This is a genomic window from Saccharothrix sp., assembly GCF_031180885.1.
Lineage (GTDB): Bacteria > Actinomycetota > Actinomycetes > Mycobacteriales > Pseudonocardiaceae > Actinosynnema.
Window position 1 is genome coordinate 1 of record NZ_JAPSLK010000067.1, and the last position, 43235, is coordinate 43235.

A 43235-nucleotide genomic window follows, 5' to 3' on the forward strand; every position below is an offset into this window, starting at 1 on the left:
GGTGGATCGGGGCCGCGACGCGGTGACAGCGAGGCGGGCGCAGGTTGGCGGGCGCAGGTTGGCGGGCGCAGCGCGGCGGGCGCGGCACGGCGGGCGCGGCGCGGCGGGCGCAGCGCGGCGGGCGCGGCACGGCGGGCGCGGCACGGCGGGCGCGGCACGGCGGGCGCAGCACGGCGGGCGCGGCACGGCGGGCGCGGCGGGTGGCGCAGTGCCGGGGCGGCGGTGCAAGGCGGCGGGCGGGGAAGCGGCCGGTGGTGGCGGGGTGGGTTGGGGCGAGCCGGGCGGCGAGGCGGCAGGGGCGGCGAGGGTGGCGGTGCGGCGACGGGGCGCGGTGCCGGTGGGGGCGGCAGGGGCGAGGGGCCGGCGCGGCGAGGGGCATGGTGCCGGTGGGAGGCGAGGCGGAGTGGAGTGGCGCGGTGGTGGCGTGGTGAGGCGGCGGGTAGTGGCGAGGGAGGGGCGGGGGTGGGAGGGAGATCGGGGTCGGGGGGTGGTGGGTGGGCGTCCTGCCGGTGCCCGCCCGCTCCATATCACGGGACGTGTGAGGGATGGGGTGGTTCCGGATTGTGCATGTCGCTCGATCGGGTGGTCCCGGCGCGCATAGCAGATTGGATCTTTTGGACACACCACCTGGGAGCCATTCACAGGCCGCACCACAACATGTAGTGTCCAGCCCCGCTGGTGGTTCACCGTTCTAGCCGGTGACGTGAGAGGGAACCCGGTGCGAGTCCGGGACTGCCCCGCAGCGGTATGTGGGAACGACCGCCGTCAAACAAGCACTGGGCGCCCCCGCCTGGGAAGCGACGGCCAGTAGGTCTGTGCACGGCGCCCGCGAGTCCGAAGACCTGCCACCGGTGCGCGTGTCGGAACCCCGGCGCGCGGCCTGGTCCTGCTCACGAGGAGAGAGCCTTGACCGTTGTCGACGCGCGGCCCCTGGACGGCCTGCGTCTTGAGTTGGCGGCACTGACCACCGACCTGCCCGACGTCCGGCCGGAGCACGTGCTGCGGGTGGTGGAATCGGGAACCCACACCGATGCGGATGCGCGCGACCTGGCGATTCGGGCCTCGGCCGCGTTGACCGCCACCGACCCGCAGTACTCCAAGCTCGCCGCCCGGCTGCTCGCCCGCGCCATCCAAGACGAGGTGGGCGCGCGGAGGTTTTCCGAGTCGGTGGCGCTGGGTGCCGGAACCGGGTTGCTGTCCGAACGGCTCGCGAGCTTCGTCGCCCGCCACGCGAACGAACTGGACGACACGATCGACGAAGCAGCCACGGACCGGTTCGAGTACTTCGGCCTCAAGACCGTCTACGACCGCTACCTGTTGCGCCACCCCGAAAAGCGCACAGTCATCGAAACACCCCAGCACTTCTTCCTGCGCGTCGCCTGCGGCCTGTCCGAAACCGTCGACGAGGCCCGAGAGCTGTACACCCTCCTCTCCCGCCTCGACTACCTCCCCAGCTCCCCCACCCTCTTCAACGCCGGCACCCGCCACCCCCAACTGTCCTCCTGCTTCCTCGTCGACTCCCCGCGCGACGAACTGGAGTCGATCTACCACCGCTACGGCGAAGTCGCCCGGCTGTCGAAGTTCTCCGGCGGCATCGGCATCTCGTGGACCCGGGTCCGCTCGCGCGGCTCGCTCATCCGCGGCACCAACGGGCGGTCCAACGGCATCGTGCCGTGGCTCCGAACGCTGGACGCCTCGGTCGCCGCGGTCAACCAAGGTGGTCGGCGCAAGGGCGCGGCGTGCGTGTACCTCGAACCCTGGCACGCCGATGTCGAAGAATTCCTCGAACTCCGCGACAACACCGGCGACGAGGCCCAGCGCACGCACAACCTCAACCTGGCCCTCTGGGTGCCCGACGAGTTCATGCGCCGCGTCGAGGCCGACGCCCCCTGGTCGCTGTTCGACCCCAAGGACGTCCCGCACCTGACCGACCTGTGGGGCCCGGACTTCGACGCCGCCTACCAGAAGGCCGAACGGCAGGGCCTCGCCAAGCGCACCCTCCCCGCCCGCACCCTCTACGGCCGCATGATGCGCACCCTCGCCCAGACCGGCAACGGCTGGATGACCTTCAAGGACGCCGCCAACCGAACCTCCAACCAGACCGCGGTCCCGGGCAACGTCATCCACCTGTCCAACCTGTGCACCGAGATCCTGGAGGTCACCAGCGACGACGAGACCGCCGTGTGCAACCTCGGCTCCATCAACCTCGCCCGCCACGTCGCACAAGGCGGCATGGACTGGGACCGCCTCCGCACCACCGTCCGCACGGCCGTGAAGTTCCTCGACCGCACCATCGACCTCACCTACTACCCCACCCCCGCGGCCGGCGGCGGCAACCGGCGCTGGCGACCGGTCGGCCTGGGCGTGATGGGCCTGGCCGACGTGTTCTTCCAGCGCAAACTCCCGTTCGACTCGCCCGAGGCACTGGAGCTGTCGACCAGGATCGCCGAGGAGATCGCGCTCACCGCCTTCGAGACCTCCGCCGACCTGGCCGAGCGCCACGGCCCGCACCCCGAGTTCGGCGCGACCCGGGCCGCCCGCGGCCAACTCCACCTCGACCACTTCACGCACGCCCGACCGTTCCAGCCGGACCGCTGGCAGCGGCTCCGCGAGAAGATCGCCCGCCACGGCCTGCGCAACTCGCTGATCGTGGCCATCGCGCCCACCGCCACCATCGCCTCCATCGCGGGCTGCTCGGAGTGCATCGAGCCGGTGGTGTCGACGCTGTTCAAGCGCGAGACCCTGTCCGGCGAATTCCTCCAGGTCAGCCCGTACCTGGTCGACGACCTCAAGGCCCTGGGCCGCTGGGACCAGGCCACCCGGGACGCCATCAAGCAGGCCGACGGCTCGATCCAGGCCCTCGACCTCCCGGCCGACCTCAAGGTCCGCTACCGCACCGCGTGGGAACTGCCGCAGAAGGCGTTGATCGACCTCGCCGCCGCCCGCACCCCGTACGTGGACCAGAGCCAGTCGCTGAACCTGTTCTCGGCGGCACCGACCATCGGCAAGCTGTCCTCGATGTACGCCTACGCCTGGCGCACCGGTCTCAAGACCACCTACTACCTCCGCTCCCGCCCCGCGACCCGAATCGCCCAGACCACCGTGACAGCCCAGACCACCGTGACAGCCCAGACCACCGTGACAGCCCAAACCACCGTGACAGCCCAAACCGCAGTGCCGGCCCAAACCGCAGTGCCAAGCACACCGAACGCCTGTTTCCTGGAGAACCCGGAGATCTGCGAGGCCTGCCAGTGATGCTGCTCGACCCCGGCATGGACCTCACCCTGCGCCCCATGCGCTACCCGGACTTCTACGAGCAGTACCGGGCCGCCATCCGCAACACCTGGACGGTGGAGGAGGTCGACCTCGTCGCCGACGTCGCCGACCTCGACCGCCTCACCCCCGGCGAGCACCACCTGGTGAAGCGGCTGGTCGCGTTCTTCGCCACCGGCGACTCGATCGTGGCCAACAACCTCGTGCTCAACCTCTACCAGCACGTCAACGCGCCCGAGGCCCGCCTCTACCTGTCCCGCCAACTGTTCGAGGAGGCCGTCCACGTCCAGTTCTACCTGACCCTGCTGGACACCTACCTGCCCGACCACGACGAACGCGCGCAAGCGTTCGCGGCCATCGAGCACATCCCGTCGATCCGGGCCAAGGGCGAGTTCTGCTTCAAGTGGATCGACTCGATCAACGGCCTGACCGAGCTGCGCACCCGCGACGACCGGCGCGCGTTCCTGCTCAACCTGATCTGCTTCGCCGCGTGCATCGAGGGCCTGTTCTTCTACGGGGCCTTCGCCTACGTGTACTGGCTGCGCTCGCGCGGCCTGCTGCAAGGCCTCGCCACGGGCACGAACTGGGTGTTCCGCGACGAGTCGATGCACATGAACTTCGCGTTCAGCGTCGTGGACACGGTCCGCGCCGAGGAACCCGACCTGTTCGACGACGCGTTGCGCGCCGAGGTGACCGCCATGCTGCGCGAGGCGGTGGAGGCGGAGTTCCAGTTCGCCCAGGACGTCTGCGGCGACGGCCTGGCCGGCATGAACGCCCGTGACATGCGCGAATACCTGTCGTACGTGGCCGACCAACGGCTGGTGCGACTGGGCGTGGACCCGGTGTTCGGCGCGTCGAACCCGTTCCCGTTCATGGAGTTGCAGGACGTGCAGGAGCTGACCAACTTCTTCGAGCGGCGCGTGTCGGCCTACCAGGTCGCGGTGTCGGGCACGGTCTCGCTGGACGAGGAGTTCTGACGGCGGCGCTGCCGGTTGTGCGGCGGGCGCACAACCGGCAGCGTCCACTCAGGACAGACCGCAGATCGGCGAGGGGTTCCAGCCGGTCGGATCGCCGTTGATGATCAGCCCGGCGGTCGCCGAGCCGCCGGGCACGACCAGCGCGTTCCAGCCGGCGTGGCGGACGGTGACGTCGAGCCCGGACTGGCTGACCGTGCCGTTCCACGCCTGCGCCACGGACATGCCCTGGGCCAGCGTGAACCGGACCGACCAGGTGGACACGGCGGTGGTGCCCCGGTTGGTGAACGTGACCTCGACCTGGAACCCGCCCGGCCACTTGTTGACCACCTTGACCACCGCATCGCACGCCGAGCCCGGCGACGTCGTCGTGGTGGTCGTGGTGGTGGTGGACGTCGGGGTGGTGCCGTTGAGGGCGTTCACCACGGCGGGGAACCACCGGCCGGCGATCTTCCGGTCACCGGACGCGTTGGGGTGCACCCCGTCCCCGGTGTCGGCGGACGTGGAGAACCCGGTCCACTGGTCCACCACGGTGACCGGTGACCGGGCGGTGGACTTCGCCGCCGCCCACCCCGGGATCGCCGCGTTCAAGTTGACCACCCGCTGCCCGCAGTCAGCGCAGTTGGCCGGGTTCATCGGGATGATCTGCGCGACGAGCACCTTCATGTCCGGGTTGTCCGCGCGCATCTGGTCGACGAGCTTGCCGAACGCGGCCAGGATCGTCGCGGGTGACCGGTTGTTCCAGACGTCGTTGGTGCCGAAGTGCATCAGCACGACGTCCGGGTGGGTCTGCGCGAGCCACCCGACGAGCTGGTTCTGGTCGGCCACGTTGGTCGCCAGGAACCCGCCGTGCCCCTCGTTCTCGCCGTCGTACGGGAACCCGCAGCCCTGCGCCGGCAACGTCCCCACGAAGTCGATGTTCGTGTGGCCCGCCGCGCGCAGGTCCCGGTCCAGCAACGCGCGCCAGCAGCCGGGTGACCCGGTGATCGAGTCACCCAACGCCATGATCCGCACCGGCTCCGCCGAAGCACCGCCACCGGCCTGCGCCACCGGAGCACCACCGGCCGACGCCACCGGAGCGACGCCACCGGCCGGCGCGGCCACGACCAGGGCGACGACCGCGGCCAGCGCCCCCACTAACACGGCTAAAGCACCGCTTCTCCGCATGTCGTCACCCCACCGTGCAAGCAGAGCCGTTGAGGGTGAACGCGGTCGGCACCGAGTTCGCGCCGTTCCACGTGCCGATGAACCCGAAGCTCACCGACCCCGCCGGCGGGATGTTCGCCGTGTAGGAGGCGTTGGTCATGGTCACGTTGCTGGACGCCTGCGTATAAGTGGCGCCCCAGCTTTGCGTGATCGTCTGACCGTTCGAATAGGTCCACTTCAGGTTCCACCCGTTGACCGCGGCGGAACCGGTGTTGGTGATCTTGACGTCACCCTGGAAGCCGCCCTGCCACTGCCCGACGACCTTGTACGCCACCGCGCACGACCCGCCGCCGCCACCGGGCAACGTGGTCACCGCGACCGTGCCCGACCGGGTGGACCGGTTGCCGGCGGCGTCGCGCGCGTAGACCGCGAACGTGTAGGACGTGGCGGCCGACAAGCCGGTCACGGTCGCCGAAAGACCACTGGCCGACGCCGCCGGGGACTCGGTGGTGCCGCTGACGCGGACCACGTCGTAGCCGGTCACGCCCACGTTGTCGGTCGACGCGGTCCAGCTCAGCGTGACCGAGTTCGAGGTGACGCCGGACGCGGTGGGGGTGCCGGGGGTCGTGGGCGGCTGGTTGTCGCCGCCGCCACCGCCGAAGACCGTCGCCTCGCGCGAAGTCGCCTTGATGCCGTTGGCGCCGTTGAACGCCCGCCGGCCCCACGGCGACAGGTTCGCCGGGTCCCAGTTGACGGCCAGGTCGAGGTACTCGACGCCGCCGCCGTTGCCCGACCACGACCAGGCCAGGTAGCCGATCCCGCGCTGCTGGGTGGTGGCGAAGATGGTGTCCTCGTCGGGGTTGCCGTCGGAGTGGTCGTGGCCGAACTCGCCGACGACGATCGGCAGGCCGGCGGTGACGAACCGGCCCAGGTAGTCGTTGATCTCGGCGGCGGTGTCGAACACGCCGTACATGTGGATGGAGAACACGATGTTCTTGGCCGGGTCCGCGGCGAACACCGAGGCGGCGTTGTCGCGCATGGTGAACGACCAGTCCTGGCCCCAGTTCGGGGCGTCCAGCATGATCGTGTGCTGGAATCCGGCCGCGCGCAACCGGGCGACGGCGTCCTTGTTGTCGGCCGCCCAGGTCGCGTAGCCCTGGTTGCCGTACGGCTCGTTGCCGATGTTGAGGATGACGTACTGCTCCTGGCCGACCAGCGCGCTCTTGATGCCGATCCAGTAGTCGACGGCCTTGGCCAGGCTCACCGCGCCGCTCTGCTCGCCGTAGCCGGTGGTGTCGTGCACCTCCAGCACGCAGATCAGCCGGTTGGCCTTGCACTGGCTGACGACGGTGGAGACGTCGGCCGAGTCGTTGCGCGTCCACCGGTCGCCGCTGGAGAGCACGACCCGGACGGTGTTCGCGCCCAACGCCTTGACGTCCTTGAGGGCCTGGGCGGTGCGGCTGGTGTACCAGGTGTGGGCGTGGTTGACGCCGCGCATGACGAACTCGTTGCCGTTGGCTTCGTACAGCTTGCCGCCGCTGACGTAGAACCCGGTGGCCGCCGACGCGGGCGGCGCCGCGGTCAGCAGGGAGAGGACCATGGCGGCGATGGCGGCGCCGACCACGGTGAATCTTTTGCGCATGGTGTACCTCGCGTAGTTGTCGACACTGACACGGGCGAGCGCAGGGCAGCGCTCCCACACCAAAGCAATTAACCGCTTAAGTGTCAACGGGCGGGCTACGCGGGCACTCCCGGGATCAGGCGACAGGCCCCGTGCTCGACCTCGGCACCAGCTCGGGATCGGAGGTCTTGACGTGCTCGACGTCCTCCCCCGCGATCACGTCGAGCAACAACCGGACCGCCGCCGCGCCGCGCTCCGCGATCGGCCGCCGCACCGCCGACAGGGCCGGCCGTACCAACCGGCACAGCGCCGAGTCGTCCCACGCCACCAGCGAAAGCTGCCCCGGCACCGACAGCCCGAGTTCGTGCGCCACGCCCAGGGCCGACACCGCCATCACGTCGTTGTCGAACACCAGCGCGGTCGGCGGGTTCTCCCCGGTCAGCACCCGCCGGGTCACCCGCGCCGCCGCCTCGTCGGAGTAGTCCGTGTGCACGATCCGCGCTTCGCCCAGCCCCAGCCGCGCCGCCGCCGTGGTGAACGCCCGGGACCTGGTCTGGGTGTGCACGAACCGGGTCGGCCCGGCGACCCGGACGATCCCTCGGTGCCCGAGCGCGACCAGGTACTCCAGCACCTCCGCGACCGCGGCCTCGTCGTCGGTCCACACGCACGGCACGTCGTCCACCACCGGCTCGCCCAGCACCACCGCCGGCAGCCGCAACTCCCGCACCAACTCGACCCGCGGGTCGTCTTCCACCAGGTCGACCAGCAGCACGCCGTCCACCCGCCGCTCGGCCCACCAGCGCCGGTAGGCTGCCAGCTCGGCCTGCGCGTTATCGGTGACCTGCAACAACAACGCGGTCGGCCCGCCCGCCAACGCACCCTGGATGCCCGCGATCAACTGCATGAAGTACGGCTCGACGCCGATCACCCGGGCCGGCCGGTCCACCACGAGCCCGATGGCGTTCGCCCGACCGTCGCTCAACGACCGCGCCGCGCTGCTGGGCACCCACCCGAGCCGGTCGGCGATGTCCATGATCCGCCGCCGCGTGGGCTCGGACACCCCGGGCCGGTTGTTGAGCGCGTACGACACCGCACCGGTCGACACACCCGCGGCCTTCGCGATGTCCGAGATGGTCGGACGCTTAGCTCCCACCGCGCCTCCTTGCCAGGGTGATCGCCGAGTCTAGACCGGCCGGGTGTCCGGATGCTCCACTACTGCGGTTAATCGCTTAACCGTAGTGGAAGGGATGCCGAGGTGCCCTGGTTCGACCTGCCGGAAGCCGAGCTGAAGACCTACCGCACGCCCACCGAGGAGCCCGAGGGCCTGGACGCGTGGTGGCAGACCCGCCTCGCCGAGTCCCGCGCGCAGGCCCAACCCCCGACCCTGACGCCCTACGGCACGGACACGTACGGTCCGCTCCCGGTCTGGGACGCGGAATTCTCCGGTGCGAACGGCGATCGCATCAAGGCCTGGTACCTGCGCCCGCCGACCTCTCGCGCCACCGACCGACTCCCGACCGTCGTGACCTACATCGGCTACGGCGGCGGCCGGGGCCTGCCCGTGGAGCACGTCCTCCTCGCCACCGCCGGCTACGCGGTCTTCGCCATGGACACCCGGGGTCAGGGCGGTCGCTGGTCCACCGGCCAAACCCCGGACCGCGCCGACGCCGGCCCGGAACACCCCGGCGTGATGACCCGGGGAATCGCCACTCCGGAGACCTACTACTACACCCGCTTGATGACCGACGCCGCCCTGGCCGTAGAAGCGGCGGCGTCTTTGGACGGCGTGGACCCGACCCGCATCGCGGTTTCGGGCGGCAGCCAAGGCGGCGGCTTGGCCCTCGCCGCGGCGGCGCTGAAGGGAGACGCCGTGCGCGTGTGCCACGCGGACGTGCCGTTCCTGTGCGACTTCCAACGGGCGATCACCATCACGGATGCCGACCCGTACGCGGAGATCTCCCAGTTCCTGGCCCACCAGACAACCTTGATCCCCGCCGCCCTCAACACCTTGCGGTACGTGGACGCGGCCCTGCTCGCCCGCCGGATCACCGCGACGACGTTGATGAGCGTGGGACTGATGGACGAAGTCTGCCCGCCGTCCACGGTTTACGCGGCCTACAACGAGATCCAGGCACCCAAGACCATGGCGGTGTTCCCGTTCAGCGGCCACCAGGCTCCGCGAACCCACGACGAAACCAAGCTCCGCCACCTGCACGCCCACCTCTGACGCAAGGCCCACGTGCGTGCGAAGCGCGCACACAGCCCAGCTTCGTGTCATCCCCGTATGGCCTGCCCGAAGGGCTACCGCGCTTCGGGTCGGGTGGAGTCAAAAAGTTCTGCGAGGCACGAGCAGAAGGTTTTGCGGAACCCGGCCCGAAGTGTGGTTGGCTCCGCCAGGCCATACGGGGATGACACGAAGCCCACCCACCCGACAGGCAGCCGACCTGGGATCATCCTTGGCGGCCTGCCCGCCGGTGAGGCTCTTTTCTCCTTTGGGCTCGCTCCGCTCCGCTGCTCACGCAACGCGCTCCGCGCTGCTTGAGGAACGCGCTTCGCGCTCTTGAACGCGCTTCGCGCTCTCAAGATGAAACGCGGGCTTGGGAGGCCACCGGAGGGGGGAAGGACTGCGGTCTCCCTCCGCACGGCCTGCCGGAGGGAGACCGAAGCCCTTCCCTGGGCTGCTCAGCCCTGTCAGAAGCAGCGCCTGCGGCGCGGCGAGCGGGTGCGTGGCGCGTTGAGCGTGGCGTGGCGTGGCGTGGCGTGAAAGCAAACGGGCCGTGAGGGGACCACCGCCATAGCCCCCTCACGGCCCTACCCCGGTCAGTGGACGCGTTTGCTCTCCGGTGGCCCCAGGTAGCTGGGCCTGAGGCCGCCCGTGTCCACGACCAGCTTCTGCACCACCACCGTCGGGTCCACCATCCAGAACTTCAGGGTGTGGACGCCGGCACCCAACTCGTGGCGGGTGGCGGTCCGGTTGACGTTGTCGGACGTGTTGCGCTCCCACTGCTTGTTCATCGTGGTGTCGTTGGCCCCGGTGGTCGCGGTGATGTCCACGACCCGCGGCGCCTGGTCGTCGAACGACAGCGCGTACCGCAGACCCGACCCCGCGAGCACCGGGTTGCGCGGCGACAGGTAGGCCCACACGGTCACCGGCCCACTGGTCTTCAACGTCACCTCGTACTCCAGTCGCGGCCCGTCCGGGTTGCGGCTCGGCGCGGTGACCGGGAACGGCTCGACGCCGTCGCCCGTGCGCCCGAGGTCGTGGATGACCTGCCAGCGGACACCGTCACCGCCGACCATCCGGGTCGCGTGCGCGGCCTCCATCGACACGTACCCGTTGGCCTCGACGAACCCGCGAGGCCGCAACGGCGTGTTGTCCACCACCGCGTCCACGCGCACGGTCCGGCCGGCGCCGGTGATGGTGATCGGAGTCGTCGTGCGACCAGCCGGCGCCTTCGACCAGTCGACGCGGACCTGCAAGCGGGTCTGCTCCGTGACAGTCCCCTTCGGACGGTCGATCTGCACCCACGGCTCGCTCGTCACCGAGTACGAGAACGGCACCGAACCCCGGTTGAACACGTCCACGAACTGACCGGGCTGGGACTGCCACCGGCTGAACTCCGGCAGCACCGCGGCCGACGACGACGCGGGCCACCACTGGTCCGACCCGTCCACCGCGACACCCATCTCGGCCACCGCGGGCAGCGAGATCCGCTTCACCGCCGGGAAGACCTCGTCCGGCAGCGCCTCGTGGTTCAGCTCCGGCTGCTGCCAGGGCGCGTTCGACCCGTACCGCGCGACGTCCCCGTACCCGATCTTCGGCTGGGTCTGGAAGCCCTGCCACTTCCCGCCCGCGAGCACGTTGTTGTAGTAGTCGGACATCGCCTGGTCCTCGGCGAACCGCGCCTCGGTCTCCGCCGCCAACGCGTTGGCCGAAGCGCGCCCCTGCGCCACGTAGAACAGGTTCTTGAACTCCGCCAACCGCAGCGCGTACAGGTTCGCCGACGCCTTCACCTGGTAGTACACCAACTGGTAGTAGGCGTCCTGCAGGTACGCCGGCAGCGACCGCTTGATGCGTTCGGCCCGCTCGGCCAGCTCCTGCCACTCCGCGGTGACCCGTTCGATCTCCTGGTAGTCGGTCAGGCTGAACGGCGTGGCCTGGTCGTCGTACACCACCGTCGTGCCCTCGCCGCTGATCTTGCGGTTGAGCAGCTCGGGCTTGCGGTCGGACTGGAGCTTCGAGTAGTCCCGCAACACCGACGCGATGCCGGCCGCCCGGGTCGCGCCGAAGTTCTGCGCCGCGTACCGCCGCTCCCACTCCCCCAGCTTCTCCAGCGGCCACCGGTTCGGGTTCCAGGCGTAGTCGAGGAAGAACTGCAACGGCATCTCGTTGTTCTTCAGGTCCCCGACGTTCACCACCCACAGCCGGTCGACGCCGTACTGGTAGGACTGGTTGAGCTGGTCCCACACGTTGGGCAGCAGGTTGGTGTCCACCCACTTGTAGTTCCGGCCGCCGCCCACGTAGTCGAAGTGGTAGTACAGCCCGTACCCGCCGGCCCGCGGCGGCAGGTCCTTACCGGGCAACTTCCGCATGTTGCCCCAGTTGTCGTCGCAGAACACGACGGTCACGTCGTCCGGCGGGCGCAGCCCCTGGTCCCAGTACCGCTGGACCTCCTTGTAGAGCGTCTGCACCTGCTGCACGTCCGACATGCCCTCCCGGGCCAGGATCTCCCGCTGCGAGGCCAAGATCTCCTGCATCAGCTCGATGCCGTCGCCGTCGGGCAGGCTGACGTCGCCGTTGCCGCGCATCCCGAGGGTCACCACACCCTCGAAACCCTGCTCCTTCATGCGCTTGACGCCATCTGTCCAGTACTGCTTGATGGCCGCCTGGTTGCGCCGGAAGCTCCAGTCGCCGTTGCCGCCGTACGGGTCCGAGACACCGGGCCGGGCGTGCCGGTTCCACTCCTCGATGCCGCGCATCATCGGCGCCTCGTGCGAGGTGCCCATGACGACGCCGTACTCCTTGGCGGTCTGGTGGTTCAGCGGGTCGTCCTCGGCGAACGCCCGGCCCCACACCGCCGGCCACAGGTAGTTGGCCTTGAGCCGCAACATGGTCTCGAAGACCTTGGCGTAGAAGTGCCGGTTGAACCCGTTCGGGTGCCCCGGCGCGGAGCCGCCGCCGAAGTACCGGGGTGCCCAACGACCCAGTTGCGGGTTCTCGTCGTTGATGAAGAACCCGCGGTACTTCACCGCCGGCGTGCCCTGGCTGTGCCGCCCCGGCAGCACGTGCAGCTCGGTCCGCTTGCGCGGCTGGACGTCGTCCCAGAAGTACCAGGGCGACACCCCGATCTCCCGCGACACGTCGTAAGCGCCGTAGATGGTGCCCCGCTGGTCACTGCCCGCGATCACCAGCGCCCGCCGCACCCCCGGCAGGGGGTTCTGCACGACCTGCTGGACCGAGGTCTCCCACATGCCCCGCAACCCCGACACGTCCAACTTGCCGCGCCGGACCAGGTCGTCCACCAGCGGGCTGCGCCCGACCGTGCCGACGATGACCGCGCCGTCCACGACGTCGTCGCGCACGACCGGTTTCACGCCGGTCACCCGCTCGACGTCGTCCCGCAGGTCGCCGACGACCCGCACCACGCCGGGGAAGTCCGCCGGGCTCACCACCAGGGGAGCCACCTTCCCCTTGGACGCCAACGGGAACCGGCTCGGCCCGCCGACGTCGACCACGTACCCCTCGACCCGCGACTGCGCGACCGGCTCGGCCGCCGCCGTGGGCACCGCCGGCACGAGCAACGCCAAGGGCAGCAACAGGGACAACACCTTCATCGGCCACCTCGGTGTGGCGTGGTGTCGACCGGGGTCACCAGCACGCGGTCGTGTCCCACGACCCTGGGTTCTCCGCTGAGCTGGACCGACTTCTCCCAGCGGATGTCCTCGCTCGACGTGCCGACCAGCAGCCGCAGCTCGCCCGGCTCGACGACCCGCCGCCCGTCCCGGCCGGTGAACGACGTCCGGTCGGCGTGCAGCCGGAAGGACACCCGCGCCGCCTCACCCGCGTCCAGCTCGACCCGGGCGAAGCCGACCAGCTGGCGCACCGGCCGGGTCACGCTCGCCACCGGGTCGTTCAGGTACAGCTGCACGACCTCGGCCCCGGCCCGCGACCCGGTGTTGCGCACCACCGCCGAGACGACCACTTCACCGTCGGACGGCAGGGAGTCCCCGGCCTCGAACTCCGACAGCTCGAACGACGTGTACGACAGCCCGTGCCCGAAGGGGAACAACGGCGACGGGTCCACCGAACTGATCCCGCCCGGCCCGCCCAGGATCGGCCGCAAATAAGTCGTGGGCTGCCCACCGGACCCGCGCGGCACGCTGACCGGCAACTTGCCCGAAGGGTTCACCCGCCCGCTCAACACCCCGGCGACCGCGCCCGCGCCCTCCTCACCCGGGAAGAACGCCTGCACCACCGCCGCCGGCGAGTACCCGCCCAGCGCGTAGGGCCGCCCCGACAGCAGCACCAGCACAACCGGCTTCCCACAGGCCAGCAGCGCGTCCAGCAGCTCGCCCTGCACGCCCGGCAGGGACAGGTCCTCGGCGTCGCACCCCTCGCCCGACGTCCCCCGTCCGAACAGCCCCGCCAGGTCGCCCAGCACCGCCACCACCACGTCCGCGTCGGACGCGACCTCGACCGCCGCCGCGATCCCGGACCGGTCGTCGCCGGAGACCTCGCAGCCCTTCGCGGTCACCACGTCCACCGCGGGGAACTCCGCCCGGAACGCCTCGACGAACGTGGCGATCTCGATCCCCAGCTCCACCTCGGGGTGCTGGACGCCCACGTGGTTCGGGAAGGCGTAGCAACCCATCAGCGACAGCACGTCGTCCGCGCACGGTCCGACCACCGCGACCTTCGAGGCGTTCAGCGGCAGGACCCCGCTGGAGTTCTCCAGCAGCACCACTGACCGCTCCGCCATGTCCCGCGCCAGCTCGCGCAGCGCCGGCGGGTCCAGGTCGACCGGCTCGCCGCGCACCACCGCGGGCGACTCCGGGCTCCAGTCGGGGTCCAGCAGCCCCAGCTCGCACTTCTGGGTCAGCACCCGGGTGACCGCGCGGTCCACCAGCGCTTCGGACACCGCCCCGGTCCGGACCATGTCCGCCAACGGCGGCCCGTAGCATCGCACCGAAGGCAGTTCGACGTCCACACCGGCCGCCAGCGCCAGCCCCGCGGCCTCCCCCGGCGACCCCGCCACGCCGTGCGCGGTCTCCAGGAACGACACCCCGAAGTAGTCCGCGACGACGACCCCGGTGAAGCCCCACTCCTCCCGCAGCAGGTCGGTCAGCAGGGACGAGTCCGAAGCCGGCGGCACCCCGTCCACCTCGGCGTAGGAGTGCATGACCGACCGCGCCCCGCCCTCCCGCAACGCCATCTCGAACGGCGGCAGCACGACGTCGGCGAACTCCCGCCGCCCCATCGAGACCGGCGCGTGGTTGCGCCCGCCGCGCGAGGCCGAGTACCCGGCGAAGTGCTTGAGGGTCGCCACGACCCCGGTCGACTCCAGCCCGCGGGTGTAGGCCGCGCCGAGCAGCCCCACCAGGTACGGGTCCTCGCCGATGGTCTCCTCGGTGCGCCCCCAGCGCGGGTCGCGCGTCACGTCCAGCACCGGCGCCAACCCCTGGTGCACGCCGACGTCGCGCATCGCGAGCCCCACCTCGCGGGCCATCCGCTCCACCAGGGACGCGTCGAACGACGCACCCCACGCCAGCGGCGTCGGGAACACCGTCGCCCGCCACGCGGTGAACCCCGACAGGCACTCCTCGTGCGCCATGGCCGGGATGCCGAACCTGTTGTTGGCGACCAGCTTGCGCTGCGTCTCGGCCAGCACCCGGGCGCCCACCAGCGGGTCCACCGGCCGGGTCCCGAACACCCGGGTCAGCTGCCCGAGGCCCGGCTTGGTCAGCTCGTCCCACGGCGGCAGCGGCTCGGCGAACTCGTGCTGGGCCGGCGCGACCTCCTCGTCGTCCTCCGTCACCCCCACCCACACCCCCACCAACTGGGCCAGCTTCTCCTCCAGGGTCATCTCGGCCAGCAGCGCGGCGACGCGCTCGCCGGTCGGTCGGCCCGGGTCGGCCCAGGTGTTCACGTGCACGGAGGCTCCTTCGTTGACGATCGGACGACGAGTTCGGTGGCCAGTTCCACCCGTTCGGTCTCCACCGGGCGACCCGCGATCAGGTCCGCCAGCATCCGCCCCGCGTGCCGGCCCATCTCGGTGAGCGGCTGGCGGACGGTGGTCAGGGCGGGCGACGACCAGACCGCGACGGGTAAGTCGTCGAACCCGACGACGCTGAGGTCGTTCGGCACGGACAGGCCCGCGACGCGGGCGGCCTCGATCACGCCCAGCGCCTGCTCGTCGTTGCCCGCGAACACGGCCGTGGGCCGGTCCGGCAGGCGCAGCAGCTCCGTGGCGCACCGGAAGCCGCCCTCGTGCTTGAAGTCGCCGTGGCGCACCAGGGCGGGGTCGAACGGCAGGCCGGCGCGGTCCAGCGCGGCGCGGTAGCCGTCCACCCGGGCCCTGCTGCACAGCATCCCGGCCGGTCCGCCGATGACCGCGACCCGCTGGTGGCCCAGCCGGATCAGGTGCTCGGTGGCGGCCAGGCCGCCCGCCCAGTTGGTCGCGCCGACGCTGGGCACGTCGGGGTTGGGCAGGTCCACCGGGTCGATCACGACGACCGGGATGCGCGACCCGGCCAGCACCCGCCGGTCGGCGGCGGTGAGCTGGGAGGTCACCAGCAGCGCGCCGGCACGCTTGGCGTCGACCAGGGAAGCGGCCCACGAGGAGTGGCCCCGCTGGCCGGCGGCGGAGGACACCACCACGTGCAGGCCGCTGTCCACCACCCCGCGGATGATCTCGACCGCCCACGGGCTGTCCAGCGCGGTGAACACCAGGTCCACCAGGAGCTGCCCGGACGCCCGCCGGGCGCCCACCGGGACGTAGTCGTATTCGGCCAGCAGGCGCCGCACTCGGGCCCTGGTCTCGGGTCCGACGTCGTCCTTGCCGTTGAGGACTTTGGACACCGTCGGGAGCGACACCCCGGCTGCCGCGGCGATCGTGGCCAATGTGGCTCGACGCATGCAGCGATAGTATCGAAACCAGATCGAAACTCAATAGCGTTGACCCGACCAGCGGAAACCCCTGGAAAACGTCTCAATACGACACGCCAAGGTGACCCTTGACACGCGCTGTTCACCTCCCTAGGGTTCCCGCAAGTCGTGGATGTTTCGAAATGTTTCGACGCCGCGAACAATCCGCAGCGTGGCAGAAGGGTGGCGGTCGCATGTCCCGCCGATCATGGATGCGTCCCCTCATCGCGATGGGGCTCGTCGCCATGGCAGCAGTGGTGTCCGCGTGTGGCACGGCCGGTCCGGCCGAGCCCGGCGCGGGTGGGGTGAAGGTGTGGGCGCTCCAGGACCCCGTCCTCAACCCGATCGAGCAGAAGTCGATCGACTTCTTCAAGTCCGGCGGCGGCAACGCGTCGCTGGAGACCTTCGGCAACGACCCGTACAAGCAGAAGCTGCGGGTCGCGATCGGCTCGCCGAACGCACCGGACGTCTTCTTCAACTGGGGCGGCGGCAACCTCAAGGAGTACGTCGACGCCGGCAAGATCGCCGACCTGACCCCGGTGCTGGACCAGAACAGCGCGCTCAAGAACGCGTTCCTGCCCAGCGTGCTCGACGGCGCCAAGATCGACGGCAAGTACTACGGCATCCCGATGCGGGGTATGCAGCCCGTCCTGCTGTTCTTCAACAAGGAGGTCTTCGCCGCCGCGGGCGCGCAGCCGCCGAAGACGTGGGACGACCTGCTGGCGCTGGTGGACACCTTCAAGGCCAAGGGCGTGCAGCCGATCGCGCTGGCCGGCTCGCAGGCGTGGACCGAGCTGATGTGGATCGAGTACATCCTGGACCGCATCGGCGGCCCGGAGGTGTTCCGCAACATCCGCGACGGCAAGGGCCAGGGGTGGAAGGACCCGGCCGTGCTGGAGTCCTTGAACAAGCTCAAGGAGCTGATCGACCGGGGCGGCTTCGGCACCAACTTCGCCTCCGTCGGCTACGACGTCGGCGGCGCGTCGACGATCCTGGCGCAGGGCAAGGCCGCCATGCACCTGATGGGTTCCTGGGAGTACGTCAACCAGCTCGGACAGAGCCCCGACTTCGTCAAGAAGGGGTCCCTCGGCTGGGTGGCCTTCCCGTCGATCCCCGGCGGCAAGGGCGATCCCGGCAACGTGGTCGGCAACGCCAGCAACTACTACTCGGTGACCTCGGGCTCCTCCCAGGTCGAGGCCGCCAAGAAGTTCGTCTCCACCGCGCTGCACGAGGACTCCTACGTGCAGGCGCTGATCGACGCCGGTGACGTGCCCGCGGTGGTCGGGGTCGAGGAGAAGCTGGCCAAGGCCGCCAACTCCGAGTACACGACGTGGATCTACGGCCAGGTCAAGGGAGCCAAGAGCTTCCAGCTGTCCTGGGACCAGGACCTGCCCGCTGAGAAGGCCACGGCGATGCTGACCCAGCTGCAGGAGTTCTTCCTGGGCAAGGTCTCGCCCCAGCAGTTCGTCGACGCGGTGGCCGCGCGCTGATGCGAACGCAGCGACCGTCCGGCTGGTACGCCGTCCCCGCTTACGGGTTCTTCGCGCTCTTCGCGGTGCTGCCCATGGTGCTGGTGGTGTACCTGAGCTTCACGTCGTGGCAGGGCCTGGGCACCCCGGTGCCCAACGGGACCGCCAACTGGTCCCGCCTGATCGCCGACGGGGAAGCCCATGCCGCCGTGGGGCGGACCGTGCTGCTGATGGTCGTGTCCTGGCTGTTCCAGACCCCGATCGCGTTGCTGATCGGGGTCTGGGCGGCCGGGCCGCAGCGGTCCCGCGCGGTGCTCAGCTCGATCTTCTTCCTGCCCCTGCTGCTGTCCACGGCGGCCATCGCGCTCCTGTGGCAGGCGCTGCTGGACCCGAACTTCGGCATCGCGGCGGGCGGCACGCAGTTCCTGGGTGATCCCGACATCGCGATCTACACCGTGGTGTTCGTGATCTCCTGGCAGTACATCCCGTTCCACACGCTGATGTACCAGGGCGCGGCGCGCGCGATCCCGGCGTCGCTGTACGAGGCGGCGACCATCGACGGCGCGTCCCGGCTGGGCAAGTTCCTGCACATCACGCTGCCCCAGCTGCGGTACACGCTGGTGACGTCGTCGGTGCTGATGCTCGTCGGTTCGCTGACGACCTTCGACACCGTCCTGATCCTCACCGGCGGCGGCCCGGGCACGGCCACCCGCATCCTGCCGCTGCACATGTACATCACCGGCTTCAGCGGCTTCGAGATGGGCTACGCGAGCACCATCGCCGTGGTCCTGGTGGTGCTGGGCACCGCGCTGTCGGTGGCGGTCATGCGCTGGAGCGGCTTCCGCGCGATGAGCAGCCAGCAGGAGGGCTCGTGAAGTCACGTCCGAACTGGCCCGCCGGGCTCTTCGCCCTGCTGTGGCTGGTGATCGTCGTCGGACCGCTGTACTACGTGGTGACGGCGAGCCTGCGCACCCGCCAGGACTACCTGGGTTCGCACCCGCTGGAGTTCCCCGCGTCGCCCACTTTGGGCAACTACGTGACCGTGGTGGAGGGCGGGTTCGGCCAGTACCTGGTGAACAACATCATCGTCACGGTCGCGACGGTGGCCATCGTGCTGCTGGTGGGCGTGCCCTGCGCCTACGCGGTCGTGCGCGGCACCGGCCGCTTCGTCCAGCGCGGCTTCACGCTGCTGCTGATGGGCCTGGCGATCCCCGCCCAGGCCACCATCATCCCGGTGTACCTGCTCATCACCCGCATGCACCTGTACGACAGCCTGACCGCGATCATCCTGCCCACGGCCGCGTTCGCCCTGCCGGTGGCGACCCTGGTGCTCACCAACAGCCTGCGGGACGTGCCGGCCGAGCTGTACGAGGCCCAGGCGATCGACGGGGCGGGCCCGTTCCGGGTGCTGGTGAGCCTGGTGCTGCCGCTGGCCAAGCCCGCGATCATGACCGTGGTGGTGTACACGGCGCTGAACGCGTGGAACGGCTTCCTGTTCCCGTTGGTGCTGACCCAGTCGGAGTCCAGCCGGGTGCTGACCCTGGGGTTGTGGAACTTCCAGGGGCAGTTCGGGACGAACGTGCCGGCGCTGATGGCGGCGGTGCTGCTGTCCGTGCTGCCGATCTTCGCGGTGTACCTGTTCGCGAGGCGCTTCCTGCTCAGCGGCCTGACCGCGGGCTTCGGCAAGTAGTCCGGACCCGGGGGCCTGCCTTCCCGGTAGGCCCCCTCTTTCGGCGCCGGCACTGAGAGCGGCGTCACCCGCGAGTTCAACGAAGTGAAACATCTTCCGATAGTTTCGGTGACGTAGACTGCGTCCATGCCGACCAAAGCCGACCAGTCTTCGCCGGATGGCACCACCTCCGGCAAGATCACCATTGCCGACATCGCGGCCGAGGCCGGCGTATCGGTACCGACAGTTTCGAAGGTGATGAACGGCCGCGCCGACGTCGCCCCGCACACCCGCGAGCGGGTCGAGGCGATCATCCGGCGGCACGGGTACCAGCGGCGGTCCGACGAGCGGTCGCGGCGCTCCAACCTGGTGGAACTGATGTTCCACGAGCTGGAGAGCGCCTGGGCGCTGGAGATCATCCGCGGCGCCGAGCAGGTCGCGGCGGAGCAGGGCCTGGCCTTGGTCCTGTCCGAGTCGCAGGGCCGGCTGACTCCCGGTCACGGTTGGCTGGAAGGCGTGATCGCGCGCCGGCCGCTGGGCGTGATCTCGGTCTTCTCCGACCTGACCGCCCAGCAACTGGCCAAGCTGCGGGCCCGCGACATCCCGGTGGTGGTGGTCGACCCGATCGGCGAGCCGCAGGACTCGACCCCGTCCATCGGCGCCACGAACTGGAACGGCGGCCTCACCGCGACCCGGCACCTGATCGAGCTGGGACACCGCCGGATCGCCATGATCGGCGGCCCGGAACGCGTCCTGTGCAGCCGGGCCCGGGTCGACGGCTACCGCGCCGCCCTGGAGACGGCAGGCTTGGCCTTCGACCCCGCCCTGGTCCGCTACGGCGACTTCCACGTCGAGTCGGGCCATAGGCAGTTCGCTCCTCTGCTGGAACTCCCCGACCCGCCCACGGCGGTGTTCGCGGGCAGCGACCTCCAGGCCCTGGGCGTGTACGAGGCGGCCCGGGCGGCGGGCCTGCGGGTGCCGGAGGACCTGTCGGTGGTCGGCTTCGACGACCTCCCGGTGGCCCAGTGGGTCGGCCCGCCGCTGACCACCGTGCGCCAGCCCTTGCAGGACATGGCGGCGGCCGGCACGCGGCTGGCGATCACGCTGTCGCGCGGAGACGAACCGGAGCACCGCCGCATCGAACTGGCGACCACCTTGATCATCCGCCAGAGCACCGCTCCCCCGCGCTAGATCGACAAGACCTTCGGGCGGACAAGGGTTGAAGAGGGTGGACCCGCCCCCGGGCCGCGGGCTCCGGCAACCGCTTGCGGAGGGCGGTCGGGGGCGGGTTCCCGTCTCGTCTGCCACCGTCACGAGGGCGAAGCCGGACACCGCCGAGTCGGTTCGCCGTGGAGGTCGGTGGGACGAGCCGTCAGTGGTGGTGATGGCCCTCGAACTGGACGTACTGGCAGCCCGGCGTCTCCGCGGGCAGGGTGTGGCCCCCGGTCTGCGGGGCCGGTTGGGTGCAGGTCAGCCGGTGCAGGCCCAGCAGTTCCAGGCCGATGGTGCCGCTGAGCGCGAAGCCGTTGCCGAAGCCGAAGTCCGGGTTGTCGCTGATCTGCCCCGCCTTCATGGCCTCCTGCCACGACTTCTGGAACTCGGCCAGCTTGTCTCGCCGGAACACCACCAACCCCAACCTCTCGTACGGACCCGCCTTGCACGTCGCCCACCGGTCCACGTACGGCGCGTACAGCGTCGCCCGCAACGGCCCGACGAACTCGGCGAACTCCTCGATGGTCCGGTCGGTGGGCTCGGCGCACTCGCCGGTCTTCTCCTGCACCCACGCCGCGACCTCCGCCGGGCTGCCCAGCGGTGGCCCCAGCGCGCCCGAGCCCAGGCCGGTGGAATCGGACGCGCCGCACGCGACCGACCCCACCAGCAGCGCGACCAGGACCGCGCAACGGGCGAACATCACCCGCACCGCGCGCCGTTGAGGGTGAACGACGTGGGCGCCGTGGCCGGACCCGTGCCGTTGAACCCGAACGACGTCGACGCGCCCGCCGCGAGGTTCTGGTTCCAGCTCGCGCCCTTGGCCGTGGCCTTGCCGTCCGCCACGGTCACCGTCGCCGACCACGCGTGGCCGACGCCCTGCCCCGCGGGCACGTCCCACGCCAACTGCCAGCCGTTGACCGCGGCCGTACCCGTGTTCTTCACCGTCACGTTCGCCGTGAACCCGCCGGACCACACGCTCGGCGTCGCCCACGTCACCGTGCACGCCCCGGGCTCACCACTCCCCGGACCCGTGGTCACGCTGACCGCGGCAGAGGGCGGTGACGTGTTGCCCACCGCATCCCTTGCCACCACGTAGAACTGGTACGCCGTCGCCGGCGTCAGGCCGGTGATGGTGGCCGTGGTGCCGCTGCCCGACGCGACCTGCACGTCCGTCGCGCCCGCCTCGCGGAACACCTGGTAGCTCGACACGCCGACGTTGTCCGACGACGCCGCCCACGACAGCGTCACCGAGTTCGAACCCGCCGTCGCGGTGGGCGTGCCGGGCGCGGTGGGCGCCTGGGTGTCGCCGCCGCTGCCGCCCTCGAAGATCACGTCCGAGCAGCTGTAGAACGCCTCGGGGCTGTCGTTGCGCTGCCAGATCGAGTAGATGACGTGCCGGCCCGACTTGTTCGGCAGGGTCGCCGTCCACGTGTACTCGCCGCCGACCGCGACCGGGTTGGTGATCGTGTCGAACGGCACCGGCTCCAGGTCCGACCACTTCAGCGGCTTGGTCACGTCGAACCCGTCGCGGGTCACGTACTGGTCCCAGCGGCCGGGGTGCGGCGCCCACGCGTTGTAGTGGATCGTGATCTGCGAACCCGCCCGCAGCGTGGTCGTCGGCCAGTCGTCGCGGGCCAGGTTGTAGGCGTCGTACTTGGTGGTCGGGCCGCACAGGTCGCCGTCGGCGATGATCTCGCGGTGCCGCCCTGCGGCGTTGGAGATCAGGTTGCCGTACCAGTCCCACAACGGCTGCTTGCCGCCGATCGCCACGGCCGCCTGGCACGCCGGGTTGGTCGGGCTGAGGTCGCCGCCGCCGCTGCCCCTCCGACCGTCCTCGTAGCAGGCGTAGGTGCGGCTGGCCGGGTAGGTCATCGAGCCGTGCGCCACCGCGACGCCGCTCTGCGCGAGCACGGTGGTCACGCCGGCGATCCCGAGGGCGGCGAGAGCCAACGCCCCGAAGCGCTTGAGTCGCAAAGGATGTCTCCTTCAGATCGACGGTGATCTGGCAGGGGTCCAACAACGCACTGGATCTGGGAGCGCTCCCAGAAACACCATGGCAGCCCGGTGACCCCGCGTCAACGACTCGTTTCAATTGGGGGTCCCGGGGTACCGCTCGACCATGCGCATCGCCGTGGTCGGGCAAATCGCCCGCGACCTCGTCCTCGTCGTGCCCGAGGTGCCCGACGCGGGCGCCACCTCCCCCGTCCTCGAACGCCGCGAAGTGCTCGGCGGCAAGGGCGCGAACATCGCAGTCGACGTCGTCCAGTTGGGCGCATCGGCTTCATTAATAGGTGTCGCCGGGGACGACGAGATCGGCGACCGATTGGTCGAACAGCTCCAGGCGGACGGCGTCGACACCTCGTCGGTCGCGCGGCGCGGCCGGTCGGCGTTGATCGTGGACGTCGTGTGCGACGGGAAGTGGCGCTACCTCCAGGACATCCCGGACACCTCCCTGGTCGCGCCGACCGATCTCGGGCCGTCCGTGGCCGAGGCCGACGCCGTGGTGGTGCAACTCCAGCAACCGCACGAGACCTCGCTGGCCGCCGCGCGCCGGGCCGCCGGGCTCGTCGTGCTCGACGGCGTCGCCACCCCGGACCTGCTCGCCGCCGCCGACGTCCTGCGGGCCGACCAGCACGAGGGCGAGGAACTGACCGGGCGCTCGATCACCTCGTCCGGCGACGCGCTCGCGGCCGGCCGCAACCTGCTGGACCGCGGGCCGTCGCTGGTCGCGCTGGAGGTCAAGGGCGAGGCGAACGTGCTGGTCTGGCCGTCCGGCGAGGCCGTCGTGCCGCTGACCGACGTCGACGTGGTGGACACGACCGGCGGCGGCGACGCGTTCGTGGCCGCGCTGACCGTGGCCCTGGCCCGGGGCGAGCGGCCCGAGGAGGCGGGCCGGCTGGCGGTGGCCGCCGCGGGTCGCGCCGTCGATCACGCCGGCGGGCGGACGGATCTGGGCGGGCTGCGCGGGCACCGGTGATCGGGGACCCCGTGATGGACGGGCGGGGCCGGGTTCCGTAACCTGTCCGAGACCTCGACCTGCCTCACTCGTTCGGGGGATCCGGTGTTCAAGGAGGACCGCGCGATCGTGGCGTCGTACCCCGTTCAGCGCACCGTCCGCGCGGCTCTGGCGGCCACCGCCGTCCTCGCGCTGGCCGGTGGAGTGTCCGTGCCGCACGCCGTCGCCGACCCGGTCCCCACCGACGGTTCCGAGGCGTTGAAGCGGTACTTCGAACTCGCCCACGAGGCCGAGCAGCTCAACGAGCAGCACCTGCGCGCCGAGGAAGAGCTGGCGAAGGCCAACGGCACCATCGAGCAGGCCAACAAGGACCTCGCCGCGGCCCAGCAGGCGCAGGGCCAGTTGCAGGGCCAGGTCGACCTGCTCACCGAGGCATCCTTCGAGGGCGCCCGGTTCACCCAGCTCTCCGCGCTGCTGGTCAGCGACTCCCAGCAGGACTTCCTCAACCGGATGACCGCGCTGGGCGTGCTGGCGGGCGAGAACGCCGAGGCGGTGGCGAGCCTGAGCGCCGCCGTCGACCAGGCCAACGAGGCGACCCGCCGCGCCAACGAGGCCGTGGCCGCCGCCAACAAGGCCATCGCCGACATCGACCAGCGCAAGGCCGCACTGGACGAGCAGATCAACGAGGTCCGCGCGGTCTACCGGGCGCTGCCCGAGCACGAGCGCGACCGCCTGGCGGGCGAGGGGTACACCGGCCCCGTGAACACGCCGCCGGGCAAGGCCGGCGACGCGGTGCAGTGGGCGTTGACCCAGCGCGGCAAGCCGTACGTGTTCGGCTCCAACGGCCCCGGCTCGTGGGACTGCTCCAGCCTCATGCAGGCCGCCTACCGGTCCGTGGGCATCGCGATCCCGCGCACCACCTACGGCCAGGCCCTGATCGGGCGACCGGTGTCGCTCAACGAGGTGAAGGCCGGCGACCTGATCATCTACTACTCCGGCCAGACCCACGTCTCGATGGCCATCGACGGCATCCGCGCCGTGCACGCCTCGACCGAGGGCGTTCCGGTCAAGATCCAGGACATCGAGTCGATCGGCCCGATCAGCACGATCCGGCGAGTGGTCGGTTGAAACGCGGGTACTCCCGGTTCGACCCGTGACCGTCGAGCCGAGGAGGCACCCGTGCCTGACGTCGTCGACCTCATCATGCAGGACCACCGCGAGGTGGAGCGCCTGTTCGACGAGCTGAAGAACAACCCGGAGAAACGACCACTGCTCACGCCCGTGCTGTCCGCGGTGCTCACCGCCCACAGCCGGGCCGAGGAGGACTCGGTGTACCCGGTCGCCCGGGACGAGGCGGGCGAGCAGGAGGAGATCCAGCACAGCCAGGAGGAGCACGTCGAGGCCGAGACGCTGCTGGCCAAGCTCATCGCCACCGACCCCACCTCGTCCGAGTACGAGCAGGTGTTGGACAAGCTGATCGACGGCGTGACCACCACGTCGAGGAAGAGGAGTCCACCGTTCTGCCCGGGATGCGCCGGGAGCTGGAGGACTCGCGCCGCGAGCAGCTCGGCGAGGCCTTCGCCGCCAGCCGCGCCCGGCACATGGGCGGGCTTCCCGGCCAGGCCACCAAGGAGGAACTGGTGGCGCAGGCGCTGAACAAGGGCGTCAACGGCGCTTCGTCGATGAGCAAGGACCAGCTCGAAAAGGCTCTTCACTCGTCCTGATGACGTGCATCACCCGGGTGCGCGGGCCTAGGCTGGTGGGTGCGGGCGGACCGAACCGTTCGGCACGGCCCGCGCACCCGAGGTGATCATGGAGGACAGCCCCGTCGAGCTGTCGGTGGTGGAGTCGTCGTCGGACACCGTGGTCCTCCGGATCGCGGGCGAACTGGACATGGCGACCGTGCCGGCCGCGACCGCGTTCGCCCACGGCCACCTGGTGCGGACGCGGCGGGAACTCGTGCTCGACCTGAGCGGGGTCACGTTCTTCGCCTCCGACGGGATCACGCTGCTGCTGACGATGCGCTCGGCGTGCCAGGCGGTCGGGAAGTCGTTGCGGGTGATCGCCACCACGCCCGCCGTGCTGCACCCGCTGGAGGTGGCCGGGCTGCGGGAGCACTTCGTAATCACCACCGACATCGAGGAAGTCGGCTAGCGGCTCAGGCCTGCTGCTCCATGACGAGGATGGCGCCGTTGGAGCGGACCGCGTTCGAGCGCAGCGAGCTGCACACCACGCGCACCACGACCTCGCGGCCCTTGCGGTTGACGGCCGCCACCTTCACCTCGGCCAGGAACGAGGCGTCGGCCAGGGCCTGCCGCACGACCGGGCGCAGGTCGGCCACCGGGAGGCCGATGTCGAGGTTGAGCAGGTGCTCGTTCTCGGCCTCGTCGCGGCGCAGGCCCCAGAGTTCCTCGGCGCCGCGGTTCCAGGCGATGACCCGCATCTCCAGGTCCAGGACGACCACGCCGGCGCGCAGCGAGGTGAGGATGGACTCCAGGAACTCGTTGACCTGGTCCAGTTCCCCCGTGCGCTCGCGGAGGGTGTCGTTGATGTTCTGGAGTTCGTCGTTGGTGGACTGCAACTCCTCGTTCATGGTCTCCAGTTCCTCGTTGGTGGACTGGAGTTCCTCGTTGGTCGTCTCCAGCTCCTCCACAGTGGACTGGAGTTCTTCGTTGGTGGTCTCCAACTCCTCGTTCGTGGACTGGAGTTCCTCGTAGGCGGACTCGAGTTGGCGGTTGGCGTACTCCAGGTCGTCCAGCAGCCTGCGGGCCGCGGTGACGTCGTGGAAGACGATCGAGACGCCGAGGACGGTGTTGTCGGCGGCGATCAGCGGGTTGAGGTGGATCTCCAACCACAGCGACTCGCCGGGCGGCCGGACCCACTCGATCTCCTTGATGCGCACGGCTCGGCGTTCGGCGCGGGACTGCTCCACGTGGCCGCGCAGCTCGACCGGGCGGTAGGACAGCTCCAGGTCGCGCAGGGGACGCCCGATGTCCTTGGCGGACAAGCCGAACATGGTCTCGGCCTGCCGGTTGGCCAGGGCCAGGACGTCGTCGCCGGTGACCACGACCTGGGCCACCGGGCCGGCGGAGAAGGCGTGCTCGCGGAGCTGGTCGAGGCCGCCGACGTCGAAGCGGCGGTCCTGGACCAGCGCCTGCGTGACGAGGTGCGCGGGACCCTCGGAGCCGCCCACGACCTTGCGGAAGATGCGCCGCTTCAGGTCGATCGGGTCGAAGATCCGGCTGTGCGACAGCAGCATCTCCGCCTTGCCCAGGAACAGCACGCCGCGCGGCAGCAGGGCGAAGTGGAACCGGCCGAGGATCTTGGCCTGGGTCTCCTGGTTGAAGTACATCAGGGTGTTGCGGCACACCAGCAGGTCGATGCGCGAGATCGGGGCGTCCTGGACCAGGTCGTTGCGGCCGAAGATGACCGAGCGGCGGAGGTCCTTGCGGAAGGCGTGGCGGCCGTCCTGCGGCTCGAAGTACCTGGTCACCAGGTCCGCGGGCACGCCCTGGAGTTCGCGGTCGTGGTAGACGGCCTGCCGGGCGTGGGCGAGGGCTTCGTCGTCCACGTCGGTGGCGTAGATCTTGACCCGCCGGCGGAACCGGTCCGGCCCCAGCGCCTCGGCGAGCACCATCGCGAGGCTGTAGGCCTCCTCGCCGGACGCGCAGCCCGCGCTCCACACCCGGACCGGGTCGTCGGGACCGCGCTCGGCGAGCAGGGTCGGCACGACCTCGTCGCGCAGGTGGTCCCAGGCCTCGGCGTCCCGGAAGAACCCGGTGACGTTGATCAGGATGGTGTTGAACAGCGCGTTGAACTCGTCGGCGTTGACCTGGAGGTGGTCGATGTAGTCGATGTCGTCGTCGATGCCGATCTGCGCCATCCGGTGCCGGACGCGGCGCATGAGGCTGCTCCGCTTGTACCCGGTGAAGTCGAACCCGCGGGACTCCTTGAGGTAGCGCAGCACCTCTTCGAAATCGGCGTCGGGCCCCCGGCGGTCGGTCACACCGCGGAACGCTACTCGCCGCGCGGCGCCGCATCCGATCAAGCCGGCCGGTCACCCGCCGGCGTCGAGCACCGCCCACACCACCTTGCCGCCGGCGGGCCACGGCGTGTGCCCCCAGACCCGGCTGACCTTCGCCACCAGCGCGACGCCCCGGCCGCCCGGCCGCGGCCCCGGCGCGCGCCGCACCGGCGGTGCCGCCGCGTCGTCCCGGACCGCGATGGCCAGCGCCCGGTCGCGCAGCTCCAGCCGCAGGTGGGGGGCGCTGCGCGCGTGGTCGACGGCGTTCTCCACCAGTTCGGTGACCACGAGCAGGGCGTCTTCGAGCACGTCGTGGAGGTGCCACCGGGCGCAGGTGTCGCGCACGAACCGGCGGGCCATGAGGGCGCTGACCGGCGAGGCGGGCAGCCAGGTCTCGTCCCGCCGCCGGTCGGGCCGTCGCCGCGCGTCCGCGATCGCCTCCCGCACCGACGGGAAGTGCCGGACGAACGTCCCCGCGCCGCCCTCGTCGAGCAGGCGCCGGTGCTCCCGACTCGCGCCGACCAACAGCAACGGGACGCCCGGCCACTCGGAGACCCGCATCCACACGGTGGTGAACACCGACATCACGGCGCGCGTGGCGACCTCGAAGCCGTCGTCGAGCACCACCACCACCGCGAGCGGTTCGGCCAGCGCGAACTTGAGCAGGCCGTCGCGGAACTGGGCGTAGGTGCTGAGGTCGAGCCGGCCGACCGGGTGGACGACCGCCGCGCCCGCCTCGGTGTCCACGTCGAAGGTCAAGGTCATGCGTCGGGCTCCGGGTGGGCGTGTCGGACGAACGCGCCGGAAAGCAGGTGCGACCGCAGCACCTCGGCCGCGGACGACGCCTCGACCTCGGTGGCCCGGTAGCGCTCGACCAGCGGCCGACTCCCCCGCGCCCGCGCCGCCCGACCCATCCGCCGGGCCAGGGTCGCCTTCTCCTCCAGCGTCCGCAGCGCGGTCCAGAGGGCTCTCTCCAGGGCGGTGTCCTGGGCTTCCAGGAGGGCTTCGGCGGTCCAGGCGTGGCCGACGTGGCAGCGGAACCGGGTGTGGTCGGCGTCCAGCGAGGTCAGCGTGCCGTGGCAGTCGGGGCAGCTGAAGGTCGACGGCGTCCCCATGCGACTCACCTCACCCCGTGGCGCACCCGCCTCGTCGGCGGACAGCGCGGTCTCCTTGCGCAGCAGGTCGGACGGCTCGCCGGCGTCCGCGACGGGGCGGCCCGCCACCTCCCGCAGCAGCACACCCATCTCGGCCGCGGGCAGCACGTGCTCGACGTGGAGGTTGCGCAGGACCGCGGCGGGCATGCCCGAGTAGAGAGCGTCTTCCGGGTCCTGGACGACGGCCAGCCCGCCGCGCGAGGTGATCGCGACCATGCCCGCCGCGCCGTCGTCCAGCGTGCCGGACAGCACGACGCCGATGACGGAAGGACCGCGGGCGACGGCGGCCGACCGGAACAGCGCGTCGACCGAGGGGCGGTGGCCGTTCTCGGTGGGTCTGCGGGACAGGCGGACGGCGCCGTCGGTGACGATCAGGTGGTGGTCGGGCGGGGCGACGTGGATGCGGCCGGTGCGCAACGGCATCCCGTGCTTGGCGCCGACGACGGGGAGCGGACCGCTGCGGCGCAGGATGGCGGGCAGGGCGCTGGTGCCGCCGGCGGGCATGTGCAGGACCACCGCGACGGCGGCAGCCAGGCCGTCGGGAAGTCCCCCGACGAACGCCCGCAACGCTTCGACCCCTCCGGCCGACGCGCCGACGACGATCAGGTCCCTCGAAGGCATGGGGTCACCTCTGGTCGTGGACACCCCGGTGGTGCGGAGGGTACTCGCGACGACTCAGTGCTCCGGGGTCCGACACGGGACGGCGGTGGGTCGGCCGGCGGCAGGAGTCGGCCGGCGGCGGAGGGGCGCGACCGGCGGCGGAGGGGCGCCGTCGGTGGCCGTCGATGGCGATCGGGGCGGCGATGCGGATGTCGGCGGCGGGCGGGTTTCAGCGGGCTTGGGCTGCGGCGCTCTTGGGCCGCCAGCGGGTGTAGCCGGCCTCTTCGGCTTCGGCGATCGAGCGGAAGGTCACGTCGCCCTTCATCCGCTTGAAGTACGGCGAGTCGGGCGTGTGGAAGATCATCGACTTGGCACTGCCCTTGACCTGGACCACCTCCTCGGCAGCCACCGCTTCTCCGGATTCTTCGGGCTCTTCCACCGGGTCGGCTTCGAGCGTGGGCGTCGGCGCGGAACCCGCCGCCGCCGTCGATGTCGGTTGGGTTGGGATGATCACCGTTCCCGCGGCCAGGGCGGGGCGGGTGGTGGGGCGGGAGAGTTCGGCGCGCAGGTTGCGGATCGTGGCGCGCAGGGGCAGCCAGGTCAGGACCGCGCCCGCCAGGAACGCGAACCCGCACAGGACGAACATCTGGGCGAACAACCAGAACACCGCTGCTCCTAGCTAATCAGGACGTCGACTTGGCGCGTGGCCGGGTCCGTGTTCTCCGGCGCGGAGTCGAGCACGACCGCCGTCCGGATCCGGTCCGGCCGCACCCCCTGCGCGACGAACAGCGCCCGTACCGCGTCCGCACGCTGCCGGGCCAGCGCGGGAGCGTCCGGGTGCTCGGTGGAGGCGTGGCCGTTCAGCGTGATGGCGGCGGTCGGCGCCACCAGCAACAGGCGGCCGACGTGGTCGACCAGGACCGGGCCGTGACCCTGCCACGCCGTGGACGACGGCTCGAAGCGAAACCCGCCGCCGCCCTCGATCATCGCCGTGACCGACCGCTGGAGCGCGGCGAGGTCGACCTGCGCACCGACGTCCACCCGGGGGTCCCGCGCGCCCAAGGCGGTGAGCGCCGTGCGCAGCGTCGTGGCGCGGGGCTCGTCGGGCACGGTGGCCCGGACGCTCAGCGCGTCGGCGGTCGCAACGGCGGTGAGGTCGTGCGCGGACGCGGCTACGGCGGCGGCCACCACGTCGGCCACAGTGGTCGCGCTCAACGGCGAACGGTTGCCGCCCTCCGCGAGGAGGTCCGTCACCCGTAGGTTCGTCACCTGGAGGTCCGTCACCCGGTGGGAGGTGATCTTGTCCCGAACCGCGTCGACCAGCGCACGGTGCTCGTCCTCGTCGGCGACGCCACCCGCGAGCAGCACCTCGTCCGCCCGCACGGCGACCGCGAGACGCCCGGCGGCCTCCCGCTGTGCGAACTCCCGCTGGGCGACCCGCGCGCGAGCGAAAACCCCTGATGCCGCAAGGAGAGCGGGCACCAGCAGGGCACCGACGAGCCACGCTCGCCACGCCGGGGATCTCAGCACCGGGCGTTCGTACCGGAAGTGCCCGTGCCGATGCCACCAGCCCGCGCCGTACCCGCAGGACACAGCCCGGCAATTCACCTGTCCAGGTGACAATCATTCGCGCGCAAGGGGAATCGCAAGGGGAATTCCGTCGGCCAAGACTTGAGGCACCCCCGGCGCGACGGTCTGAAACGCCAAGGGGTAGGGTTCCCCAGTCGCACCGATCAGGACGGCGGGACCGGCCGACGGCAGACGTGAAAAGCCTTGTGGGATACGGGGAATGGCCGGATTCCGGGCACGGCGGATCAACGGCCCGGCCGGGTCGGACCGCCGAGTCGTCTGAAGTCCGCACGCGCCAAGGCATGCGTCATCGCGCTCACGCCCCCGAAGCCCAGGCGCGAACCGTTCCCACCACGTCGAGCCGAAGCGCGAACCTCAGCCGCGATCGTCACCTTCAAGCGGCGTAAGGCAACACCCCCGTCCGACACCCGCACCGACTGCACACCGGGTGCGCGGGCGCCTGCACCACCACCTCCGCCAGCAACCGGCGCGAGTCCTCGAACGTCGGCGGTCGCTTGCCGGGCACCAGTAACGAGTCCAGCACCTCCTGCCACCGCCGCGCCCGGGCCCGCGCCCGCTCCACCGGGTCGCGCAGCCGGGCCCGCGACCGCACCTCCTCCCGGGCCCGCTCCCCCGACTCGCCCAACGGCCGCCGGGGTCGCGGCGCGGTGAGCCGGGCGTTGCGGCGGTTGACCCGCCACCACTGCCCCAGCGTCATGCCGGCGACCGGGGGGCGCGCACGCCGCGCGCCCCCCTGCCACCACGACCAGAGCCGCACGCGGAGGAAGTCGTGCGCGGCCTGGTCGCGGCTCCTGGGTCTGCCCTGCCTGGTCCCATCGGGCCTGGAGTCCACGGCCGCCAGCAGGGCGTCGACGCTCCACCCCTCGCGCAACCACGGCTCCACGACCTCGCGCAGCAGCGCGCGGTCCGCGTCACCCCAGCTCGCACGCAGGCACAGCGCCTCGACGGCCGTGTCGATCTCGTCGTCGGTCTCGGGGATGACACGGCCGGGCCACTGCCGGGGATCGAGCTGTACGCGCATCCCTAGCTCCCTTCCGAACGCGTACCGAACACCTGTTCGAGATAGTGCCAGAGAGGTACGACAATTTCGGGTGCCCGGGGCGCAACGAACTTCGGTCGAAAGCAAAACTGCTGGTCGAAGGCTTGTGGCGGTGGCGACCGCGACGAGTGCGCGCGCGGTCGCCACCCGGCGGGTCAGGGTTCGTCGACCTCGGCCTCGATGCTGCTCAAGGTCGACTCGACGTCGTCCAGACCGGGGTCGTGGACGGCGTCGTCGCGGCACGCCACCAGGGACGCGAGGAGTGCCGCGACGACCAGCGCGGCTCTCACTTCACGCCGCAGTGGTCGGCCTGGAACTTGTCCACCCGCTCCTGCACCTTGCCCAGCCGGGCGAGCTGGTCCCCGCGCCGCTCGGCGCGCTTGTCCAGGCGCTCGGCGCGGGCCGTGTCGCCCTCGTCGCGGGCCTTCTGGGCCTGCGCCTTGAGCCACGCGGTGGAGCCGACGACGTCGGCGCCGCCGTTGATGCGGGTGGTCAGCCGGTTCACCCGGTCCTCGACGCGGGGGAGCCGCTGCTCGCAGATCTTCTTGACCTGCTCGGGGCTGAGCGTGACGGGCGCGTAGGTCTTGTCCTGCGCGGACGCGACACCGGTCGTGGCCAGGCCGACCCCCGCGACGGCGGCGGCGACGGCGATGCGACGGATCCATGTGTTCATGCGTCCACGATCGCGGGACGCGGTGAGCACCCGGTGCGGCGAATGTTCGGGTTGTGCAAAGAACGGGGTTTGAGCCGCGCCCGGGACGGCAACCCTTCGCGCCATGACCGACACCCTGTGGGACGAGTTCCATCGCGTGGTGAACATGACCTCGCTCGAACTGGAGGACTGGCTGCGCACCCGCTCGGCGGACGAGAACACCGAGGCACTGCCCGACCAGGCGGGCACCCCGACCGGCCAGGAGGTGCTGAGGGTGCTGCGCAAGCGGCGCACCGACCTGACCACCGAAGACGTCCGCGTGATGCGCAAGGTCGTGGAGCGGGTCCACGAGCAGCGCCGAGAGGACCTGGAGCCGACCGCCGGCGAGGCCCACTGGCGGCACCGCCTGATGTCCATCGGCCACGACCCGCTCAAGCCCGCCTGAGACGTCGCCGGCGGTCCTGCCCGGGAGAGGTCCGGGCAGGACACCCCAGCCGGCCTGCTCGACCATTGCCGAAGCTCATGTGCGATGCCCTCGGGATGTGGCCTCCGGCCCCCGGTTCCATGATCGCACGAGGTACCGACAAAACCTGATCGCACGACGAGCCGACAAAACCTGATCGCACGACGAGCCGACAAAACCTGATCGCACGACGAACCGACAAAACCTGATCGCACGACGAACCGACAGAACCGGCGCTAGTGCAGGACGGGGCCGGCGTCCACGCGGTCGGCGTCGCCCAGGCGCACGCCCGAGGCCGGGACCAGGCCGAACTGGACGACCTGGCGGCGGGCCAGGAGTTCGGTGAGCCAGTCGGTGGCCACGCGGAGGCGGTTGCCCGGCATCGCCAGCAGGTGGTAGCCGCGGGCCACGACCTTCGCGGGCCAGCCGGTCAGGGGGACGTGCAAGGGGTTGGCGACCGCCTGGCCGCCGGACAGGTCGACCACGAAACCCAGGTCCCGGTGGCGGTAACGAGCCGGTGTGCCGTGGCCCAGGGACGCGGCGACGTTGCGGCCAGCGAGTTTGCCCTGGCGTTGGGCGTGTTGCGCGGTCATGGGGGTGGGCTTGCCGTTGTTGTGCACGTCCGGCACGGCGGCCACGTCACCGGCGGCGAACACGTGCGGGTGGTCGGGCACCGTCAGGTCCTCCAGCACCACCAAGCGGCCCTTCTCGGTCGGCAGGGCGACGGACTCGACAAGAGGGTCGGGGCGCACGCCCACGCACCACACCACGGTCTTCGACGGGATCTCGCTGCCATCGGTCAGCTTCGCGCACGACGGACTCACCTCGGCGACGCTGGTCTTCAACCGCACGTCGACCCCGCGCGACCGCAGAACCCTCAGCGCAGGCCCGGACAGGCGTGCGTCCAAGCCCGGCAGCACCCGGTCCGCCATGTCGACCAGCACCCACCGCACCGGGGGCGCGCCGGGACGGCCCTTCAACGCCGCGGCGGTGAGTTGTTGGCCCTGCGCCACCAACTCGGTCCCGGTGTACCCGGCGCCGACCACCACGATCGTGGCGCGGGCGGCGCGTTCGGCCGGGTCGGTGGCCTGTTCGGCCAGCTCGACCTGGCGCAGGACGTGGTCGCGCAGGAACACCGCCTCGGCCACCGACTTGAACCCGTACGCGTGCTCGGCCACGCCCGGGATGGACATCAGCCGGGTCACGCTGCCCGACGTCAGCACGATCCGGTCCCACTCCAGGACCTGTTCACGCCCCTCGACGTCCACCGCCGTGCACGTCCGCGCGCCCAGATCCACCTTGGTCGCGTGCGCCTGCACCAGCCGGGTCCGCGGCAGCTTGGGCCGCAGCGGCACGGCGACCCGGCGCGGGTCCAGCGTCCCGCCCGCGACCTCCGGCAGCAGCGGCACGTACAGCATGTAGTCGGTCGGGTTGACCGCCACCAGCTCGGCGGCGTCCGGCGGCAACGACCGCTCCAGCGCCCGCAGGCAGTGGTAGCCCGCGAACCCCGTTCCGACGACCAGCACCCGTGGCTTGGCCATGGTCCGACCACCTCCCTTTTCTGCCGGGTACCCCGCGCCCGGAAGGGGTAGACACGAGAGCATGAGCACCGGGCTGCCCGACGGGATCACCGCCTGCCTCTTCGACCTGGACGGCGTGCTGACCAGCACCGCTGTCCTGCACCGCCGCGCGTGGCGGCGCACGTTCGACGACTTCCTGCGCCCCCGCGGCGAGCCGCCGTTCGCCGAATCCGACTACGTCAAGTACGTGGACGGCCGCCCCCGCTACGACGGGGTCCGCACCTTCCTGGCCTCCCGCGGCATCACGCTGCCGGAGGGGTCGCCGGACGACCCGCCCGACCGCGACACCGTCCACGGCGTCGGCAACCGCAAGAACGAGCTGATCGACGCGATCATCCGGCAGGAGGGCGTGACCCCCTACCCGGGCACCGTCCGCTACCTGGACGCGGTCCACGGCAAGCTCCAGATCGGCGTCGTGACCTCGTCGGCGAACGCGAGCCGGGTGCTGGACGCCGCCGACCTGTCGAAGTACGTGCAGGCGCTGGTGGACGGCGTGGTGATCAGCCGGGACGGGCTGCGCGGCAAGCCCGCGCCGGACTCGTTCCTGGCCGGGGCGAAAGCACTCGGCGTCGAGCCGGAGCGGGCGGCGGTGTTCGAGGATGCGCTGGCCGGGGTCGCGGCGGGGCGTGCGGGCGGCTTCGGGTACGTGGTGGGCGTGGACCGCGCGGGTCAGCGCGCGGCGCTGCTGGAGAACGGGGCGGACGTGGTGGTCGAGGACTTGGCGGAGCTGCTGTGACCGGTTACGAGATCCAGCCCTGGGCACTGCGGTGGCACGGTCTGTCCGTGCCCGACCTGCGGCGGACCGAGTCGACGTTCGCCCTGTCCAACGGGCACATCGGCATGCGCGGCACGCTGGACGAGGGCGAACCGCGCGGCCTGCCCGGGACCTACCTGAACGGCTTCTACGAGGAGCACGCGCTGCCCTACGGCGAGGGCGGCTACGGCTACCCCGAGGCCGGGCAGACGATCGTCAACGTCACCGACGGCAAGGTCATCCGCCTGCTGGTCGAGGACGAGCCGCTGGACATGCGCTACGGCCGGGCGCTGGACCACGAGCGCATCCTGGACTTCCGCACCGGCACGCTGCGCCGCCGCACCGAGTGGGAGTCCCCGACCGGCCGCCGGATCACCGTGCGCAGCGAGCGGCTGGTGTCGTTCACGCAGCGCGCGGTCGCGGCGATCCACTACGTCGTCGAACCGCACGACGACCTGCAACTGGTGGTGCAGTCCGACCTGCTGGCCAACGAGCCCATCGAGCACCGGGGCGGCGACCCGCGCGTGGCCGCCGCGCTGGACGCGCCGCTGGTCGCGGCCTTCGCGTGGGCCGAGGGCACCCAGGCCGTGCTGGCGCACCACACGCGTTACTCCGGCCTGCGCATGGCCGCCGCGATGGACCACGAACTGGACGTCACCGACGGCGTCCGCACCAGCATCCACGCCGAAGGCGACCTGGCCCGCTTCACCGCCGCGCTGGACGTCCCGGCGGGCGGCGCGCTGCGGCTGACCAAGTACCTGGGCTACGGGTGGTCCGCGCAACGCTCGGTGCCCGCGCTGCGGGCGCAGGTCGACGCGGCGCTGGCGGGCGCGCGGCAGACCGGCTGGGAGGGGCTGCTGCGCGAGCAGCGGGTGTTCCTGGACGACTTCTGGGAGGTCGCGGACATCGAGGTGGACGGCGACGACGAGATCCAGCAGGCGCTGCGGTTCGCGCTGTTCCACATCCTCCAGGCCGGCGCCCGCGGTGAGACCAGGGCGATCGCCGGCAAGGGCCTGACCGGTCCGGGGTACGACGGGCACGCGTTCTGGGACACCGAGATGTTCGTGCTCCCCGTCCTGACCTACACGGTCCCCGACGCCGCCCGGGACGCGTTGCGCTGGCGTCACTCCACACTGCACAAGGCGCGCGAGCGGGCCGTGGTCCTGGGCCAGCACGGGGCGGCGTTCCCGTGGCGGTCCATCAACGGGGCCGAGTGCTCGGCGTACTGGCCCGCGGGCACGGCGGCGTTCCACGTCTCCGGCGACGTGGCCCACGCGGTCGCCCAGTACACGGCGGCCACGGGGGACGCGGAGTTCGACCGCGACTGCGGCACCGAGCTGCTGGTGGAAACCGCCCGCCTGTGGACGTCGCTCGGCCACCACGACCAGCACGACGGCTTCCGCATCGACGGCGTGACCGGGCCCGACGAGTACTCGGCCATCGTGGACAACAACGCCTACACCAACCTCATCGCGCAGAAGAACCTGCGCGAGGCGGCGGACGCTGCCGAACGCAACCCGCAACAGGCCGCTGACCTGGGCGTCAAGCCGGAGGAGGTGGCGGCGTGGCGGCTGGCGGCGGACAAGATGCTGGTGCCGTTCGACGAGTTGCTGGGCGTGCACGAACAGGCCCAGGGCTTCACCGCCCACGCCGAGTGGGACTTCGACCGCACGCCCGAGGACGACTACCCGTTGCTGCTGTCCAAGCCGTACTTCGACCTGTACCGCAAGCAGGTGGTGAAGCAGGCGGACCTGGTGCTGGCCATGCACGTGCGCGGGGACGCGTTCACCCCGGAGCAGAAGGCGGCGAACTTCGCCTACTACGAGGCGCGGACCGTGCGGGACTCGTCGCTGTCGGCGGGCACGCAGTCCGTGCTGGCGGCCGAGGTGGGGGCGCTGGACCTGGCGTGGGACTACCTGGCCGAGGCCGCGTTCACCGACCTGCACGACTTGCACCACAACGTCCACAACGGACTGCACATGGCGTCGTTGGCGGGGGCGTGGATCGCGTTGGTGGCGGGGTTCGGGGGGATGCGGGACCACTCGGGGCTGACGTTCGCGCCACGGCTGCCACCGACGCTGGGGCGGATGGCGTTCCGGATGTCCTACCTGGGGACGCGGTTGTGCGTGACGGTGACGCGAGACGAGGCCACTTACCGGATCGTGTCCGGCGGGGCGTTGCGGACGGCGCACCACGGCAAGCCGATCGTGGTGGAGCCGGAGGCGCCGTTGACCCTGCCGATCCCGGACCCGCCGGTGGCGCCGGCGGTGCGGCAGCCCTTCGGGCGGGAGCCGGTGCGGCGGGAGGCGCGAGAACCGCTGGAGCGGTGAGGTGCCCGGCCAGGGCTCCTCGGGGGGAGGGGAGCCCTGACCGGGACTTGCAGGCGGCCTAGGGGGGCGGTGGCCGCCTACGCCATCATCGTGCGCGCGGGCACCCCCGTTACGCGGTGATCAACCGTCTCCTGCACCACTTGCGCGGTGCCACACTGCCCGAGGATCGGGTGGCGGACCAGGTGTGCCGGCGGATTGCCTTCGGACCATTCGAAATGGCAATGGGGACGCACGTCCGCCGTATCGCGCTGGGCGCTCGCGACAGCCGGTAACCGTCCACTTCGATCTCGCACACCACAGGGGTGACCCTCCCGCACGGAGGGGATCGTTACCGCACTTGTGCGGGTTTCACCTGAAAATGGGTAACCCACACAGGTGAGATGCGCAGCGCGGAAGCGGTACGCCGGTCAGTATCCCCGGATGTGAGTTCAACACCGATCTACGACGAGCTGGCGGCGACCTACCTCGCCGACCTCGACCTCAGCGCCCTGGACCGGCCCGGGCCGGAGCCCGTCGTCGCTCCCGAACCCGCCCCGCCGACCGAACCGCAGCCCCGGGGCCGCACGCAGGCGTGATCTTGACAGCCCGCCGCACCCGGGGGTAGTACGACTGGTGGGGCCGCCGCCCGTGGGGAAGGTGGAGCGGCATGCGCGTGCGGGCGGTGCTCACGGCGGTTTTCCTGCTGGCGGCGTGCGCCACGGCGCCCCCGGAGCACGTCATCCTCACCTGGTGGGACCACCTCGACCACTCCCCCGCCGCCGACCAGGCCGTCGCGGCCCTCCTCGCCCGCCACCGCGCGGAGCACCCGAACGTCGAGATCAAGCGGACGACCATGCCGCGCGCGGACCTCGAAGAGCGCCTCGCCCGAGGTCCCCGGCCGGACGTCGCCACCGTGGACGTCGCCGCGCTCCCCCGCCTCGCCGCCGCCTCCGCCCTCACCGACCTGACCGGGCGGTTCGAGGCCTGGGACCTGCCGTTCGTCGAACCCGCCCGGGACGGCGTCCGCCACGACGGCCGCTACTACGGCGTGCCGCTGCGCACCGACACCCCCGTCCTGCTCTACAACCGGGACCTGTTCGCCGCCGGCGGGGTCGCCGGACCGCCCGCGACCTGGCAGGACCTGCGGGTCACCGCCCAGTCCCTGACCGGGCCGGGGCGGTGGGGCCTGTGCCTGGCCGTTGGCGCGGGCGACGACCTCACGGGCACGTTCCTGCCGTTCCTGTGGCAGGCGGGCGGGGACGTCCAGGACATCACCGGAGCCGTCGATGCACTGTCCTTTGTGGACTCCCTGATGGCGAGCGCGCATCCGGATTCCTTGCGGTGGAGCAACTCCGACGTCACATCGGCGTTCACAGAAGGCCGGTGCGCGATGATGGTGAACGGCCCGCGCGCCGTGCCCGCGCTCAACGCCGCCGGTCTCGACTGGGGCGCGGCGACGTTGCCCGCAGGCCCGGCCGGTACCGCGTCGCTGGTCGGCGGCGAGGCGTGGGTGGTGGGGGCGGGCACCCCGCACGCGGACCGGGCGTGGGACGTGCTGCGGTGGCTGGCCGAGCAGCCCGACAACGCCACCGAGTTCGGCGCGGCGCTCCAGGCGGTGCCCAACCGGACGGACACCGCCACGGACCCCGGGTGGCAGTGGGACCCCAACCTCGGCGCGTTCACCACCCAGCTCACCACCGCCCGCTCCCCCTACACGCCGCGCCACCCCGAGGTCTCCGCGGAGCTGTCCGCGATGCTCCGCGCGGTCCTGCACGAGGACCGCCCACCGGCGGACGCGGTGACCGACACCAAGCCGCGTCTGGACCCGCTGCTGCGCTGAACCGCCCTGCAAGTTGCAGATCGTTTGCAGCAAACCGGGCTGTGGAGCCGAAAACCGCCCGCCGCGAGCCGTTCGCACCAGCACGCCTGCCGCTCACCGACGACACCGCCCGAAAGTGGGGACATCCGTGCGTCGCGCGGGCAAGGTATCCGGTCTCGGGCGTCGCCCCGCGACGACCGGGTATCCGGAGGGCATGCGGAAAGAGGCACCGGTGAAGGACAAGGTCGAGAAGGGCGACACCGAGACGCGCCCGTGGCTGACCCGCGCCCAACTGCTCGCACTGGTCGTGGGATCCCTCCAACTGGTGTTCGCGCTGGTGCCGGTGCTGCCGATGAGCCCGGCCAACCAGGCCCTGCACGTGTGCACGGGGCTGGTCGGGCTCGCACTGGCGTGGAAGCACCAGTACGCGCGCCTGTACGGCATCGCGCTGCTCCTGGTCTACGGCAAGCTCTACCTCGACGGCGTCGACACCTCCACCACCTGGCTTCAACTGCCCACGCTGGAAACGGCCGCCAACGGGCGGTCCGCGCTGGCCGGTCTGGTGATCGCGCTGGTGCCGGCGGTGGCCCGGCGGTAGTCGCCCGCGGTCATCGTGCCGTCGGGGTGGAAGCGCAGCTTCGGGCTGCTGCTGCGGGCGATCGACTCGAACATCACCCGGTCCGCGGCGGTGGTCGGTCGCCAGTACATGTGGGCGCCGTGGGTCACGCCCATGTTGAGGTCGATCATGGTGGCGACGGCCCGGTCGTAGCGCCGGCCGGTCAGCGGCAGGCCGCCGGAGGCGTGGATGTCGAACACGTCGTGGTCGCCGGTCAGCGGGCGCAGCACCCCGCGGCGGTCGAAGCCGTGCACCACGCCGTCGCGCACGAGGTACTCACCGAGCCGTTCCAGCAGCGCCATCTTCGGACCGAGGTGGTCGAACTCCTCCCGGCGCTGGGTGAAGCGCTTCAGCAGCCGGTCGGTGACGCCGTAGCGGGGTAACCGGGGCCGGAAGAAGCCGACCAGGCCGCGGTAGCGGTGCCGGGCGCCCAGCCGGACGTCCAGGTCGTCGATGGTCTTGGCCTTCACGGCTTCGGGTTTGGGCAACGCGCCGTCGCGCAGCCAGGCCACGGCGTGCGGGTTCGTGGCCCGCACGTCGATGACGAGGTCCTGCTCCGCGGCCACCTGCTGGAACTTGCGGGCGTTCTCGGTGGGCATGCCGAAAACCGGCTCCACCGACGCCATGGGGAAGAGGTGATCAGTGCGCACGGGTATTAAGGTCCGCCCGAAAAGCGCATGCACCAGAGCGCCGGCTTCGGTTAGCTCTAAGCGTGACCCCTGATGCGCTGATCGGACTCCTCGCCGGTCCAGACCGGTTGCGCGTGGTGGCCGCACTGGTCCTTGGTGCCCGCAACGTTACGGAGATCACCGAAGCGACCCGTTTGGACAACCGCGTCGTGGACCGGGCGCTGCGCAAACTCCGCACCGCGGGATTGGTGGCAGCCTACGGTGAGGAGCTGGTCCTGCGGGAGGAGGTCTTCACGCACGCCGCCCGCGTGGAGCGGCCGAAGGAGGATCCGTTCCTGCGGGACGGACGGCTGCTCAAGCTGCCGGCACAGCGCGGGCGCCGGCGCGAGGTGCTGGAACGGGTGGTCGTGGTGTTCGAGCCGGGTCGCCGGTACGGCGAGCGGGAGGTGACCGAGGCGCTGCGCGAGCGGTGCGAGGGCGGCGAGGTCGACCACGTGACCGTGCGGCGCTACCTGGTCGACGAGGGCCTGCTGGACCGGGCCGACGGCGTGTACTGGCGCACCGGCGGCCCGGTCGAGGTGTAGGTCCGGGTTCTGCTCTCGGGGTCTAGTTGAAGTGGTCCGGGTGGGGGCCGATGCGCTCGCCGGTGTCCAGGGACGCGATGCGGTCCAGGTCGGACTCGTCCAACGCGAAGTCGAAGACCGCGAAGTTCTCCGCGATGCGGCTGGGCGTGACCGACTTGGGGATGACGACGTTGCCCAGCTGGAGGTGCCAGCGCAGCACGACCTGAGCCGGCGTGCGCCCGTGCTTGGCCGCGATCCCGGTGATCACGTCGTCGCGCAGCAGGTCACCGCCCTGGGCGAGCGGGCTCCAGGCCTCGGTGGCGATGCCGTGCCGGGCGTGGAAGGCGCGCAGGTCGGCCTGCTGGAGGAGGGGGTGCAGCTCGACCTGGTTGACCGCGGGCACGGCGCCGGTGGCGTCGATCACGCGTTCGAGGTGGGCGGGCTGGAAGTTGGAGACCCCGATGGCCCGGACGCGGCCGTCGGCGAGGAGCTTGCCCAGGGCGCGCCAGCTGTCGACGTAGCGGTCGCGCCGCGGGGCGGGCCAGTGGATGAGGTAGAGGTCGAGCCGGTCGAGGCCGAGCTTGGCGAGACTGGTGTCGAACGCGCGGAGGGCCTCGTCGTAGCCCTGGTCGGAGTTCCAGAGTTTCGTGGTGATGAACAGCTCGTCGCGGTTGTGGCGCGCGATGGCCCGGCCGACGGGTTCCTCGTTGCCGTACGCGGCGGCGGTGTCGATGCTGCGGTAGCCGACCTTGAGCGCTTCGGCGACGGCGGCTTCGGTGTCCTCAGTGGACACCTGGAAGACGCCGAAACCCAGCTGTGGCATGGTGACGCCGTTGTTGAGCGTGATGGTCGTCGTCATGGTGGCCATGATGCCCGCTGTCAACGACTCCCACTTCCTGGACGGCGTTGACCCCGTCCGAGGTGGTCTGGTCCGATCGGTCTCGTGACCGAGGTGACGACCGTGGAGGTGACGGTCTCCATCCGCCTGAGCGCACCGCCCGGCCAGGCGCTGGACGCCGCGACCCACCTGGCGGAGACGCTGCGCGAGGCCCTGGACGTTCCGACCACCGAGGTGGTGGTGGACCTGCCCGTGCCGCGAGCCGACCTGCGCATCCTCGCCGACTCGAGGCGCGTGCTGCACCGGGGCCGCGACGTGGAGCTGACCAGGCTCGAATTCGACCTGCTGCACCACTTGTGCACCCATCCGCGGCAGGTGCACCGGCGGACGGCGTTGATGAGCAGCGTGTGGGGGGCGACTTCGTTCATGGACACGCGGACGGTGGACGTGCACGTGCGCCGCATCCGCCGCAAGTTGGGCGAGGCTGCTTCGCTGATCACCACGGTCCGCGGCGTCGGCTACCGCGTGGACGACCTTTACCCGGTCTCGGTAGAACGCGACGCCCTAGCCGGCTAACCCTCCACCCCGCCGACAACCCACACTCCCTCGCCCCACCCCACACCCCCTCCAGCCCCCTCCGCCGCCCGCCACGCACCCCTACGCACCTCCACCACCGACCAACCGCCGCTACGCACCCTCCACCGCCCACCACTCGCCCTACGCACCCTCCGCCACCTGCCACGCGCCTTACGCAGCCTCAGCCGCCTGCCACGCTCCCTACGCAGCCTCAGCCGCCTGCCACGCGCCTCTCCCACGTCAGCCAGCCGCCACCAGGCAGCCTCCGCGCCGCAGCTCTCTCGCGACACGTGCCAAGCCACGCGCCCCTCAGCCAACTCACTCTCCGGCCACGCGGCCCCGAAACCCGGCCCCCACCGCGACGATGCAGGTCCCGGCCGAGGGTGCGGCGGCGACGCAGGCGCGAGCCGGGGGCGTGCGGGGCGGCGGGGTGGCGCAGGCCGCGAGCGGGGGTGCAGCGGCACCAGGCGGCGGGAGCACCAGGCGGCGGGCGGCAGCGGGCGGCGACGGGCGGCGGGCGGCAGCGGGCGGCGGCGGGCGGCGGCGGGCGGCGGGCGGCGGCGG

38 protein-coding genes and 1 riboswitch are annotated in these 43235 nt (G+C 71.3%); of the genes, 19 read left to right on the top strand and 19 right to left on the bottom strand.

The features are described 5' to 3' along the window. The first annotated feature begins 662 nt into the window (after window positions 1-662). A riboswitch (cobalamin riboswitch) is annotated at window positions 663-865 on the top strand. A 41-nt stretch (window positions 866-906) separates the two neighbouring features. After that, window positions 907-3255, top strand: a complete 2349-nt coding sequence (locus RIN75_RS38630; RefSeq protein WP_309117065.1) for a ribonucleoside-diphosphate reductase subunit alpha — start codon at window positions 907-909, stop codon at window positions 3253-3255. Then, window positions 3255-4250 (top strand): ribonucleotide-diphosphate reductase subunit beta, encoded by a 996-nt coding sequence (locus tag RIN75_RS38635; RefSeq protein WP_309117066.1) that lies wholly within the window; start codon window positions 3255-3257, stop codon window positions 4248-4250. Before RIN75_RS38630 ends, RIN75_RS38635 begins: the two co-directional genes overlap by 1 nt. Window positions 4251-4298: 48 nt before the next feature. Here RIN75_RS38635 and RIN75_RS38640 read toward each other — a convergent pair whose 3' ends face one another. From RIN75_RS38640 to RIN75_RS38650, 3 genes are all read right to left on the bottom strand, one after another. Then, a complete protein-coding gene (locus RIN75_RS38640; RefSeq protein ID WP_309117067.1) occupies window positions 4299-5390 on the bottom strand; it encodes a cellulose binding domain-containing protein in 1092 nt (363 codons plus the stop codon). Between the two features lie 28 nt (window positions 5391-5418). After that, complete coding sequence (locus RIN75_RS38645; protein ID WP_309117068.1) at window positions 5419-7035, bottom strand: cellulase family glycosylhydrolase; 1617 nt, start codon at window positions 7033-7035, stop codon at window positions 5419-5421. A gap of 115 nt (window positions 7036-7150) precedes the next feature. Continuing rightward, window positions 7151-8167, bottom strand: coding sequence for a LacI family DNA-binding transcriptional regulator (locus tag RIN75_RS38650; RefSeq protein ID WP_309117069.1), 1017 nt, complete (start codon window positions 8165-8167; stop codon window positions 7151-7153). 102 nt (window positions 8168-8269) lie between these two features. On the opposite strand from RIN75_RS38650, the gene RIN75_RS38655 reads away from it, so the two are divergent. Further along, window positions 8270-9241: an alpha/beta fold hydrolase gene (locus tag RIN75_RS38655; RefSeq protein WP_309117070.1), complete on the top strand. Its 972-nt coding sequence runs from the start codon at window positions 8270-8272 to the stop codon at window positions 9239-9241. Between the two features lie 593 nt (window positions 9242-9834). Here RIN75_RS38655 and RIN75_RS38660 read toward each other — a convergent pair. The 3 genes from RIN75_RS38660 to RIN75_RS38670 are packed head-to-tail and all read right to left on the bottom strand — an operon-like array spanning window position 9835 to window position 16150. Continuing rightward, window positions 9835-12849 carry a glycosyl hydrolase 115 family protein gene (locus RIN75_RS38660; RefSeq protein WP_309117071.1) on the bottom strand — a complete coding sequence of 1005 codons (3015 nt, stop codon included), beginning with the start codon at window positions 12847-12849 and terminating at the stop codon, window positions 9835-9837. Then, entirely contained in the window at window positions 12846-15167 is a 2322-nt protein-coding gene (locus RIN75_RS38665) for a glycoside hydrolase family 3 N-terminal domain-containing protein (protein ID WP_309117072.1), read from the bottom strand. The genes RIN75_RS38660 and RIN75_RS38665 overlap by 4 nt, the downstream gene beginning before the upstream one ends. Continuing rightward, a complete protein-coding gene (locus tag RIN75_RS38670) occupies window positions 15158-16150 on the bottom strand; it encodes a LacI family DNA-binding transcriptional regulator (RefSeq protein WP_309117073.1) in 993 nt (330 codons plus the stop codon). The genes RIN75_RS38665 and RIN75_RS38670 overlap by 10 nt, the downstream gene beginning before the upstream one ends. A gap of 239 nt (window positions 16151-16389) precedes the next feature. Here RIN75_RS38670 and RIN75_RS38675 point away from each other — a divergent pair, with 239 nt between their 5' ends. From RIN75_RS38675 to RIN75_RS38690, 4 genes are all read left to right on the top strand, one after another. Continuing rightward, window positions 16390-17649 (top strand): extracellular solute-binding protein, encoded by a 1260-nt coding sequence (locus RIN75_RS38675; RefSeq protein ID WP_309117074.1) that lies wholly within the window; start codon window positions 16390-16392, stop codon window positions 17647-17649. Beyond that, window positions 17649-18503 carry a sugar ABC transporter permease gene (locus RIN75_RS38680; protein ID WP_309117075.1) on the top strand — a complete coding sequence of 285 codons (855 nt, stop codon included), beginning with the start codon at window positions 17649-17651 and terminating at the stop codon, window positions 18501-18503. The genes RIN75_RS38675 and RIN75_RS38680 overlap by 1 nt, the downstream gene beginning before the upstream one ends. Beyond that, window positions 18500-19318 carry a carbohydrate ABC transporter permease gene (locus RIN75_RS38685; protein WP_309117076.1) on the top strand — a complete coding sequence of 273 codons (819 nt, stop codon included), beginning with the start codon at window positions 18500-18502 and terminating at the stop codon, window positions 19316-19318. Before RIN75_RS38680 ends, RIN75_RS38685 begins: the two co-directional genes overlap by 4 nt. A 126-nt stretch (window positions 19319-19444) precedes the next feature. Then, window positions 19445-20488, top strand: coding sequence for a LacI family DNA-binding transcriptional regulator (locus tag RIN75_RS38690; RefSeq protein WP_309117077.1), 1044 nt, complete (start codon window positions 19445-19447; stop codon window positions 20486-20488). Between the two features lie 181 nt (window positions 20489-20669). Here RIN75_RS38690 and RIN75_RS38695 read toward each other — a convergent pair whose 3' ends face one another. Continuing rightward, on the bottom strand, window positions 20670-21209 hold the full coding sequence (locus tag RIN75_RS38695) for a hypothetical protein (RefSeq protein WP_309117078.1): 540 nt from the start codon (window positions 21207-21209) through the stop codon (window positions 20670-20672). Next, the gene (locus RIN75_RS38700) at window positions 21209-22483 is read right to left on the bottom strand and encodes a lytic polysaccharide monooxygenase (RefSeq protein ID WP_309117079.1); all 1275 of its coding nucleotides are present in this window, start codon (window positions 22481-22483) and stop codon (window positions 21209-21211) included. The genes RIN75_RS38695 and RIN75_RS38700 overlap by 1 nt, the downstream gene beginning before the upstream one ends. Window positions 22484-22628: 145 nt before the next feature. On the opposite strand from RIN75_RS38700, the gene RIN75_RS38705 reads away from it, so the two are divergent. From RIN75_RS38705 to RIN75_RS38720, 4 genes are all read left to right on the top strand, one after another. Then, window positions 22629-23486: a PfkB family carbohydrate kinase gene (locus RIN75_RS38705; RefSeq protein WP_309117080.1), complete on the top strand. Its 858-nt coding sequence runs from the start codon at window positions 22629-22631 to the stop codon at window positions 23484-23486. Between the two features lie 84 nt (window positions 23487-23570). After that, window positions 23571-24593, top strand: a complete 1023-nt coding sequence (locus RIN75_RS38710) for a C40 family peptidase (RefSeq protein WP_309117081.1) — start codon at window positions 23571-23573, stop codon at window positions 24591-24593. Window positions 24594-24644: 51 nt separating this feature from the next. Beyond that, window positions 24645-25121, top strand: a complete 477-nt coding sequence (locus tag RIN75_RS38715) for a hemerythrin domain-containing protein (protein ID WP_309117082.1) — start codon at window positions 24645-24647, stop codon at window positions 25119-25121. A gap of 156 nt (window positions 25122-25277) precedes the next feature. Further along, window positions 25278-25619, top strand: coding sequence for an STAS domain-containing protein (locus RIN75_RS38720; protein WP_309117083.1), 342 nt, complete (start codon window positions 25278-25280; stop codon window positions 25617-25619). 4 nt (window positions 25620-25623) lie between these two features. On the opposite strand, the gene RIN75_RS38725 is transcribed toward RIN75_RS38720, so the two are convergent. The 8 genes from RIN75_RS38725 to RIN75_RS38760 all read right to left on the bottom strand — a co-directional run bounded on the left by RIN75_RS38725 (window position 25624) and on the right by RIN75_RS38760 (window position 32545). Beyond that, entirely contained in the window at window positions 25624-27471 is a 1848-nt protein-coding gene (locus tag RIN75_RS38725; protein ID WP_309117084.1) for a CheR family methyltransferase, read from the bottom strand. A 51-nt stretch (window positions 27472-27522) separates the two neighbouring features. After that, window positions 27523-28254 (bottom strand): ATP-binding protein, encoded by a 732-nt coding sequence (locus RIN75_RS38730; protein ID WP_309117085.1) that lies wholly within the window; start codon window positions 28252-28254, stop codon window positions 27523-27525. Next, window positions 28251-29264, bottom strand: a complete 1014-nt coding sequence (locus RIN75_RS38735; RefSeq protein WP_309117086.1) for a chemotaxis protein CheB — start codon at window positions 29262-29264, stop codon at window positions 28251-28253. The genes RIN75_RS38730 and RIN75_RS38735 overlap by 4 nt, the downstream gene beginning before the upstream one ends. A gap of 208 nt (window positions 29265-29472) precedes the next feature. Continuing rightward, on the bottom strand, window positions 29473-29910 hold the full coding sequence (locus RIN75_RS38740; protein ID WP_309117087.1) for a hypothetical protein: 438 nt from the start codon (window positions 29908-29910) through the stop codon (window positions 29473-29475). 8 nt (window positions 29911-29918) lie between these two features. Continuing rightward, entirely contained in the window at window positions 29919-30773 is an 855-nt protein-coding gene (locus RIN75_RS38745; RefSeq protein WP_309117088.1) for an OmpA family protein, read from the bottom strand. A gap of 433 nt (window positions 30774-31206) precedes the next feature. Beyond that, the gene (locus tag RIN75_RS38750) at window positions 31207-31854 is read right to left on the bottom strand and encodes a hypothetical protein (protein ID WP_309117089.1); all 648 of its coding nucleotides are present in this window, start codon (window positions 31852-31854) and stop codon (window positions 31207-31209) included. Window positions 31855-32027: 173 nt separating this feature from the next. Beyond that, window positions 32028-32162 (bottom strand): hypothetical protein, encoded by a 135-nt coding sequence (locus RIN75_RS38755; RefSeq protein WP_309117090.1) that lies wholly within the window; start codon window positions 32160-32162, stop codon window positions 32028-32030. After that, window positions 32159-32545 carry a hypothetical protein gene (locus tag RIN75_RS38760; protein WP_309117091.1) on the bottom strand — a complete coding sequence of 129 codons (387 nt, stop codon included), beginning with the start codon at window positions 32543-32545 and terminating at the stop codon, window positions 32159-32161. The genes RIN75_RS38755 and RIN75_RS38760 overlap by 4 nt, the downstream gene beginning before the upstream one ends. Window positions 32546-32648: 103 nt before the next feature. On the opposite strand from RIN75_RS38760, the gene RIN75_RS38765 reads away from it, so the two are divergent. After that, a complete protein-coding gene (locus RIN75_RS38765) occupies window positions 32649-32969 on the top strand; it encodes a DUF3140 domain-containing protein (RefSeq protein ID WP_309117092.1) in 321 nt (106 codons plus the stop codon). A 254-nt stretch (window positions 32970-33223) separates the two neighbouring features. Here the strand turns inward: RIN75_RS38765 and RIN75_RS38770 are convergent, their stop codons facing one another. Further along, window positions 33224-34528 carry an NAD(P)/FAD-dependent oxidoreductase gene (locus RIN75_RS38770; protein WP_309117093.1) on the bottom strand — a complete coding sequence of 435 codons (1305 nt, stop codon included), beginning with the start codon at window positions 34526-34528 and terminating at the stop codon, window positions 33224-33226. A gap of 61 nt (window positions 34529-34589) precedes the next feature. On the opposite strand from RIN75_RS38770, the gene RIN75_RS38775 reads away from it, so the two are divergent. From RIN75_RS38775 to RIN75_RS38795, 5 genes are all read left to right on the top strand, one after another. After that, window positions 34590-35303: a beta-phosphoglucomutase family hydrolase gene (locus RIN75_RS38775; protein WP_309117094.1), complete on the top strand. Its 714-nt coding sequence runs from the start codon at window positions 34590-34592 to the stop codon at window positions 35301-35303. Further along, window positions 35300-37651, top strand: a complete 2352-nt coding sequence (locus RIN75_RS38780; RefSeq protein ID WP_309117095.1) for a glycosyl hydrolase family 65 protein — start codon at window positions 35300-35302, stop codon at window positions 37649-37651. The genes RIN75_RS38775 and RIN75_RS38780 overlap by 4 nt, the downstream gene beginning before the upstream one ends. Before the next feature lie 422 nt (window positions 37652-38073). After that, complete coding sequence (locus tag RIN75_RS38785) at window positions 38074-38226, top strand: hypothetical protein (RefSeq protein WP_309117096.1); 153 nt, start codon at window positions 38074-38076, stop codon at window positions 38224-38226. A 71-nt stretch (window positions 38227-38297) separates the two neighbouring features. Next, complete coding sequence (locus RIN75_RS38790; protein WP_309117097.1) at window positions 38298-39470, top strand: sugar ABC transporter substrate-binding protein; 1173 nt, start codon at window positions 38298-38300, stop codon at window positions 39468-39470. Between the two features lie 193 nt (window positions 39471-39663). Further along, complete coding sequence (locus RIN75_RS38795) at window positions 39664-40047, top strand: hypothetical protein (protein ID WP_309117098.1); 384 nt, start codon at window positions 39664-39666, stop codon at window positions 40045-40047. Here the strand turns inward: RIN75_RS38795 and RIN75_RS38800 are convergent. Further along, window positions 39957-40715 carry a hypothetical protein gene (locus RIN75_RS38800; protein ID WP_309117099.1) on the bottom strand — a complete coding sequence of 253 codons (759 nt, stop codon included), beginning with the start codon at window positions 40713-40715 and terminating at the stop codon, window positions 39957-39959. The two genes, RIN75_RS38795 and RIN75_RS38800, sit on opposite strands and share 91 nt — an antisense overlap. A gap of 62 nt (window positions 40716-40777) precedes the next feature. On the opposite strand from RIN75_RS38800, the gene RIN75_RS38805 reads away from it, so the two are divergent. Further along, complete coding sequence (locus RIN75_RS38805; RefSeq protein WP_309117100.1) at window positions 40778-41278, top strand: DUF2087 domain-containing protein; 501 nt, start codon at window positions 40778-40780, stop codon at window positions 41276-41278. A 22-nt stretch (window positions 41279-41300) separates the two neighbouring features. On the opposite strand, the gene RIN75_RS38810 is transcribed toward RIN75_RS38805, so the two are convergent. Then, window positions 41301-42116, bottom strand: a complete 816-nt coding sequence (locus tag RIN75_RS38810; RefSeq protein WP_309117101.1) for an aldo/keto reductase — start codon at window positions 42114-42116, stop codon at window positions 41301-41303. 84 nt (window positions 42117-42200) lie between these two features. On the opposite strand from RIN75_RS38810, the gene RIN75_RS38815 reads away from it, so the two are divergent. Next, window positions 42201-42671: a winged helix-turn-helix domain-containing protein gene (locus RIN75_RS38815; protein ID WP_309117102.1), complete on the top strand. Its 471-nt coding sequence runs from the start codon at window positions 42201-42203 to the stop codon at window positions 42669-42671. Window positions 42672-43235: the final 564 nt, after the last annotated feature.

Bases quoted from the DNA above. Each gene is read 5' to 3' on its own strand.
- RIN75_RS38635 (WP_309117066.1), top strand. From the start codon at position 3,255: ATGCTGCTCGACCCCGGCATGGACCTCACCCTGCGCCCCATGCGCTAC.
- RIN75_RS38645 (WP_309117068.1), bottom strand. From the start codon at position 7,035: ATGCGCAAAAGATTCACCGTGGTCGGCGCCGCCATCGCCGCCATGGTC.
- RIN75_RS38660 (WP_309117071.1), bottom strand. From the start codon at position 12,849: ATGAAGGTGTTGTCCCTGTTGCTGCCCTTGGCGTTGCTCGTGCCGGCG.
- RIN75_RS38670 (WP_309117073.1), bottom strand. From the start codon at position 16,150: ATGCGTCGAGCCACATTGGCCACGATCGCCGCGGCAGCCGGGGTGTCG.
- RIN75_RS38675 (WP_309117074.1), top strand. From the start codon at position 16,390: ATGGGGCTCGTCGCCATGGCAGCAGTGGTGTCCGCGTGTGGCACGGCC.
- RIN75_RS38680 (WP_309117075.1), top strand. From the start codon at position 17,649: ATGCGAACGCAGCGACCGTCCGGCTGGTACGCCGTCCCCGCTTACGGG.
- RIN75_RS38690 (WP_309117077.1), top strand. From the start codon at position 19,445: ATGCCGACCAAAGCCGACCAGTCTTCGCCGGATGGCACCACCTCCGGC.
- RIN75_RS38695 (WP_309117078.1), bottom strand. From the start codon at position 21,209: ATGTTCGCCCGTTGCGCGGTCCTGGTCGCGCTGCTGGTGGGGTCGGTC.
- RIN75_RS38705 (WP_309117080.1), top strand. From the start codon at position 22,629: ATGCGCATCGCCGTGGTCGGGCAAATCGCCCGCGACCTCGTCCTCGTC.
- RIN75_RS38720 (WP_309117083.1), top strand. From the start codon at position 25,278: ATGGAGGACAGCCCCGTCGAGCTGTCGGTGGTGGAGTCGTCGTCGGAC.
- RIN75_RS38730 (WP_309117085.1), bottom strand. From the start codon at position 28,254: ATGACCTTGACCTTCGACGTGGACACCGAGGCGGGCGCGGCGGTCGTC.
- RIN75_RS38735 (WP_309117086.1), bottom strand. From the start codon at position 29,264: ATGCCTTCGAGGGACCTGATCGTCGTCGGCGCGTCGGCCGGAGGGGTC.
- RIN75_RS38750 (WP_309117089.1), bottom strand. From the start codon at position 31,854: ATGCGCGTACAGCTCGATCCCCGGCAGTGGCCCGGCCGTGTCATCCCC.
- RIN75_RS38760 (WP_309117091.1), bottom strand. From the start codon at position 32,545: ATGAACACATGGATCCGTCGCATCGCCGTCGCCGCCGCCGTCGCGGGG.
- RIN75_RS38765 (WP_309117092.1), top strand. From the start codon at position 32,649: ATGACCGACACCCTGTGGGACGAGTTCCATCGCGTGGTGAACATGACC.
- RIN75_RS38770 (WP_309117093.1), bottom strand. From the start codon at position 34,528: ATGGCCAAGCCACGGGTGCTGGTCGTCGGAACGGGGTTCGCGGGCTAC.
- RIN75_RS38775 (WP_309117094.1), top strand. From the start codon at position 34,590: ATGAGCACCGGGCTGCCCGACGGGATCACCGCCTGCCTCTTCGACCTG.
- RIN75_RS38790 (WP_309117097.1), top strand. From the start codon at position 38,298: ATGCGCGTGCGGGCGGTGCTCACGGCGGTTTTCCTGCTGGCGGCGTGC.
- RIN75_RS38795 (WP_309117098.1), top strand. From the start codon at position 39,664: ATGCGGAAAGAGGCACCGGTGAAGGACAAGGTCGAGAAGGGCGACACC.
- RIN75_RS38810 (WP_309117101.1), bottom strand. From the start codon at position 42,116: ATGACGACGACCATCACGCTCAACAACGGCGTCACCATGCCACAGCTG.